This is a genomic window from Ruegeria sp. L11 (assembly GCF_056531755.1).
Genome location: NZ_JBQFMI010000013.1, coordinates 1 through 57671, shown reverse-complemented (window position 1 = coordinate 57671; position 57671 = coordinate 1). Strand labels below are relative to the sequence as shown.

Genomic DNA, 57671 nt, shown 5'->3' with positions numbered 1-57671 from the left:
TTGTCGGCCATGGTCATGGCTTCGACCTGATCATGGGTCACGTAAATCATTGTCGCGCCGATTTCCTGATGAAGACGCGCGATCTCAACACGCATTTCCACGCGCAACTCGGCGTCCAGATTGGACAAGGGTTCGTCAAACAGGAAAACGTCTGGGCCGCGAACGATGGCACGGCCAATCGCAACCCGCTGCCGTTGACCACCCGACAGAGCCTTGGGTTTGCGTTTGAGGTACTGGTCAAGCTTCAGAATGTTCGAGGCTTCCTGCACTTTTCTGGTGATCTCGGCCTTTGGGACACCGTTCATGCGCAGCCCAAAGCCCATATTTTCCGCCACGGTCATATGCGGATAAAGCGCATAGGTCTGGAACACCATCGCCACACCACGTTTGGCCGGGTCCATGTGGGTTACGTCTCGCACCCCAATGTGAATCTCGCCTTCCGACGTTTCTTCCAAACCCGCGATCATCCGAAGCAATGTGGATTTGCCACATCCCGAAGGGCCAACGAAAACACAGAACTCACCATCTTCGATCTGCAAGTCGATGCCGTGAATGACTTGCGTCTGGCCGTACCGCTTGATTGCCTGATTCAGGGTTACACCTGTCATGTCGCTTGCTTCCTGTCATTGCCGAGGTCTGGTCGCGTTTCAGGGAAACGCCATGCCTGTGCCTCGGTGCTGATTTGTTCAGCCACCCGCCGCACTCGAGGCACCCATGCCTCGAGTTGTTCAAAATCCATTCGTTGGGTCGAGCCGGTTACCGAGATTGCGCCCAGGACCCGACCGTTTGTTGTCAGAATGGGGCAAGCAACGCAGATAATTCCGGGTTCATGTTCTTCGTCATCAACGGCAAAACCCTTGCTGCGAATTCGATCAAGATCCGTGCGCAGGTCATTGCCGGACGTCAGAGTCTTGTCGGTAAAGCGGTGAAAACTCTGCTGCGAAATTGCCCGATTAAGGTCACTTTCATTCAGAAAGGCAAGCATCGCCTTGCCAACACCCGTGCAATATGCCGGGCCCACCTTACCCGCCTGGGAATACATCTCGATCGGTTGCGCCGCGTTGCGTTTGTCTACGTAAAGAACCTGACCAGCATCGAGCTGCGCCAAATGCACGGTCTCTCCGGTTTCCTGGCTTAGAATATCGAGAAACGGACGTGCGATAGGGGCCAGTGAGCTTTGGGTCCAGGCTGCATGCGCAAGTCGTACCAAACGCATACCCGGCGCGTAGGTTTGGCGCTCGGGGTCGTAACATAGCATTCCCTGATTGGTTAACGATTGCAAAAACCGATACAATGTTGCTTTCGGAAAACCGCTGCCGTCCAGCAACTCCGAAAATCGCACAGGGCGCTGAAATGCGGCGACCTGATCCAGCACGTCACATGCTTTGCCAATAGTTCCGTCACCTGACACGGGCGTCCGTTCTCCTCCGCTTGCCCATCGCAGTTCGCACGAGGGTCTTGACAAGACTAACCGAGTCGATGTGTAGTTTTCAATATATAAAACATAGTTTCATTATTTGGAACTTGTGTGGAAACAACAGGGAGGAAACCATGTATTCCACTTTCAAGCGCACAACCGCTGCGCTGGCACTTGGCGTTGCTGTGGCGGCACCGGCAGCTGCCGACCTGACCGGAGAACTTCGGATTTTTCTGGACACGTCGAACCCGGCCCCGCGCGCAACGATGGAAGCGATGATCGAGCGGTTTGCAGCGCAGCACCCCGGCTTGGAAATTGAAACCACGGTTATCGACCGCGAGGCGTATAAGACCCAGATCCGCAACTTTCTGACGGCCGACACACCTGACGTGGCCACTTGGTACGCCGCCAACCGAATGAAACCATATGTCGAGGCCGGTCTGTTCGAAGACGTCTCGGATCTTTGGTCGGAACCTGAAATCGCCGAAAACCTGGCATCAACCAAAGGCGCGATGACCATCGACGGCAAACAATGGGGCGTGCCCTATACCTACTACCAGTGGGGCGTTTACTACCGCAAAGACATCTTTGATGAGCTGGGCCTGAGCGAACCGACCACTTGGGAAGAAGAGCTGGCAAATTGCCAGAAGATCGTCGATTCAGGTCGCGCTTGCTATACCATCGGGACCAAGTTCCTTTGGACCGCTGGCGGTTGGTTCGACTACCTGAACATGCGCACCAACGGGTTTGATTTCCACAACCAACTGGCAAATGGTGAAATCAGCTGGGAAGATGACCGGGTCAAGCAGACCTTTGCCAACTGGAAGCAGCTGATCGATATGGGGGCCTTCATTGATAACCATCAGACCTATAGCTGGCAGGAGGCTTTGCCGTTCATGGTCAATGGAGAAGCCGCCGCGTATCTGATGGGCAACTTCGCAGTCGCGCCCTTGCGTGAAGCAGGGCTGACCGATGATCAGCTGGATTTCTACCAATTCGTGTCAATCAACCCTGATGTCGAACTGGCTGAAGACGCGCCGACCGATACATTCCATATCCCGGCGAATGCCTCGAACAAAGAAGCAGCGCGTGAATTCCTGCGCTTTGTTGTCTCGTCGGATGAACAGACTGAGATCAACAACGGATCGAACCTCGGTCAGTTGCCGGTGAACGCGCAATCTTCGGTGGATGATGACAAGTTCCTGCAACAGGGCTTTTCGATGCTCTCGACCAACAGCCCCGGCGGAGTGGCCCAGTTCTGGGACCGCGACGCACCGGCTGAAATGGCCAAAGTGTCAATGGAAGGTTTCCAGGAATTCATGGTTAAACCAGACAATGCTGACCGTATTCTGGCCAAGTTGGAACGCGCGCGAGAGCGTATCTACGACAACTGATCAGGCTTGGGCCGGGCTGAAGCCCGGCCTACTTGACCCGCTTTGTTGGGCAGGTTTCAGCCCGCCTTCACCTCAAGAAAACCCGGGACACCCATGACCTCTGCCGCCGACGCCCCTGAACAGGAAAGCTGGTTCCACAGAAACCAACAGCGCATCGCGCCGTGGCTATTTCTGGCTCCGGGCCTGCTGTTCTTCATGGTCTACGTGATCATTCCGGTCTTCCAATCCTTCAACCTGTCACTTTACGAGTGGGATGGGTTGGGTGCCGCCGAATATGTGGGCATGCGCAACTATGAAGATTTGTATTGGGAATGGGTTGACCGGGACGCATTCTATACCTCGCTCAAAAACAATCTGATCTGGCTGATCCTGTACCTTCTGGCCATTCCGGCGGGCCTGTTCATTGCCTTGTTTCTGAACCAGACAGTCTGGGGTATCCGCCTCTACAAATCGCTGTTCTTCTTTCCATTTGTCATTTCTCAGGTTGTCGTTGGCCTCGTATTCACGTGGTTTTACGACCCGACTTTTGGTCTTCTGAATGAGCTTCTTGGCTTATTTGGAATGGGCCCCTTGAATGTGTTGGGCGACGAACGTTTGGTCACCTACGGCATCATCGTCGCGGGCCTTTGGCCGCAAACCGCCTATTGCATGATCCTCTACCTCACCGGTCTGAATGCCGTCGACCCCGAACAGATCGAAGCCGGGCGCCTGGACGGTGCCAAAGGCTTGAGAATGCTGTGGCACATCATTCTGCCGCAGTTGCGCCCGGCGACTTTCATTGCATTCGTCGTGACAATCATCGGAGCGCTGCGCAGTTTCGACCTGATCTCAATCATGACACAGGGCGGGCCGTTCGGATCCTCCCGTGTGCTGGCCTATTACATGTTCGAGGTCGCCCTGTCCGAATACGGTTTCCGCATGGGGTATGGCGCGGCAATCGCTGTGGTGCTGTTCCTGATCATGCTCTGCTTCATCGCCTATTTCCTCTGGTCGATGTATCGCGAAGAAAGGGAGCACTGAGATGTTTCCCAAACCCATCGAAAAACAACCTCGCGCCGCGCAGATCACCTATCAGGCGATGCTGCCACTTGCATTGTTGCTGTGGCTGGGGCCCCTGCTGGCGGTGGCTCTGTTTTCGGTCAAACCAGCGGCGGATTTCACCAACGCCAACTATTGGGGCTTGCCATCCAGTTTTGAAGGTGCAGTCAATTACGGGCTGGTGTTCTTCAACTCGGACATGCCGCGATATTTGCTGAACTCTTTCATGATCACCATTCCTACGGTAATCGGTGCCGTTGCTCTCAGTTCCATGACCGGCTTTGCACTGGGTATTTACAAATTCAAATCGAACCTATGGATTTTCTTCATGTTCGTAGCCGGCAATTTCGTGCCATTCCAGATCCTGATGGTGCCTGTGCGCGACCTGACACTGGATTTAGGCCTCTACAACACAAAAACCGGCCTCGTCTTGTTCCACATCGCCTTCCAGACCGGCTTTTGCACATTGTTCATGCGCAACTTTATCCGGGCCCTGCCCTTTGAATTAATCGAGGCCGCGCGGGTCGAGGGTATCAGCGAATGGCGCATCTTCTGGTACGTGGTTCTGCCGTTGATGAAACCTGCAATAGCCGCGCTCAGCGTGCTGATCTTCACTTTCATCTGGAACGATTATTTCTGGGCGGTCGTCCTGACACAGGGCGCGGAAAGCCAGCCTGTCACAGCAGGCATCACCAGTTTCAACGCCCAGTTCCGTGCCGCCTACCAACTAATGAGCGCGGGCTCGATCGTAGCAGCGCTGCCACCGGTTGCCATGTTCTTCCTGATGCAAAAGCACTTTATCGCGGGCCTGACCCTCGGAGCTGTAAAATGACAAAGATAACATTCATCGGAGCAGGTTCCACGATCTTTATGCAGAACATCGTGGGGGATGCTCTGTTAACGCCTGCTCTGGCAGACAGTCATTTTGCGCTGATGGATATCGACCCCGTACGCCTGATGGAAAGCGAAGCTGTAGCCCGCGCCTTGATCCGTTCCGTCCGGTCAAACGCGACAGTATCCACACATACAGATCGACGCGCGGCACTTGATGGTGCCGATTTCGTTATCACTGCCTTTCAGATTGGCGGGTACCAGCCTTGCACCGTCACAGATTTTGAGATCCCCAAGCAATACGGGCTGCGCCAGACCATCGCCGATACGCTGGGCGTAGGTGGCATCATGCGGGGGTTACGCACTGTGCCGGTCTTGTGTGACGTGGCGCATGACATGATGCAGCTATGCCCTGATGCAACACTGCTGCAATACGTCAATCCGATGGCCATCAACACCTGGGCACTGGCCGAGAAATACCCATCATTGAAGCAGGTCGGCCTGTGCCACTCGGTTCAGAACACGGTCGCGGAACTGGCACATGATCTGGACCTGCCAAAAGACGACATTCGCTACAAGGTGGCGGGCGTCAATCACGTCGCCTTCTTCCTGCGGCTTGAGCATCAGGGACAAGATTTATACCCCGCCCTTCGGCAAGGTTATGTCAGCGGCAGGATCCCCAAGGCGCCACTGCTGATGCCGCGCTGCCCCAACAAGGTGCGCTACGAAGTGATGGATCACCTTGGCTATTTCTGCACCGAAAGTTCTGAGCATTTGGCAGAATACGTGCCATGGTTCATCAAAGACGGGCGGGCGGACCTGATCGAGAAATTCTCAATCCCACTGGATGAATACCCGACCCGCTGTGTGGAACAGATGAGCAACTGGAAACAGCAGGCCAAAACCTTGACTGACGGGCGCGACATAGCGGTCACTCGCAGCCACGAGTTTGCGGCAGACATAATGAACGCAATCATCTCTGACACCGCCTACGTGGCCTATGGCAATCTGCCAAACACCGGCCAGATACCTCAGCTGCCTATGGGGGCTGCTGTCGAAACACCGTGTCTGGTTGATGCAAATGGCATTCAGCCTTCTGTCATCACAGACGTCCCACCGCAGCTGATCACCCTGATGCGTAGCCAGATCAACGTTCAGGAACTCACAGTCAGGGCATTGGTCGACCAGAACCCCGAGCATATCTATCATGCAGCGATGATGGACCCGCACACCGCCGCCGAGCTGGATCTGCGCCAAATTCGAAATCTGGTGAACGACCTACTGTCTGCCCATGTCGACTGGTTGCCGGATTGGTGTCGCCCGCCTCGCGCCGCTTGAATTTCATCTTTTTAGAATTACTCAAATCCTCCCAGATTTCGAAAAGCATCACAGAACAATGTCAAAACGCCGCTCACAGCACTGGTACGGGAAACTCGACAAGGATGGGTTCATCCATCGATCCTGGATGAAAAATCAGGGTTTTCCTGATCACGCCTTCGATGGGCGGCCAATCATCGGAATCTGCAACACATGGTCGGAGCTGACCCCTTGCAATTCCGGCCTGCGCGATCTGGCCGAAGGGGTAAAGCGTGGTGTGTGGGAGGCCGGGGGCTTTCCCGTCGAATTCCCGGTCATGTCGTTGGGCGAAACCCAGATGAAACCCACAGCCATGCTGTTTCGCAATCTTCTGGCCATGGATGTCGAAGAGTCGATCCGCGCATATGGCATTGATGGTGTGGTTCTGCTGGGCGGGTGCGACAAGACCACGCCGGGCCAACTGATGGGCGCGGCATCGGTCGATCTGCCGTCGATCGTTGTCAGCTCCGGCCCTATGCTGAATGGAAAATATCGCGGTCAGGATATTGGCTCAGGAACAGATGTTTGGAAGTTTTCCGAAGCTGTGCGCGCCGGAGAGATGACCCTTCAGCAGTTCATGAGCGCCGAATCCGGGATGTCCCGCAGTGCCGGGGTTTGCATGACCATGGGGACAGCCAGCACCATGGCGTCTCTGGTCGAAGCGATGGGCATGAGCCTGCCCACCAATGCCGCCCTGCCCGCCGTTGACGCCCGCCGCATGGCCCTCGCCCATTTGACTGGCAAGCGGATTGTCGAAATGGTCGACGAAGACCTGAAACCATCGGACATTTTGACCAGAGAAGCCTTCGAGAATGCAATCCTCGCCAATGCGGCCGTTGGGGGATCGACCAATGCCGTTGTGCATCTACTGGCGCTCGCAGGTCGCGTGGGCGTTGACCTGACGCTCAAGGACTTTGAAATCGGATCAGAGATTCCCCTTCTGGTGAACTGCATGCCCTCGGGCACATACCTGATGGAAGATTTCTGTTACGCTGGCGGTGTTCCGGCTGTGTTGAGCGAACTCAAACCTTTCCTGCGCCCGGCCAGAACGGTTCTGAACAAGGACATCTCGGCCCATTTCGAAGGTGCCGAATGTTTCAACCGCGACGTCATCCGCCCTTTCAACGATCCGGTGAAGCCCGCTGCTGGCCTTCGTGTTTTGCGCGGCAATCTTGCGCCCAACGGAGCCATCGTCAAACCTTCTGCCGCAACAGATGCCCTTCTTGAAACCGAGGGTGAGGCGTTCGTTTTCGAAAACATCGAAGACCTGAAAGCCAATATCGACCGGGATGATCTGCCGGTCACACCCAAAAGCATTCTGGTGCTCAAGGGATGTGGACCCAAGGGTTATCCCGGGATGCCCGAGGTGGGAAACATGCCGATTCCGGCCAGATTGGTGAAGGAAGGCGTTCGCGACATGATCCGTATCTCGGATGCCCGTATGTCCGGCACCGCCTATGGCACCGTCATCCTGCATGTCAGCCCTGAGGCACAGGCGGGTGGCACGCTTGCGTTGGTGAAAACCGGCGACCGCATCCGCGTATCTGCCAGCGCCGGCAAGCTTGAACTGTTGGTGGACGAAAAAGAATTGGACGCGCGCCGAGCCCAATGGAACCCAGACAAGCCACATTATTCCCGCGGGTATGCCAAACTTTATGTCGATCACGTGTTGCAGGCCGATCAAGGGGCCGATCTGGATTTCCTCGTCGGCAAAGACACCCGCCTTGTGACCAGAGAGAGCCACTGATGACCCAACCAGCGACATTTCATGACTTGAACGGGTCATCCGTCTATATCACCGGCGGAGGCTCGGGCGTGGGCGCAGCATTGACGGATGGGTTTCTGGCTCAGGGGGCCAATGTGGCTTTTATCGGCAGATCGGATGCCAGCGGTTTTGTCGAAGAGATGCGCGACAAACACGGCCGCGCACCTCTGTTCATGCAGGGTGACATGACCGACACCCAGCTTCTTCACACGACAATGGCCAAAGCCGCCAAAGCCCACGGCCCCCTGAACGTTTTGGTTAACAACGCGGCCAATGACCAACGCCATACACTTGAGGAAACCACGACCGAGTTCTGGGACTGGATGATCGAGGTAAACCTGAAAGCCTATTATTTCGCCTGTCAGGAAGCGGCCCGGCAAATGAAAGAAGGCGGCGTTATCATCAACTTCAGTTCGATCAGCTACATGATGGGCAATGCAGGCTATCCGATCTATACGACGTCAAATGCGGGCATTACAGGGATGACTCGGTCTTTGGCCCGCGAACTGGGACCAAAGAACATACGTGTGAATGCGCTGGCTCCCGGTTGGGTCTTGACGCAAAAACAACTGGATATGTGGGCGACGCCCGAAGATTTGGCCGCGCATTTGGATCGACAATGCCTGAAAGAACATTTGACGCCCGAAGACATGGTTGCACCGACATTGTTTCTTGCATCCAACGCCAGCCGGGCGATGACCGGTCAGTGTATGGCGGTTGATGGCGGCGTCGTGGTTTCAGGGTGACACAATGAATACTGAATGGATCGCCGCCGATTGGGGCACATCTCACCTGCGGGTCTGGGCCATGCAGGGGGCAACGGTGCTGGACTGCGCGAAGTCCGACAATGGTATGGCACGTATCGGAACCGGCAGGTTCCAGACCGCCCTGATGGAACTTGTTGAAAACTGGCTGAAGGATGGCCCCATCGATGTGATCGCCTGCGGTATGGTCGGTGCACGCCAAGGCTGGGTCGAAGCACCTTATTCTACCGTTCCGTCGCAGCCCTTGCCGCAAGTACCGGTCCGTGTTCCCAGCACAGACCCGCGCATCCGGGCCTTCGTCATACCCGGATTAAAGCAATTGACCCCGCCGGATGTGATGCGGGGCGAAGAAACTCAGATCGCGGGATTTTTGGGAACTCGCCAGAACTGGGATGGTGTCCTCTGCCTTCCAGGAACCCATACGAAATGGGTTCAGGTCAGCGCAGGTGAAATCGTGAGCTTTCGGACGCTCATGACCGGAGAACTTTTTGATTTGTTAAGTGCGCAATCTGTGCTGCGGCATTCGATAGGCGAAGGATGGGATGAAAATACCTTTACCGACGCTGTGGCGGATACGTTGTCCAAACCCGAACAGTTGGCTGCACGCCTGTTCGGCTTGCGGGCTGCAGACCTGCTGCACGATCAGGACAAAGACATCGCGCGCGCACGGCTGTCCGGACTGCTTATCGGTGCTGAATTGGCCGCCACTCGTCCATATTGGCTGGGCCAACAACTGGCTATCATTGGCGCAGATGCCGTATCGCGGGTCTATGCGGCAGCGCTAAGACAACAGGGCGCTTTTGTTGAGACTGCAAACGCCACCGAAGCAACGCTGGCCGGGCTGGCACTGGCGCGCAACATGACAAGGCAAATCGCATGAGCCGCCCCATCATCGCCATTCTGCGTGGTCTGCAACCACAAGAAGCCGAGGCGGTTGGCAGAGTTATCATCGATGCAGGGATCGACCGGATCGAAGTTCCACTCAATTCGCCTGATCCGCTCGACAGCATTTCCATTCTGGCCGAAGCTTTCGAAGATCGCGCCCTGATTGGCGCTGGTACTGTACTAACGGTTGATCAGGTGGACGCAGTTCGGAATGCCGGCGGCAAGTTGATCGTGTCACCCAATTATGATGCTGATGTGATCAAACGGTCTGTGGCGTTGGGGATGCAAAGCTGGCCGGGCGTTTACACGCCGACCGAAGCCTTTGCCGCTCTCAAAGCAGGGGCCACAGGATTAAAGCTGTTTCCTGGTGTCATGGCTGGCCCTTTAGGGCTCGCAGCACTTCGCCCCGTCTTGCCCAAGGACACACGCGTCTTTGCCGTCGGCGGTGCCGGGCCCGAAAATTTCGACCAATGGATCAAAGCTGGTGCCGATGGATTCGGGATTGGATCAGCGCTGTACAAACCTGGCATGGATACAGTCGAAGTCGCAGAACGCGCGGGGCAAATCGTGGCAGCCTTTGACAAGGCGGCAGGATGAGTACGGTCTTTGACGACCGCCCATGCGCGTTGGGCGAAGGTCCGCTATGGCACCCCGCTCGGCAACAGCTATTCTGGTTCGACATTCTCAACAAACGCCTGATGACGCGCGAAGGCGTAAATCAGATAAGCTGGGATTTCGATGAACATGTCTCTGCCGCTGGCTGGGTGGATCGCGATACACTGCTTTTGGCGTCAGAAACGGGTCTTTGGCAGTTTAACTTGAAGTCCGGGCATCGAGCGCTGGTCACGCCGCTCGAGGCAGACAACCCAATCACCCGCTCGAATGACGGTCGCGCTGATCCCTGGGGCGGTTTCTGGATCGGTACGATGGGCAAACAGGCTGAAGCCGGGGCCGGATCAATCTATCGGTTCTGGAAAGGTACACTCAGATGTCTCGTGTCGGATGTGACGATTTCCAATGCAATCTGTTTTGCCCCGGATCGATCCGTGGCCTATTTCTGTGACACGAAAACGAGGCAGGTCAGGCGCTGGAGCTTGAATGCAGAAAGCGGATGGCCCGAAGGGGAAAGCACGGTATTTTTGGACCTTCACAAAGAAGGCTTGAACCCGGACGGTGCGGTGGTTGATGCCGACGGCAACATCTGGATCGCGCAATGGGGGATTGGACGTGTCGCTGCCTACACACCCAGAGGTCAATTCCTGAAGGCCATTTCCTTCGACGCGTCACATACGTCCTGCCCGGCCTTTGGTGGCGACAGCTTAGGCACGCTGTTCTGCACCTCGGCACGGCAGGGGTTGAGCAACGCGGATATTGAATCCCAACCCACCAACGGCATGACCTTTGCAATGCCAAACGCGGGGCGAGGGCAGGCAGAACACAGGATCATATTATGAAGCCGGAACTTGGTGTGTGTTACTACCCTGAACACTGGCCCGAGGCGATGTGGGCGGAAGATGCCGCGCGCATGGTGGACACCGGCATCTCGTGGGTACGCATAGGAGAGTTCGCCTGGAGCCGGCTGGAGCCCCACCCCGGAACCCTGCAATTCGAATGGCTGGATCGCGCGGTTGAAACACTTGGCGAGGCGGGATTGAAAGTCGTGCTTGGCACACCAACAGCAACGCCACCGCGTTGGATGCTGGACAAACATCCGGACATGCTGGCCGTGGATGCACATGGAAACGTGCGCAAATTCGGGTCACGGCGACATTATTGCTTTAGCCACCAGGGTTATGTCGATGAATGTGTCCGTATCGCAAGGGTCCTGGGGAAGCGCTATGGTCACAACCCGTATGTGGCGGCATGGCAGATCGATAATGAGTATGGGTGTCACGACACAACCGTCAGCTATAGCACCCCGGCTCTGAACGCATTCAGGCGCTGGCTGGCTGTTCAATACAGTTCCATAGAACAGCTGAACAAGGCCTGGGGAAACGTGTTCTGGTCGATGGAGTACCGTAGCTTCGATGAGGTTGATTTACCCAATCAAACTGTAACCGAGCCTAACCCCGCTCATGTACTGGCGTTCCGTCGGTTCAGTTCAGATCAGGTTGTGGCATTCAACAAAGCTCAGGTCGATGTGTTGCGACCTTTGACCGATGCGCCGCTGTTGCACAACTACATGGGCCGTATTCTGGATTTCGACCATTTCGAGGTTGGCGCGGATCTGGATATTGCGACTTGGGACAGTTATCCGATCGGATTTCTATCGGACCGATTGGAAGATGACGAAGCCCACAAGACCGCCTTTCTTCAGCAAGGCGATCCGGACATGCAGGCGTTTCACCATGATCTTTACCGGGCAGTAGGCCGTGGCCGATGGTGGGTGATGGAACAACAACCCGGTCCGGTGAATTGGGCGCCCTATAACCCGGCACCCTTGCCCGGAATGGTGCGGTTGTGGTCGCTTGAGGCTGTCGCCCACGGTGCTGAAGTTGTGAGCTATTTTCGATGGCGGCAAGCCCCCTTTGCGCAGGAACAGATGCACGCGGGTTTGCTGACACCGGACAATCGCCCTGCCCCTGCCTTGCACGAGGCCCGTCAGACAGCGGATGAGCTATCCACATTGGGCGAGGTGCATCAGGCGCAATCCAAAGTTGCCATACTGTTTGATTACCCCTCGGACTGGGCCTGGACATCGCTACCGCAAGGAGCAGGCTTTGATTATTTCCGGTTGGTCCTCTCAGCCTATCGTGCATTGCGCCGTGCGGGGTTGTCGATTGATTTCGTTTCGTCCAATGACCTGTCCGCGCATTATGCACTGATCCTTGCCCCCGGACTGGCAACGATTGACCCGGATTTGGAGCGTAGGTTAACGGACAACTCGGATCTGGCAATCCTCGGCCCGCGCAGCGGCGCAATTACCCGTGATTTCCAGATCCCCGCCGCTGGTAGACCTGGCCTGAAAGGGTTGGACTGCAACGTGGATTTGGTCGAAACACTGCCCCCCGCTGTCAACCGGACGGTCCGAGGCGGCGGCGCGGCACAGCATTGGATTGATCGCCTTTCAGGTTCAGCCGAAGAAACTCTGAGGTTTGATGACGGAGCGCCTGCGCTTATGGCAGGGGACGGGCTTTGGTATCTTGCAGGCTTCCCAAACGAAATATTATGGGATCGAGTCGTCGGCTTGGCTGCGAAAGAAACGGGATTGAGCCTGAAGCCAATGCCGCCAGGACTGCGACTGCGTGAGACAGCCGACCACATGTTCCTGATCAACTATAACGCTGAACCGGTGGTCTGGAACGGGTCTACCATCGGCGGTTGTGATGTGAAAATCCTGAAGCGCAATCTGCCCGGACAGAATTGAATCCTGTCCGGGCAGATGCGTTGGTTGCCGCTTGGCACAGCGATTAGTCGCTTTTCAGGCTGTTGGGGTCAAACACCCCTCCGAAACCGCTGTTGTTGGATGGCTCACTCTCGGATTCGGAAGCACCTTCGTTGCTTTCATTCTCGCTGCCATCCAGCGAGTTCGGAGCGAAGACATTACCAAAACCGCTGTTATTCGACGGCTTTGGCGCGGTTTGGGCATCACCCTGCCCGGCTTTTTCCGCCTCCTGCTGTTTGCGGCGTTCCTCACGCTGCTTGCGCAGCTCCTGAATGCGTTGTTCCGCTTCCAGCTGCTTTTGCTCGCGAACATCGGCAATGCATTGCGCCGGACTGTAGGTCGCCGCTGTGCCAATAACGGTGATCGTTACAACCGCAAATGCGACCAACAACACGGCGGCCATGTTACCGGCAAAGAAACTTGGCAGCTTGATCTTGCCAGCCAGTTCCTCGACCGTTGCGTTCTTACGCGCCGCTGCCACCAGTTCCTGACGTTTCAGCTTAGCTTCGTTCAACAGAGCGAAGAAAACCGTCAGCGCAACGATAATGAATGCCAGCGCCGAGATCGCGGGTGTGATGCCGTAGCGGACCTTCTGAGCCAGCTCAATCGTCAGCGTCGGGTATTCACCAAAGGTGAAAGTGGTGGTGTTGTAGTTCTCGAACGAGGCCAAGAATGCCAAAACCGCCGCCGAAGCAATCGCCGGGCGCATGAAGGGCAGCAGGATCTTGCGGAAAGCCTGAGCGTGGCTGGCCCCAAGGTCCAGTGCCGCCTCGGTCAAGGCAACATCATACCGTTGCAACCGCGCCACTAGCACCAGCATGCAGTAACTGGCGATGAAGGTAGATTGGCCGATCACCGTCAGGAAGATGCCGTTTGACAGAAAGCTGTCTGCACCCAGCCCCAGCATCCGGTTGATCCGGTCCCAGAAGACCAGCGTCGAGATACCAAGTACCACACCGGGGATCAGGATCGGAGCGATGATGACAGTATAGTAGGTCGCGCGAAGCTTCGGCCAGATCTGGGTCAGCATCAGCGCGCCTGCCAAACCCATCGCCACGGACAGAATCACTGTGCCAATTCCGATGATCAGCGAGTTTTTGATACCGTTCAGGATACGCTGATCCTGAAACAGTTCGCCAAACCATTGGAATGTCAGACATTCCCATGGGCTCATCCGGGGGAAGCCGGACGAGTTGAACGCGGTGATCGACATGATCACAAGCGGGCCCAGCAGATACAGGAAGAAGATCGCCAGATAGACCCAGATGCTTATACGGAGGAAGGAATTGTTCATTTCCCGATATCCCCCATGTTCACTTTGAACAGGCGCATCATGGCCAGCACGAACAGAATACAAGTGACCAGCAGAACGATTGCGTAGGCGGCGCCCTGTGGCCAGTCGTTGTTGTCATTGAATTGCTGATAGATCAGTTGTGTGAACCACAAACTGGACGGCCCGCCCAGAATTTGCGGCGCAGCCAACGCACCGGCGGACAACATGAAGACCATGGTACAGCCCGAGCTGATCCCCGGCTTGGCATAAGGAATGACCACACGCCAATGAATCCGCCACCAGGGCGCACCAAGGTCGCGTGCTGCTTCGATCTGGTTTTTGTCCAGACTTTCAATCACGTTATACATCGGGAAAATCATCAGCAGAATGTAGGCATATCCCAGGCCCGCATAGAGCGCGATGTCATTGCGAATGAAGTCGAACGGCGTATCCCAGATGCCCAGTCCCGTGAACAACGTGTTCAACACACCTGTTTCCCCAAAGATGATGCGCAGCGCAAAGGCGCGCAGGATTTCGTTGATCCAGTAAGGGATGATCAGCATGATCGCAAAGATACGAATATGGCTACCTTCAGCCTGACCCAGGTAATAGGCAATCGGATAGCAGATGATCAGGTTGAAAACCGTCACAAAAACCGCAGCCACAAGAGTTCGGAAAAACACCCTCAGATCAACGGTGTTGTAGTCCTGACTGCCGCCTTCAGGGCCATAGATCAGATACTTGTAGTTCTCCAGCGTATATACGTCTTTGGGTCCGCCGATCTCTGGCGGCGGCAGGTTCGGACGGAACGAGAAGTCCAACATCGACAGCTGCGGAAGGATGATCAGGCCGATGGTCCAGAACAGAACCAGACCCAGGATCGCCACTCCCATGCCGGTGCCGTTGCGATTGAAGAAGTCTTTCAGAAACTGGGGCATGAGTTACTCCCCTTATTCTGCAGCCAGTTCACCCGCAGGAACGATGACGGCATTATGCGTCTTGTATTCCAACGTGATGTTCTGTCCGGTGTGGTCCTCGAAGGATTGTCCATGGTTCGGGATCGACACCTTGATCTCTTTTCCGCCTTCACCTTCGGTAAAGATATTGAAGACGTTGCCTTCGAATTCTTCGTGGTTGACCCGCGCGGTAACAAAATGGTCACCCGAAGCCCCCTCGGGCGCAATGGCGAAGGCTTCGGGACGAATGAACATCATCGCACTATCGCCTTCTTTCATCTTGCCTTGGTTGGCGGTCGATATCCGTGCAACCAGGTCGCCCGAGCGGTTGGTCGAGATCAGCGCCTCGTTGCCCATGACCTGTTTGATCTTGCCACGGAAAACGTTGTTTTCGCCGACAAATGAGGCCGCGAAAGCCGTGTTGGGATCGTTGTAGATGGTTTTACCGTCGGCAATCTGGTCAATCACACCTGCACGCATGACGGCGATATTGTCTGACATGGTCAGTGCCTCGCCCTGGTCGTGTGTGATGTAGATAAAGGTAATGCCCACCCGCTGCTGTATCTCACGCAGTTCCGTTCGCATGTGCTGGCGCAGTTTGAGGTCAAGTGCCGACAAAGGTTCATCAAGAAGCAGAACATCCGGCTCGGCGCAAAGGGCGCGAGCGATGGCCACTCGCTGACGCTGACCCCCAGACAATTCGCTGGGAAGTTTGTCGCCTTGCCCCGGCAGCGCGATCATGTCCAAAAGCTCATCAGCGCGCTTGCGCCGTTCGGCGCTGCTGGCACCTTTGATTTCCATCGAGAACGTGATGTTCTCCCAGACCTTCATCAAGGGAAACAACGCCAGGTTCTGAAAGATCAGAGCAGTGGGGCGTTTGTTAGGTCCGATGCCCCGCATGTTCTTGCCGCCGATCAGGACATTGCCTTCGCTAGGCTCGAGAAAGCCGGAAACAGCCCTTAAGATCGTTGTTTTTCCGCAACCCGAGGGCCCGAGGAACGAAAAGAAATCGCCCCCGTTTATATTGACGTTTGCATCGCGCACGGCGACGAAGTCACCGAAGCGGATCCACAGGTTTTCCAGATCGACTCCGACCCCTGCACTCATTTTTGGTATCTCCCTGAGGTGCGTGCTGTCACCACACCACATAGCTTTCCGTTACGCCGGAGCGGCGCACAGATTGTTGCCCCCCGCAGAACGCGAGGGGCATGGTTTCAGATCGCTTATGCGCTCTTGAACTTGTTGACGAACTCGGTCCGCGTTTCAGCATACCACGGTGCTTCGGCCGGCCACGGGTTGAGGTTGGCCAGCGAGTCGCCCGGATAGGCCTCGGCAAAGTTCTTCTTGTAAGTGTCGCCAGAATACTGGTCAGCCCCCAGAACAGGAGAGTTGTACCCGTGGCTGTCGATGGCAACACCGGCAGGTTTGGCCTGATAGGCGAAGTCGATGAAGGCATAGATCTGGTCGATATTCGCCGCGCCGGATGGAATCGACATCCCGTCAACCCATGCCATCGCCCCTTCGATAGGCGCCTGATAGTGCACCGGTTCACCAGCCGATTTCAGTGCCAGTGGTGGGCCGTCCCAGGTTTGACCGACAACAACACCTTCGTTCAGAAGGCCGTTCTTCTGCGTGTCGGCGTCGTTCCAGATCAGCTTGATGCGATCCTTACGTGCAATGCACCAGTCGGTGATCTGACCCCAGACCTTGCGCATGGTTTCTTCATCGCCATATGCGGCCCAGACCGAACCCGGTTCCATCTCGCCGGAACGCTCCATGTAGAGACCAGCGCCAAGCATCATCGAATGCGCGCGGCCCATGGTCTTGCCTGCGTTTTCTTCCGACCAGACGTCGCCATAGGATGGTGCGTCCCCAGCTGGCAGCCACAAGTCGGTGCGGTATGCAATACCTTCGGTGCCCCAGATATGCGGCAACCAGTGGACCCCGGCGCCGCCAAAGTTCCAAGCATCCGTACCGATTTTGGCCATGGCAGGGTTCACCAAGTCGACCGGAACCTTGTTCATGTCAAAGGGCTGCAACAGCTCCAGAGGCTCCCACTGCAACGAGCGGTTGTTGGTCGGTGAGACGATGTCAAAGCCCTGACCTTTGGTTGCCTTCATCTTGTTGATGATTTCTTCGTTTGAGCCGATCCCGGTGTAGTTCACCTTGATGCCAGTAAGGGTCTCAAACTCTTCGATAAAGCTGGGCGGCAGGTAATCCGACCACATCAGGATGTTGATTTCACCGGACGACGCCAGTGCGCTCTTGCTATAAAGAGGCGCGGCAAGTGCCGCGGCACCCGCTCCTTTCAAAACAGTGCGTCTGGAAAGTGATGACTTGGTAACCATTAGTGTTCTCCCGTTGTTGGACTCGATTTTTTTGTTTTCTATTCATAGGACTTTCTGCGCCCATCCGTCAGTCCAAAAGTGACAGTTTTCGAAATTCTTATGTCCAGTTTCACGATTTGACACGTCTAAGCTGAATTATGAGGCGCCGCATTCTCCCGCCAAACGGTAACGTCCCTTGGTTTGACCGGATCTGAACCAAGCAGAATTTGACGTGCACGACCAACAGGCAAAGGCTTTGAAACGTCACTGAAGTTGAACGCGTAGTAGGTCGAGCCGCGTTGGGTTATGCGCAAATCGGGATCACAAGGCGTTGCATTTATCCCAGCCCAGTTCAGTACTTCACCGACAATCGCTTGCAAAAGCTCATTACGCGGAACCATTGCCAGATAGGTCGTGCGGTCAGAACGGATGACCGCCGGGCTGGCATCGCAATAAGCGCTCTTGAAGCGGGCCAAAACGTGCTCTTTGGTTTCGACGATTTCACGCCAGCCCGTGAATTCGAATTGCCGACCATCGGGAAGAATCACAGCCTCCTGCGCAAGTGAAGGGAGTGATTCGACGCGCGTGACACGGATACCTGTTAACTTTGCCAATTCGCCCGGAGCCAGATTTGAAGGCGTGTTCATCCCGGACGTCTTGCTGCCGGAACGGGCGCCTATCAGTATCTTGGCTCCCGAAGCGTCAAGCTTGTCTGCAAGGTCAGCCGTCACGATCATGCTTTGCGGTAATACGATGAGGGCATAGCCGCTCAGTTCATCTTCAGGGCCAACAAAATCAAGATCGACCCCAAAACCACGAATAGCAGTGTGCCACTCGCGAAAAATCTGGACATTGGGGAAATCCCTGTCATGCGGCAGAATATCCGCCGCCCAGATCGAGGTATAATCCAGCAGCATTGCAACCCGTGCTTTTGCCCGTCTCTCGGGCGGCAACGTTGCGCGATCCTTCACGATCTGGGCCAATTCAACAGCGGCCTGATCCAGGCTGCCATCCGACCGCAATATCGCAGTATGGTATTGCTCTTGCGCAGATTTTGCCTGCCTCCAGCGAAAAAACATCACGGCTTGCGCGCCGTGTGCATAGGCCGCCCAAGTCCAAAGCCGAATCATCCCCTCTGCCGGAGACGGATTCTTATCGGCCCAATCTACCGGACCCGGCTGCTGTTCCAGAACCCACATCCGACCGCGCCCCTGACTGCGATATAAATCACAATGAAATCCCTGATAGTCCGGTGCGCCGGTGCGCAGATAACGGCGCTTTTCTTCATCCGAAAGGGAAGAGCCCAATAGGTTCCCCAGCGGGTAACTGTCGAACCCGACAATATCCAGATCAGCAGCCACGACGTGGTGATCGAACTCGAAACTGCCTGCCATAAAGTTATGGGTGATATCCCGGCCCGGCGCATATTTGCGCAGAACATCCACCTGCGTTTTGTTGAACAGCCGAACCCGCTCTGAAGAATAGCGCGCGAAATCCAGCGCGTGGGCTGGATTGGGCATGGCGACCAGCCCGTTGGGCAGTTCGATCTGACCAAACCGTGAGTAAAGCGACCCCCAGAAAACGGTTCCCCACGCGTCGTTCAATACGTTGATTGCACCATATCGTTCCTCCAACCAGTTCTGAAAACCAGTCCGCGCGGCATCGGAATAGCTGAGAACTGTATCGTGGTCGTTATACTCATTGTCGATCTGCCACGCTTGTACATACGAATTCTGACCATATCTGCGAGCGTATTCGGTTGCGATCCTTTGCGCCTCGGTCAGATAAACCTCACTGGAAAAACAATAATGCCTGCGCGAACCGAACCCTCTGACCCGACCATCCGGCCCTACAGGCAGGATTTCGGGGTACTCATCGATCAACCATTTTGGGGGGGCGGCTGTTGGGGTGGACATCATGACCCGCAGACCGGCTTGCCCCAAAATCTCAATCACCTCATCCAGCCAGCCCCAGTGGAACTGACCGCGCGCGGGTTCGATCAGGCCCCAGGTGAATTCAGCAATCCGCACCCAATCCAACCCCATATCTGCCATTCGGGCAGCATCGTCTCGCCATTGCAAAGGGTCCCACTGTTCGGGGTAGTAACAAACCCCAAGTTCCAGCGCGCTCATCGTGTGTCCTTTGCCGTGCGTCGTTCGATCCACTTCAGGAAACTGGCGCAGCCGAGTGTGAGAACGACATACAGGATTGCTGCCGTGTTGAAGGGGGCAAAGGGCAAAAAGCTAGCCGCCTGAAATTCTCGCATCCTCTGGGTCATGTCGCGGACGGACAGGATTGACAGCAATGACGTGTCCTTGATCATCGCGATAAACTCATTGCCAAGCGGTGGAGTTACAATCCGCAGGGCTTGCGGCAGAACGATAAGCCGCGCCGTATGCCATCGCGACAAACCCAGAGAGCTGCCCGCTTCCAATTGGCCTTTTGGTATCGCCTCGATCCCGGATCGGAATATTTCGGCCATATAGGCGGAATAACCAACCGAGATCGCGATGATCCCCCGTGTCATATTGGTCATATCGATACCGCCGCCGGTAACATCCTTGACTGCGCCCGCCAGCGGCAAACCGATATAAAGAATGATCACCAGCATCGGAATGCCACGTATCGTATCCACGAAAAACTCGGCCCCGACCGCAAGCGGATGCAGCTTATGCTGAGCCCCGCCGATGGTCAGTGTCAGCAACAAAAACCCGAGCACGGCAAATGCCAGGGCTGGATTGCGGTACTTGTCGGGTAGAAATCTTGTTTGCCACAGGACCGGATAACCTTGCGAATGCGCCTCCTCCGGGATAAAAGCGCCCGAGACACTGTCGACCGTTTCGATTTGTTCAAGCGCGGCAGTGGCATCGGTTGCGCTGCGGATGCGATACTGCTGACCGCCGGCCCCATCGAACTCGCCAAACCGGATAATGTCAGCCTGCGCCTGCGGCGTGCCGCGCACAACCGCGATACGCCCCTCGGTGCTGCCCACCAGAACAAAGCTGACCTGCGGCTGCATGAAGAAAAAGGCCGAGGCTGCCAGCAATGCCAAACTGATCGAACCATAGACGACCGTAGTACGCGCCTTTGGTTTAAACGATTGCAACCCGACCCAGACCAAACCAAGAATGGCCGCGAAGATATAGGCAAAAATGGCCGCACGGAATGTAATGGCCACCCCGGTTGCGAACTGCCAATGAGCCATGAACATGAGATAAAACAGAACCGCGCCCGTGAGACACTCCAACCCCAACAAGACGCGCCTGCGCCAGGGCGGCTGCAAACGTGCCGAAATCAGGCATAGTGCGACGACAGCCGCGTAAACTGTGAGGAAAACTTGTAGTCCCGACTGAACCTTGGCGATCACGTCCGGAAACAGTACCCAGGTCTGACTGGATCGATCGATAAGGGGTGAGGTGTTTTCGCTGAGCGCATGAAAGAAGACCGACTCGGCAAATGGCATCAGAAGCTGCGGAGAAACAAAGCTGATGACCAAAAGCACCGCAGCAGCCGGTAACGCAGCAAGCGCGCAGAGCCGCAACCAGCCGGGGGAGTTTTGTGAAAACCGCGCGTACCGGGCGCAAAGATATCCAAGGATCGCAACGGTCGAAATCAGCAGAAACCCTACAAAAATGGGCCCCGCGTCGATGCCGATCCCCAGAATTGCGACCAACGACCGCAAGTATTTTGAGGATGTAGCGAACAGGTAGATAATAAAGGGCGCTGCAGCGAGCAACACCAGGTTACTCGGGCGGATCGTGCTGAGGCGCGACATGGAAATTCTCCGCTAAAACAAGGCCCGGCGGTGCTGACCGCCGGACCAAAAAAGGGCGCTAATGGATCAGTTGGTGCCCCAGTATTTGGCCGTCAGCTCGTCCAGTGTTCCGTCCTCCTGTATGGCTTTCAGACCAGCGTTAATTGCATCCACTGTCGGATCACCTTCCTGAAACACGATGCCTAACGGGTCGGATTGCAGGCCTGTAATGCCAACAGTCAATTCGCCCGCAAATTCCTGTTCATAGGCCGCCGCCGAAGTGCCATCGATGATCACGCCCTGAACGTCCGCGTTCTGAAGCGCCAGAATGGCGGCCGAGAAGTTGTCGTAAAGGCTGACATTCTCGCGCCCGACAAGCTCTTCCGCCAATTGGGCGTTGGTCGTCGCAGTTTGCGCGGCCAGTTTCTGACCACCGGCTTTGAAATCCTCAAGTGTCATGTCAGCATTATCGACCTGCAACAGAATGGCCTGGCTGACAACGATGTAAGGCTCGGAAAAGTCCATGGTTTCTTCGCGTTCCGGTGTGATCGACACGCCCGAGATAACCAGATCGAACTCGCCCTGCTGAAGGGCCGCAAAGATACCGTCCCAGGCGGTGTTTACGAAGTTGGGAACGCAATTGACCTTTGCACAGATCGCATTCATCACATCGACGTCAAAGCCCACGATCTCTCCGGTTGTTTCATCCACGGTTTCCATCGGTGGATATGTCGCATCGGTTCCGATTTTCAGAACACGACCTTCCAGGTCAGCAGCAAAAGCCGCTGGAGCCATCAGTGTCGTGAGAGTGGCAGCGGCAAGTAGGTTTTTAATCATGTTCAGTTACTCCTTTGTTGGATCAGGTGGTCTGCGCCGCATCCGGCGCCGGGGTGTCAGGTTGTCGCTCGATCAATGTGGCCCTGATCTTTTTCTGAAGCTCGGACGGATCGACCCCGTCCAAAGCTTTCAACATGAACTCACCCAGCAGACGGCTTGTTTCAGCAATCGGCAAGTAATAAGTGCTGGGTGGCGGTACAAAATACTGGCTGAGCTTCAAGTCATCGTTCGAGATGACCACAACGTCCCTGCCAACCTGCACTCCGGCTTTGTCGGCAGCTGACAGCGCCCCAAGGGTTATGGCCTCATTGGCGCAGATGATGGCGCTCGGCGGTTTCGGCAACTGCATAAGCGTCGCAAATTTCTGCTGACCGGATTCCGCGGTGGTCGGGCCGGTGGAAACCAGTGCCGGATCGAACTCCACACCGCATTCTGACAGCGCATCAGCATAACCCCGGCGGCGTTGTTGCGCATAGATCAGGTCATCCGGCGGGTTTATCAAAGCGATGCGACGATGCCCCAGCGCAAGCAGCCGGGTCGTGGCATCATAGGCCGCTGCCTGACTGTCGAGATCCACATAAGGATGCGGTTGAGGGCTGTCGCTCATGCCGTATGTGACAAAAGGAAAGCCCTGCCCCTGCAGATACGCGACGCGTTCATCATGAACACGCGTGCCGGAAAAGATCACGCCATCAGCCTGCCCTTCCTGCACGATGGACTTCAACGTTTGCAGCGCGGCCTCGCCATCACATGCGCTGAATACGCTCAGCTGATAGCGTGATCCCATTAGTGCATTGGATATTCCGGCCAGAATTCGCGTAAACTCTACACCTTCCCACTCTTCCGCGGCATCGTTCGAAACACGGACCATAACCGCGATTCGATAGGATTTATTGGTGCGCAGCTTCAGGCCATCCAGATTTACCCGATATCCCAGATCCGATGCAACTTTCTGAATCTCTTCCCGGGTTTCCCGTTTTACCGATACGGAACCCCGCAAGGCATTCGAGACTGTGCCAACCGAATACCCGGTACTTCTGGCAATCGATTTAATCGTCGCCCGCGCCATCACCCAAACCCTGCCAGTTGTTCCGTCAAAAATGACCGACCCGTTTGCAGGGTGCGCACGTGATCATCGGTTTCGTCATGTTCGACAAACAGGTCCGTGCAGTTGGTCGAGGCAAGCGCGCGCAGGGTTGCGTGCCAGTCAACCACGCCTTCGCCCATATCGCGCCAGCGCGCGTCACCTGTTCCGCCTGCTGGGTCGATATCCTTTGCATGCACGGACAGGATTCGATTGGCGTGGCGGCGGATCGCGTCCGCCGGATTCAGACCAGCCGCAACCAGCCAACCGATATCTGGCTGCCAAAAGACGTCTCCGCCGGAAAGGATCAGATCAAGAGGTGTGTCGCCAGCCTCACCGATAAGATCAAAATCATGATTGTGATACGCAAGGCTGATACCATGATCTGTCAGTTGGTTTGCCCATTTGGACAACTGGCCCGACACCGCCCTCCATCCCTCTTCAGTGTCGGGCCGCACCTGGGGCGCCAGCCAAGGCATGACAGCCACCCGGCATTCCATTAGGTTTAATACTTCGACGATATCCGTAAATCGCCCTTCAAACTCTTCCCAATCAAAATGTGCTGACCGAACATTAAGGCCTGACCCGATAATAATGCCCGCCATCTGAGCGGGGGTCAGGCCATGCAAGCCGGTGGTTTCGACATCTGAATACCCGCAGTTCGCAACCAATTGCAGTTGATCTGCAAGATCACCGCATTGCCGCACTGTGTAGAGTTGGGCAGAAACTCGCATCCTTCACCATTGAAACGTTTCAATTAGGGTGAATTACGAGCTGCACCCTTGTCAAGCGCCGTATGGTTGCGATTTGTATGGCCAGCCCTGAGAAGGGGCTCCGAACCTTTGCCCAAAACCCAGATGGGGTGGGCAATCGAGCCTTTTTTTTCAACCGATTTCAGATCCAAACAATGAAGGGCTATACGAGCGGGCTACCAATCTGTATCACCGAAAACGGTATGGCGAGCGGGGAACGTCTTCAGAATGATGATCGTATGGATTATCTCAACCGACACCTGGCTGCCGTAAGGGACGCTTTGGCACAAGATGTTCCGGTAAAGGGCTGTTTTGTCTGGTCACTGCTGTGACAAATGCGATTGGGCCTTCGGATGTGGAAAAAGGTTTGGACTGGTGGACGTGAATTTTGAAACGCTTGAGAGAACACCCAAAGCGTCTTTCATGGCGCTCAAGTCTGCCCTTTCCGGGGGTCAGAACGTCTCTCAGCCGTTAGCGCAACCATCCAGTGCAGTGCATGAGCATTGGAATCTGGTTGCCGACATAGGAGGCACCAACACGCGGCTGGGAGTGGTAACGAACGGAGAGCTGACAGACCTTCGCAAGCGCCCGACGGGGACACTGGAAGATCTGCTGGAAGCGTTTCACGCGCTTAGGGATGAAATCGGAACAAATCCACAGGCGGTCGTGGCGGCGGGTGCGGGCCCTGTCCGGAACGGCACGATTCGGCTGACAAATGCCAATCTGGACCTGTCCGAGGCCGAATTGGCAAAGGCCACTGGTGCCAGTCATACGTTTGTAATTAATGATTTCACCGCTGCAGCGTGGTCGGTGGCAGAAGTAACCCAGAAAGATGTTGCCGTCTTGCAAGGTCACGCGACACCGCCAGCAGGCACGCGATTGGTGGTGGGCCCCGGCACAGGGCTTGGCGTGGGGGCGTTGCTGTTTTCCGAGGGCCACTATCACACAGTCTCCGGCGAAGGTGGGCATGTGGGTCTGTATCCGCGTCACCGCGACGAAGTTGACATCTTTGAAGCAGCCCGCAGCATTGCGCCCGAGTGTTTCTTTGGTGACAGCCTCGCGCTGGAAGCTGAAATGTTCCTGAGCGGTACGGGCTTGCCTATCCTCTATCAGGCGATCGGGCTGGCGGCAGGCCATATACAGACCCCAACGCGCTCGGCGAAAGACATTCTGCTTGATGCCCGCGACCGTTCTGACCCAATCGCGGTACAGGCCGCTCGGATGTTCAACACCCATCTGGGGGCTTTGATGGGCGACATGGCTGTCACACTGATGCCTGCAGGCGGAGTGTTTCTTGTTGGCGGTGTCGCAGAAAAGAACCGCTGGTTATTCGGTGATGAGTTCAGAGAGGCGTTCAACGGCGGTGGCCGTTTCAGCGAACTGCGCCGCTCATTGAACCTGTATGTGTCCGAGCAAGCAGAATTCGGCATCATCGGGGCGAACAATTTCTGCAAGAACGCTTTGATGCGATAGCAAGTCTTCCTGACAAAAAATTCTGAAAAGGACTACGAAATGATCCTGTGCTGTGGTGAAGCCCTGATCGACATGATTTCCGAGCCGACAGCGTCGGGCGCACAAGGATTTGTACCGCACACAGGTGGGGCGATATTGAACACGGCGGTCGCAGTCGGTCGTCTGGGTGTTTCCGTCGGAATGCTGACCGGCGTGTCGTCTGACATGTTTGGCCAACAAATTACAAAGGCGCTGAATTCAAGCCATGTTGACACGTCACATGTGATTGTCTCTGACCGCCCCACGACCCTTGCCTTCGTACAGCTAAAAGACGGTCACGCCACTTACAGCTTTGTCGATGAAAACACCGCCGGACGAATGCTGCAACCCGAGGACATGCCGGAGCAGCTAACAGCCGTGTCCGCCCTGTATCTTGGGGGTATCAGTCTGGCGTGTGAACCCTGCGCGGATGCCTATGCTTCACTTCTGAATCGCCACGGAGCGGATCGCGCAGTGATGTTGGACCCGAATATCCGACCGGGATTCATCAAGGACCAGACCCGGTATCGGACCCGTCTGAACCGCATGATTGCGCAGTCCGATATTGTGAAGGTTTCAGACGAAGATCTTGACTGGATCATCCCGGGAGCCGAGCCCGAGGCCGCCAAAGCGTCTCTTTTGTTGCAGACCGGTCCGTCAGCCCTCATCGTGACCAGGGGTGGCGACGGAGCGAATGGGTACCTGGCCGACGGTTCCAAGGTTTCGGTTCCTGTGAAACCTGTTCAGGTTGTCGACACAATCGGCGCGGGCGACACGTTTAACGCTGGTGTTCTGACTGAACTCAGTCGCGCCGGGAATTTGACAAAGCAGGGGCTGCGCAATCTGACCTCCGAAAGCTTGCGGGCGGCCATGGCGTTGGGCGCAACTGTTGCCGCCGTAACAGTATCACGCGCCGGGGCAGAACCGCCCTGGGCACATGAGATTTGATTGCCTGCAAAAACCCGAAAAAATGAACTGGTGACAATCGCTTCAAGGCCGAGGGCCGTGGCTGCGGAGATTGCGACCGTCTGGCAGGCTCACAAATCACGTTAGGCCACGGCAGAATAAGCACCTATCGCTTCCGGGCAATGATCCACACGGGATGATATGTCAGTGAGACTCCGCGATCCGTGCCGAACTCCTTAGCGTATTCGTTTTCGAACCGAGCCAGCGTGGACTTGGTCCATGTCCCTTGCGCCCTGCCGTTTACACCTGTTCTTCGCAAATACCTAAGTACCTCGCGGGGCGTATCGAAATAGGTTTGCCTCAGGCTTTCACCAACGGCCAATATCTGCATCGGGCCGTCGACAGCCGCGGCAAGAGCAGCCGGAGTAGTAAGTCCCGGTGCACGGGCAGTTGATCCAATCTGACTAAGCTCTTGATATTGCTGAGGGCCAAAACCCGAAACCGCCAACCACCCGCCGGGCTCCAGCGCGTCCATCGCTTTGTGAAGCAATTGCAACGGGCTTTCCATCCATTGGATCATCGAAGCCGAGGCGATCAGATCAATCCGGGAAGGCCAGTGAACTTCACGTGCATCACCGGCAATGAACTTGGCCTGTTCCGCATCAGCCGTTGCCTGAGCCTGCGGCGCGATGTCGTTCAATATGAGGTTTGGCAGGTGAAATTTTTGTCGCATCAGACGGGTCAGATGCCCTGTGCCACATCCCAGCTCGAAGACAGTTTCAAAGCGGTCCGGGGCTCCGGCACGACGCAGTTCGGACACCAGCTTGCCTGCGACCCAGGCTTGCTGATTTGCCGTGTCGTGGTAGGTTTGAAAGCTTCGGCTAAAGCTCCGCTGCACCCTTTCTGCCAGTTGCGCTGTCATGATACCCAACTCGCCCAACTTTGCCCCCGTAGGAATGGTACGTGCGGCCCCGCCACATGCTCGACTCGGGCCGAGGTTGAGGCCCATGCCGTTTCTTGGGCCGATGTCGGAATGATCCGGTCGTTTGTGGGTATCCACACCCTGTCAAAACCCGGATCAGGGGCAGACCCACGTTGGATCACGGCAAATAGCTCCTGTTGCGACGCTGCGATGTCCAGTTCCGGGGGCTCGCCTGGCAACCCCGCACGGCGGCAGAACTTGGCGAAGCTGCGCTCGGAAAGCTGAGCCGCTGTTGCCTTGGTCATGTCAGGCGCAATGCCACGCTCCGGGCACGCCGGGTGCAAAGTGCCGCTGATGGCGATCAAACGGTCGGGACGAAACCCCGAGCACGCCAGCCAATGCGCAGCCGACGCGACACCAAAGGAAAAGGCCAGCATGTCTATGTGATCGAAACGGGAGAGATCGGGCAGGGGATCATCGAGGCTGGTGTAACCTTCCACCAACAGGATATTCCCGCCCCCCGCAAGACCCCGGAACGGAGCATCGCCCAATGCCCATCCACCGAACACAAGGGTCAGAGTACTGTCACCTGATCGCGCCAGCCAACGGCTTTTCATTTCTGCCCCCCAGCCAGAGCCAGCATCGCGGACGTTACCCTGCTCAGTTCGTCAGGTGAAATGACATAGGGGGGCATGCAATAAATATTGCGAGCGAACGGGCGCAGCCAAACACCGGTTTCCGCGGCCAATCCATGTGCGATGGAGGGGTCGACTCGCTCTTCCATCTCGATAACGCCGATTGCGCCAAGCACGCGCACATCTGCAACACCGGGCAGATTGCGCGCGGGGGCGAGTTCGACCTTCATCTGCTGCGAGAGTGATGCAACTTCCTGCTTCCAGTTTCGCTGTTGCAACTGGTCAAGGCTCGCCACCCCTGCCGAACAAGCCAAAGGGTTGGCCATGTAGGTGGGACCGTGCATCAAAACTCCGGCCTCACTTTCCCCGATCCCACGCGCGACAGCCTCGGTCGCGATAGTGGCGGCCAAGGTGATATGCCCACCGGTCAGCGCCTTACCAAGACACAGGATATCCGGAACCACCCCCGCGTGATCCATTGCAAACATTTCGCCGCTGCGTCCGAATCCAGTCGCGATTTCATCAAAGATCAGCAAAACGTCATGCGCATCACACAAAGCACGCGCCCCGCGCAACCATGCTGGGTGATAGAAATACATTCCACCCGCGCCCTGCACCACCGGTTCAAGGATCAGTGCGGCAATCCTGTTGCCTTTGTCGTTCAGCAACGCCTCTAGCGCCTCCAACCCGTTCTCGGATGGATTGTTGAGCCACACATCGCCGAACTGGATGTGAGGGCGTGGCAGAAAGTGCTGGATCGACAACGCACCGCGAAACAGACCATGCATCCCGTTGACGGGATCACAAACGCTCATCGCTTTCCATGTGTCGCCATGATAGCCACCCCGGATCGTGGCAAATTCAGACCGTTCGCCCCGGCCTTTGGCAATCTGGTACTGGACTGCCATCTTCAACGCGACTTCAATCGCGACCGAGCCGCTGTCGCTGTAGAAAATGCGATCCAGGCCATCTGGCAGAAGGTCGGCCAACCTGCGCCCGAGTTCCACGGCGGGTTCGTGGGTCAGACCGCCAAACATCACATGCGGCAGTGTATTCAGCTGCTTTTGCATCGCATCGATGATGGCCGGGTGCCTGTGCCCATGCACCGTACACCACCAGGACGACATTGCGTCGATCATTCTGATGCCATCTGCACGCGTCAGCCAGACACCTTCTGCCCCGGTAATCAGGTGCATCGGGCCGGGTTCAAGCACATGTGTATAAGGGTGCCACAGATGGCGCGCATCAAATTCCAACGGGGTCACAGGAACCTCCGAATGGTCGCCACATCGATTGCCGAAAATGCGCTGTTCAGGCGCTGCGGTGTCAGGTCGCTCAGAAATGGCAGGCGTCCCAGATGATGCACTTTACACATCTCGACGATGGTTTGCTCTACGTCCGGCACGGGGTCACCCACGAATACGACGCCGACAACCTCGCAGCCAGCAGCCCGAAGCGCCATTAGGGACAATGTGGTGTGGTTGATCGTTCCCAAGGCGGTGCGCGCAACAAGAACAACCGGAGCCTGCCATCCGGCAATCACGTCCAGAAAGAAGGACTGGCGGTTCAGCGGCACCATGAGGCCCCCTGCCCCTTCGACAACCAGAGGCCCGTCCACTTTCGGAATTTCAAGACGCGAGAGGTCAATCTCAACGCCCATGTCTTCGGCAGACAGATGCGGTGAGGCGGGCATGTTCAGCCGGTACGCTTCGGGCAGGACCTCGGCACCGCTCAGCGCGCTGACGGTTTCAGTGTCTGTAACATCCTCAAGACCAGACTGAACAGGTTTCCAGTACCGGGCCTGCAACGCTGCCGCCAGACCAGCCGAAAACACGGTTTTTCCAACACCTGTGTCGGTTCCGGTAACGATCAGCGCGCTCATGCGGCCTCCGACTGACAGATTGAGATAGTGGTGAACAAGGCCGTGATATCCTGAAGGGTGACATTTCCGGTAATCGAGACGCGCAAACGGGATGTGCCTTTTGGGACAGTGGGCGGGCGGATGCCCCGAACGTCAAAACCCTGCTGCTGCAAAGTGGCCGCCATCGCCATTGTGCGCTCGTCATCTCCCAGTACAACCGGGATGATCTGGCTGTTCAACGCGGCTGCGGGCAACCCCAGTTCCCGTGCGGTGTCATGGGCATGGCGCATACGTTCATGCGCGCCTTCAACCAGACTGACATCCTCGGCCAGTTCCCGTAGCGCAGCACGAACCAGAGCAGCGTTCAAAGGCGACGGAGCGGTCGCAAAGATGAAGGGACGAGCACGGTTGATCAGGGTATCTATCATCACGCGCGGACCGCAGATCAGCCCGCCTGAAACACCAAGCCCTTTACCACAGGTATGCAATGTTAGCAGATCAGCGTTCAGGTCATGCGCAAGACCCCGGCCTCGCTCTCCGAAAACGCCGGTGGCGTGGGCCTCATCAACAACCAAAACTGCATCAGCTTCGCGCGCAAGTACGGACAGGTCTTCCAGCGGCGGCAGGTCACCTTCCATGGAATACACGCTTTCGACCGCAATCCAGACCTGACCCGAACCGCCTGTAGATTGCCAGTCGCGCAATACGTTGCGTGCATCCGCAACATCATTGTGACGGAAGGCACGCAGATCCGCGCGGCTGGACCGCATACCTTCATGGGCGCTCGCGTGGACCAGCGCGTCATAAAGGACCAAATCCTCAGCCGCAGGCAACGTGGAGAAGATTGCCTGATTGGCCTGGAACCCGCCTCCCATGAACAGCGCGGCCTCAGCTCCAAAGAATGCGGCCGCTTCCTTTTCCAGTGCTTCATGTTCAGGGTGGTTGCCCCGCAACAGACGTGAACCTCCCGAACCTACAGGCACACCCCGCGACAGCGCATCATGTGCCGCGCGCTGTAACACTTGAGAACCGGCAAGACCCAGATAGTCATTCGACGCGAAATCCAGCCCTTGCGTCGGGATCAAGGCCCGGCGGCGGTGCCGGGCTTGAAGCGCATCAAGCATCGATTCCAGTCGGTTGACTGCTTTCATTCGGCAGCTTCCGTGCAGTTTCGCGTTTCGGCTTTTTCAGCTTGCAGGCCAAGTTTGGCAAACAGGACCGCGTCGGTGTCTTCTTCGGGGTTTTCTGCTGTCAGTAGCGTTTCGCCAACAAAGATCGAGTTGGCACCGGCGAAAAAGCACATCGCCTGCATCTCGTCACTCATGTCGCTGCGTCCGGCCGAAAGCCGCACATAGGACTTGGGCATCAGAATGCGGGCCGTTGCAATGATCCGCACAAAGTCGATCGGATCGATCGGCTCGGCGTCGGCAAGCGGGGTATCGGCCTGCGGCATCAACATATTGATCGGCACCGAGTCAGGTGGAGGCGTCATGTTGGCCAATGTCAGCAACATGTCGATACGGTCGCCAGTATGTTCACCCATCCCCAGAATGCCGCCCGAGCAAACCTTGATCCCGGCTTCCTGCACCCGGTTCATCGTATCGATCCGATCCGCAAAAGTACGGGTGGTGATGACTTCGGAGTAATAACGTTCCGAGGTGTCGATGTTGTGATTGTAATAGTCCAAACCGGCATCGCGCAGCTGCACCACCTGGGTGTCGTCGAGCATACCCAGCGTCATGCAGGTTTCCATACCCAGTTCCTTGACGCCCTCGACCATCGCGACCAGCGCATCCATATCGCGCGCCTTTGGCTCGCGCCACGCCGCCCCCATGCAAAACCGGGTCGCGCCGCCATCGCGGGCTTTTTTGGCCTCGGTCAGAACGCGCTGAACCTCGATCAGCTTCGACGCGGGCAAGGTTGATCCATTGCGGGCTGATTGCGAGCAATAGGCGCAATCCTCAGCGCAGCCACCAGTCTTGATCGACAATAGCTTCGAGGTCTGGATCTGGTTCGGATCAAAGTTTTCGCGATGCACGGTCTGCGCACGAAACAAAAGATCCATCAACGGAAGATCGTGAATAGCTTGCGCAGTTTTACGGGTCCAGCCGGAGTGTGGGATGATCATTTTATCTATAAAACTCTTTGCAGCTTGCGTTGCTGTGGATTTATTATCGATAAAACTTGAATACGCAACTGTGTTGGCGCAAACGATCTTAAATCAAGCGGAAATGCCGCGCCTTCAGAAATCGAGCCCCAGATCGACGGTGCGGGCAGAATGCGTCAAGGCACCGGACGAGATGTAATCCACCCCTGTCGCCGCGATCGATGCGACCCGTTCCAAGGTCACGTTGCCGCTGGCTTCAGTCTTCAACCGCCCGCCCACCATGGCAACCGCTTCGCGCAGCATGTCATTGTCCATGTTGTCCAGTAAAACAACCGAAGCCCCGCCAACGTCCAGCACTTCGGCAAGCTGGTCCAGTCGATCAACCTCAATCTCGACCGCCATCATGTGACTGACCTTTGCCTTAGCGGCTTCAAGAACCTTACGGATGCCGCCTGCCGCAGCAATGTGGTTGTCCTTGATCAGGATCGCATCTGACAAGGAATAGCGGTGGTTGAAACCGCCACCGTGCAGCACGGCCTGTTTTTCCACGATGCGCAGACCTGGCGTTGTCTTGCGTGTACAGGTCATACGGGCTGTTGTGCCGTTGGTCTGCTCCACAAATGCGGCTGTCATTGTGGCAATACCCGTCAGGCGACCGGCAAAGTTCAGAGCGACACGTTCGCCGGACAGGATCGATGCGGCAGAGCCCTTGATGGTCATCAGCGTATCACCGCGTGCGCAACGCGAACCATCCTTGAGCCGCACGTCAACCTCAAGCGACGGATCCACAAGCCGGAACGCGATTGCAGCAACTTGCATCCCCGACACGACAGCGTTTTCGCGTGCGTTCAGGCTGGCTGTATAGGTTGTTTCCTGAGGGATAACGGCGCGGGTTGTCACATCACCGTAGCTTCCCAGATCCTCCATCAGCGCAGCGCGGACCACGGGTTCCAGAATCAGATCCGGCAGGATTGCATATGTCATGACAGTTCCTCGCAGGCTTTGGCCCGAATGCTCATTGCTTCGGACAAATACATCCGGGACCGCTCTCCGGGCCCATCATTGGCTTTTGGAAAGTCGGATCGCTTGTGCGCACCGCGGCTTTCTTCGCGCTGCAAGGCTGCGGCAGCGATCAAGGTCGCGGTTGCACACATGTTGCGAAATGACGGGCAGGCATCGTGCTGCGCCTCCAACTGCGCTATAGTTTGCAGAGCACGGATTAGGCCCGCCCGGTCCCGGACAACGCCCACGTCGCGCGTCATGGTTTCGCGCAACTCCTGGATAGATTTTGTTGTGTCCGGGGACATTACCTGAACAAACTGCAATGCAACGGGGTCGGCATTTGACACCACCGGAACGGATGCCCCGATACTTTCGGCGCAGATGCGTGCAAAGACAAGCGCCTCAAGCAACCCGTTCGAGGCCAACCGGTTGGCACCGTGAAGGCCTGTCGAAGATGCCTCGCCGCAGACCCAAAGCCCGTCAAGTGTCGCGCGACCGTCAGTGTCGGTGGCAATACCGCCCATGTGATAATGCGCTGCCGGTGCGACCGGAATCGGTTCGTTGACCGGGTCGACGCCATTGCGCGTGCAGTATTCAGCAACTGCCGGGAACAGGTCCGTTATCTTCGAGCCCAATGCGGTGCGGGTGTCCAGCTTGGGTCGGTTACCTGCCTGCGCTTCGGCAAAAATTGCACGTGCGACGACGTCTCGCGGGGCGAGTTCTGCGTCCGGATGAACGGATAACATGAACCGCTCACCCTTATTGTTGATCAGGGTCGCCCCTTCGCCGCGCAATGCTTCGGTTGCCAGCGGAGCCGGATCTTCACCAACATCCATTGCCGTCGGATGAAACTGAACGAATTCGGCGTCAGCAATAAGTGCACCAGCACGCGCGGCCATCCCGATGACTTGCCCGCGAATGCGTGCCGGATTGGTCGTCAAGGCATACAGCCCGCCAGAGCCACCCCCGGCAAGCAATACGGCAGGCCCGCATAGCGTTACGGGCTCGGACTCTGTTTCAGATGCGTCCTGAACCGTGACGCCAGTCACCCGACCGTTTGATACGTCCAGCGCCGTGGCAAGGACACCTTCCAACACCTGAACCGAGGGTGTTTCATGCACCCGTTCGATCAGGGCAGCCATGATTTCACTACCTGCCTGATCCCCTTTCACCCGAACGACACGTGCGAAGCTATGCGCCGCTTCGCGTGACAACACATAACTGCCATCCTTGGTGCGATCGAATGGCGTGCCCAATGTCGTCAGGTCGAGGATATATTGCCGCGCCTCGCGCGTGACCAGATCAGCGACAGCCGGAACGACTATGCCCGCGCCAGCCTTGACGGTGTCCAAGCTGTGGCTTTCCGGGCTGTCGGACAAATCCATTGCTGCGGCCACACCGCCTTGTGCCCAAGAGGAACTAGCACCTTCACCCAAAACATCCGGCGAAATCACAACCACTGGCCGCGGCGCGAGCTTTAGTGCTGCATAAAGCGCACCAATGCCAGCCCCCACAATAATGACGCGATCCGTGGTGACTTTGGTCATTTCAGATCAAATGCCGAGCTTGCGGGACAGATCGATCATCGCCTGAACGGATTTGCGCGCCTTTTCAGCCACATCTTCGGCTACCTCGACCTGTCCTTCCATCGTGTGCAGGGCGTAGAGGATCTTTTCAAGCGTGATCTTCTTCATATACGGGCACATGTTGCATGGCCCTACAAATTCGACCTCGGGCAATTCATCGGCAATGTTGGATGCCATCGAACACTCGGTGATCAGCATCGCCTTTTTCGGCTTTTCATCATGCACGTATTTGATGATGCCGCTGGTCGAGCCGGAATAGTCTGCCTCGGCCACCACATCCGGCGGGCATTCAGGATGCGCGATAAGCCGTGTTCCCGGGTTCCATTCGCGGAAGTCGCGCAGGTCCTGTGCCGTGTATTGTTCATGCACAATGCAAGAGCCGGGCCAATACACCACGTTCTTGTGGCTTTGATTGGCAACATTTTGCGCCAGGTACTGATCCGGCGTCATGATGACCGTATCACTTTCCATGGCGTTGACGATCTGAAGCGCGTTCGAAGAGGTGCAGCAGATATCCGAAGCTGCTTTGACCTCGGCAGTGGTGTTTACATAGGACACAACCGGCGCGCCGGGGTATTTGGCGCGCATTTCGTCGATTCCCTCAGCGGTGATCGATTCTGCCAATGAACAACCGGCTTCCATGTCGGGCATCAGAACAGTCTTCTGAGGGCTGAGGATTTTCGATGTCTCGGCCATGAAATGAACACCGGCCTGAACGATCACATCTTCTTCGACTTCACTGGCCTTGATCGCAAGCTGCAAACTGTCCCCAACGAAATCGGACACACCGTGAAAAATCTCGGGTGTCATGTAATTGTGCCCAAGGATCACGGCGTTACGCTCTTTCTTGAGCGTATTGATGGCTCGCACGTAAGGCGCGTAGATTGCCCAATCTGGTGGGCTGACCACGCGATCCATGCGGGCAAACGTGTCTTTCATCTCATTGGCCAGTGCGGCCGATGGGGCAAGGTCATAAACGTCCGAAATCACCGAGCGGACATGTGCAATATCGAGCAACGGGTAGCCACCTTTGTCAGTTGCCTTCAACCCCACGGGGTTGTTGAACGGCTTAGCCCTAGCCGAAACAGCACCGGTTCGAAACCGGAAAATGTGACGTTAGCGCTAAGGCAAACCGACAAAACAAAGGTTGGCGTGGTAATCAGCCCAAAATGCCCGGCAATCGCAGCCCATGTTCACGAGCGCAGGCTTTCGCGTCCTCGTACCCGGCATCCGCGTGACGCCAAACCCCCGACGCGGGGTCATTCCAGAGCACCCTCTCCAATCGCTTGGCTGCGGCATCGGTTCCGTCTGCGCAGATGACGACGCCTGCATGCTGGCTGAAGCCCATACCAACCCCGCCGCCGTGATGCAGCGAAACCCAGGTCGCACCCGAGGCCGTGTTGACAAGCGCATTCAGCAGCGGCCAGTCCGAAACAGCGTCCGAACCGTCCTTCATCGCCTCGGTCTCGCGGTTAGGTGAGGCGACAGAACCACTGTCAAGATGATCTCGGCCGATGACGACCGGAGCTTTCAATTCGCCGTTTCTAACCATCTCGTTGAACGCCAGCCCGGCCTTGTGGCGATCTCCTAGCCCGATCCAACAGATCCGCGCCGGCAGGCCCTGAAACGCAATACGCTCCTGCGCCATGTCCAACCAGTTGTGCAGATGGGTATTGTCGGGGAACAGTTCCTTCATCTTGGCGTCTGTCTTGTAGATATCTTCAGGGTCACCGGACAACGCGCACCAGCGGAAGGGTCCGATACCCCGACAAAACAGCGGGCGAATATAGGCGGGTACGAAGCCGGGGAAGGCAAAAGCGTTCTCCAACCCCTCATCCTGAGCCACCTGTCGGATGTTGTTGCCGTAATCCAACGTCGGCACGCCCGCGTTCCAGAAGTCCACCATTGCAGCGACGTGCTGCTTCATCGAAGCACGTGCAGCCTTTTCGACCGCCTTCGGGTCACTTTCGCGCTTGTCTTTCCATTGCGCCATGGTCCAACCAAGCGGCAGGTAGCCATTTACCGGATCGTGGGCGCTGGTCTGATCCGTGACAATATCGGGGCGCATCCCGCCAGCTTGCATCCGGGCGTAGATTTCCGGGAAGATTTCAGCGGCATTCCCCAACAAACCAACGGATTTCGCTTCGCCCGCCCTAGTCCAGCGATCAATCATTGCCAGCGCTTCGTCCAGCGTCTCGGCTTTTTCGTCCAGGTATTTTGTACGCAAGCGAAAGTCGATGCTGTCCGGGTTGCATTCCACGGCCAGACAACAAGCCCCTGCAAAGACAGCGGCCAGAGGCTGCGCGCCGCCCATTCCACCCAGTCCCCCGGTCAGGATCCACTTACCTGTCAGGTCGCCGCCATAATGCTGACGCCCGGCCTCCGCAAATGTTTCATAAGTGCCCTGCACGATGCCCTGTGTACCGATATAGATCCACGAGCCAGCGGTCATCTGGCCGTACATCATCAGACCTTTCTTATCGAGCTCGTTGAAGTGGTCCCAATTGGCCCAGTGCGGCACAAGGTTCGAGTTAGCGATCAATACGCGGGGTGCATCGCTATGGGTGCGAACAATGGCAATCGGCTTTCCGGACTGCACCACCAGCGTTTCATCCTCTTCCAGATCCTTCAGGCTGGCAACGATGGTATCAAAATCCTTCCACGTCCGTGCCGCGCGGCCAATCCCGCCATAGACCACCAGCTCATGCGGGTTTTCGGCCACGTCAGGATGCAGGTTATTCATCATCATCCGCAACGGCGCTTCGGTCATCCAGCTTTTGGCGTTCAGTTCAGGTCCGGTGGGTGGAAAGATGTCACGGGTGTTTTTGCGAGGATCGGTCATCGGGCAAGCTCCAATGCTGTGTCATTGAGGACGTCTAGAATGTATTTCAACCAACGCCGGAGACGGGTGGCTTTGGCAGTGTCAAAAGTCCAGGGTGGCGTTTCTGATGTCAGGTAGGTCGACTGCGCCAGCTCCATCTGGATAGCGTGAATACCGTTATCCGGGCGTCCGTAGTGCCGTGTCGTCCACCCGCCTTTGAAGCGTCCGTTCAAAACGGTGCTGAAAGGGGATGAAGAGGCGAATTCATGTGCAATTGTTTCGATTTCCGGTGCACAGGTCATCCCGTTATTTGTTCCAATGTTCAAGTCGGGCAAAACGCCGTCGAACAGAAAAGGAATGTGACTGCGGATTGAGTGGCAATCATACAGCACAGCGATGCCATGGATCGCCTTCACCCTTTCCAGTTCGGCCAGCAAAGCGGCATGATATGGCGCATGAAATGCGTCACGTCGTTCAATGGTATCTTTTTCAGTTGGAAGGATGTCCCAGATATCCTGCCCGTCGAAGTCCGTAAGCGGCACCAAGGTCGTCGTGTTTTGGCCAGGGTAAAGAGAAGTACCGCCAGGGTCACGATTGGCATCGATCACATAGCGATGAAAGGTGGCCCGCACCGTGGTAGCACCGGGCAAAAGCCCGTCGTAGAGCATGTGGATGTGCCAATCCGTATCTGTCAGCGCCCGACCCCGAGCATTCAGTTTGGCATCAATCGCCGCAGGCACATAAGTGCCCGTGTGAGGCAGGCCCAAAACAATTGGACTACCACCCTGAACTACCTCGACCGGAGCAGTCATGCGCCAAGCTCCGGCATGGCGACACCGGTGCTTTCGGCAATCTCACCGCTTGCAATAAGGGCCGAGGCTGCTTCGATGTCATTTGCCATGTACCTGTCATCTTCCAACGCCGGTACAACCGAACGCAGGCGCGCCATGACACCTTGAAGGCTTTCACTGGTTGGCAGCGGCGCGCGATATTCAACCCCTTGCGTTGCGCACAGCAACTCGACCCCCAGGATACGTTCCAGATTGGTCACCATTTGCCCCAGCCGCCGCGCGCCATGGGCGGCCATTGACACGTGATCTTCCTGATTGGCCGAAGTCGGTGTTGAATCCGTGACGCAAGGATTGGCCAGATGCTTGTTTTCGCTCATCAGTGCGGCTGTCGTGACTTCGGCAATCATCAGGCCAGAGTTCAAACCGGGGTTGGGTGTCAAAAACGGAGGCAAATCAAAGCTGAGCACCGGATCGACGATCAGCGCGATGCGTCGCTGCGCAATCGCCCCGATCTCGGCCACTGCCAGAGCAATCATGTCGGCGGCAAACCCGACCGGTTCTGCATGAAAGTTTCCGCCTGATACGATCAACCCGGCCTCGGCCAGAACCAGAGGGTTATCGGTGGCGGCGTTGGCTTCGGTTTCCAGTGTCACCGAAGCCTGACGCAGCACATCCATCGCGGCACCAACAACCTGCGGCTGGCAGCGGATGCAGTACGGGTCCTGAACCCGCGTATCACCGTCCCGATGGCTTTCGCGAATGACCGACCCAGCCAGTAGCGCGCGCATGGTTGCGCCCGCTTCGATCTGGCCCCGGTGACCACGCAAGGCGTGAATTTCGGGCTGCAAAGGCGCGGTAGACCCCATAATCGCATCAGTTGTCAGGGCTGAAGTGACCAAAGCGCTTTGCGCCGCCCGCCAAGCGCCGAAAAGCCCCGCCAGCGCAAACGCCGTAGAAAACTGAGTGCCGTTGATCAGCGCCAGACCTTCCTTGGGGCCAAGTTCGACCGGGGTCAAACCTGCCGCTGCCAGCGCGTCGCCGCCAGACATGAGGGTGCCGCCAAACTCGGCCTCACCCTCGCCCATCATGACGGCTGCCATGTGCGACAGCGGTGCCAGATCGCCCGAAGCACCAACAGACCCCTGTGCCGGGATTACCGGTGTCACCCCTGCGCCAAGCATCGCTTCCAGCAGGTCAATCAGTTCCAGCCGCACACCCGACGCGCCACGTCCGAGGCTGAGCAGTTTGAGTGCCATCATGAGCCGCGCAACAGCACGCGGGATCGCTGGTCCGACGCCACAGCAATGGGACAGGATCAGGTTGCGTTGCAGCGTCGCGGTATCCTCGGCCGCGATCTTGACGCTTGCCAGTTTTCCAAAGCCCGTATTGACCCCGTAAACGGCGGCTTCGCCAGTCGCCGCCTCAATGATGCGAGCGTGTGCCGCGGCTATCGCAGGCCTGCAATCCGGGTCCAGCCGAACGGCGCATTCCTGGCGGAATACCTGTTCCAGCTGCGCCAGAGAGACAGCGCCGGGAGTTAACGTCAGAGTGGTCAAAATGCGCCTCCGAATATGCGGGCGTGAAGGGGATTAAAACCGATGCGGTAGGCAAGCTCGGCCGGGTGAGTGACATTCCAGACAGCCAGATCCGCCCGCAGGCCCTGAACGATCCTGCCGCAGTCTCTCAGGCCCAGTGCACGCGCGGCATTCACAGTGACACCTTTCAACGCTTCCTCGGGGGTCATTCGAAACAAGGTGCATCCCATGTTCATCGCAAGCAAAAGTGATGTCATCGGAGCCGAGCCCGGATTGCAGTCGGTCGCAAGGGCCATTGGCACGTCGTACTTGCGTAGCAAATCAATTGGCGGTTGTTGCGTCTCGCGCAGGGTGTAGAAAGCCCCGGGCAGTATCACGGCCACCGTGCCTGCCACTTCCATGGCTTTGACACCGCTTTCGTCCAGATACTCGATATGGTCGGCAGACAGCGCACCAAAGCTTGCAGCAAGTTTCGCACCACCCAGGTTGGACAGTTGTTCGGCATGCAATTTGACCGGCAGTCCTAGTTCCTTGGCAACGTCAAACAGTGGCACCAGTTGGTCGGGCAGGAAGGCAATCCCTTCGCAAAATGCGTCCACTGCGTCTACCAAACCCTCGGCATGAGCCGTGCGAAGCGTCGGAATGCAAATCTCTGCAATGTACGCCTCGGGCCGGTCTTTATACTCGGCGGGCACAGCATGAGCGCCCAGAAAACTGGTCACAATGCGCACCGGGCAGCTTTCCTGCAGGGCCCGCGCGGCGCGCAGCATGGTCAGCTCAGTTTCACAATCAAGCCCATAGCCCGATTTGACCTCGATCACCGAGACCCCTTCGGCGATCATCGCGTCCACGCGCGGCAGGGCCTGCGCAATCAAATCCTCTTTATTGGCCGCACGCGTGGCTTTCACGGTCGAAATAATACCACCGCCCGCGCGGGCCACCTCTTCATAGCTGGCACCGTTAAGGCGCATCTCGAACTCAGCTGCGCGGTGGCCGCCATGCACTACATGGGTATGGCAATCGATCAGAGCCGGCGTCACCAACCGCCCGTCCAGCAAGGTTTGAGAGAACGTCGCGTATTCTTCCGGCAACTGCGTCTTCGGACCGACCCACGCAATTCGGCCCCCACGCACGACAATCGCCGCGTCTTCGATCAATCCGTATGCATCCGCACCAACCATGGTCGCGGCGTGCAGGTCTGTGAACAGATGATCGTGGGTTTGCATTCGAATCCCTCTTCGGTGCAATTCTCTCTTTTCTGGTACAGGTCTTTATGGCATATGTCTATTCATAAAACCGGAGGTAGGGATGACGGTCATTTTCGCAAAACGGGCCTTTCTGGCAGCCGGCTGGGCAGAGAATCTGCGACTCGAGATCAAGAATGGTCGCATTGCCCGACTGACACCCAATGCTGTCGCGCAACTCGGCGACACCCTTGTCGACACTCTACTGCCCGCTTTGGCCAACCTTCACAGCCATGCCTTTCAGCGCGCCATGGCGGGAATGACCGAATATCGGCTGGCTGGCCGTGACAGTTTCTGGACTTGGCGCGATCTGATGTATCGCTTCACAACCCGCCTGAGCCCTGACCACATTCAGGCCATCGCCGCGCAAGTTTATGTCGAGATGCAGGAGGCCGGGTACGCCTCGGTCGGTGAATTCTATTACCTGCACCACCAACCGAACGGGCAACCCTATGACAGAATTTGCGAACTCAGCGACCGTATCATGGCCGCCGCCGCCGAGACCGGAATTGGCCTGACCCATCTGCCCGTGCTCTACAGCTATGCAGGAGTTGGGGAAAAACCGCTGGAGGCGGGGCAGAGACGCTTTGGAAATGATGTGGACCGTTTTTGCGAACTTGTCGCGCAGGCGCGGGATGCTCTCGGTAGTCTTCCCGACGACTGTCGCGTCGGCATCGCGCCACACTCCTTGCGCGCCACCTGTCCGCGCGATCTGGCGCAAGTGGTGGCATCACAAAGTTCCGGTCCAATTCATATTCACATTGCCGAACAACCCAGAGAAGTTGAGGAAGTTCAGGCTGGCCTTGGCGCGCGTCCGGTCGAATGGCTGCTGGATAATGCCCCGGTTGATTCCAACTGGTGCCTGATCCATGCCACCCACATGACTGACGAAGAGACTCGCGCCATGGCCCATAGCAATGCCGTTGCCGGTCTGTGCCCGGTGACAGAAGCCAACCTGGGCGACGGGCCTTTCAACGGCCCTGTCTATCTGAGCGCGGGCGGCGCTTTTGGCGTGGGGTCGGACTCCAACGTGTTGATTTCCATGACCGAAGAACTCCGCACACTCGAATACTCGCAACGACTGCGCGACCTGTCACGTAACGTGATGGTGGTTGGCGAAGGCTCGGCCGGACAAACCCTTTATCGCGGCGCAGCTATGGGCGGCGCGCAGGCGCTTGGTCGCAATGCGGGGCAAATTACCGAAGGAATGCTGGCTGATCTCGTCGCTATCGACAGTCAGGCCCCTGCCCTTTGTGCACTACAGCCCCACCAGTTGCTGGATGGTTTAGTCTTTGCCGCCAAAGATAATGTCGTTACTGATCTTTGGTCCGCAGGCAGACACCAGGTTCAAAACGGACATCACGTCCTGCGGGACAAGGTCACGCGTAACTACAAAGGGGCAATAAGTGAGCTTCTGGCTGAGCTTTAGCTAGGGATCTTATTGAAACACACGCGAAGGATCTTAGCGCCTGCAGCCGGACTGACCGTAACAGCGGCGTTCAGCGTCATTGCGTCTCCGGCAACCAGCGGCGTGTTGTCTGACATGTGGGCCATTCCCGAGGCGACAAAGACAAACTCGCCCGCTGTCGCTTCAAATTCCTGATCATTTGCAAAAACGTTCACCACAACAACGACCTTTGAATCGTAAATCACATTGAATGCACGACACGGCCCGCCCAACAGCCGCGCATTCAGCGCGAGCGCCCCGTCGAACGAAACCGGCAGGAATGGCCGCGCTGGTAAAACACCACTATCACCGAGCAAATCAAGCCCGGTCCCTTCGATGATCGTGTGTACGCGCGACATCCCCGGAAATCGGGAAAATGGCCCATCCTGATCGATCCGGGCCACACTGATACGCCAGACGACATGTTTACCGACCCGCTTCGCGGCAAGTTCGGTTGTTACCCCGCCACCATTGGCCCATGGCGTAACCGCGCAATCCTGCAATCTGATAAGGTTCTGGGTCAAATTCTTTGCATCTCACCGTTAACCTAGACATAATATGAATAAGTTCGAAAATATAGTGAGCACAATGTGAACGAGCAAAAAAACGTCGGCTTCCAAGATATCCGCGATGAAGTTCTAAATCGCATCCAGACCAGAATTTGGCCGCAAGGCAGCCTGCTGCCCACCGAACTGGAGCTTGCCGCCGAGTTCGGCTGCGCCCGCGCGACTGTCAATCGAGCTCTGCGTGAACTTGCTGATCAGGGCATTGTAACACGCAAACGCAAAGGCGGCACACGTGTGGTTACAACACCGGTCAAACAGGCCAGATTGCCGATTGCGGTAGTCCGTCAAACCATTGAAGATATGAATGCAGAATACCGGTATGCGTTGGTCAGCCGTACACTGATTGATTGCCCGGCATGGCTACAAGCCAAACTCGGGCTGCCCGAGGGTACGCAAATTCTGCATTTGCGCTGTATGCACCATGCAGACAATCGCCCCTTCCAGTACGAGGAACGATGGATCAATACAGCCGCGGTACCGCACGTCATGGATGAAGACTTTCTGACCACCGGTCCAAACGAATGGCTGCTGGCCGAGGTTCCTTTTTCGAACGCGGAAATTGCATTCTCAGCTGTTCCGGCAACCGGTCCGCTTCAGGACTTTCTTTCTGTTCCGCCCGGAACACCTTTGTTCCAGTTGGAGCGGACAACGTGGTTTCGCAATACCCCAGTCACTTTCGTACGCATGACCTTTCATCAGGGTTACCAAATGCGGACAACGTACTGAGGCTTTTTCCGCTATTGGTGGTCCTGCCGAAAGCCAAATCTCGACCCGCTACTCCGCTTGTCTCAAATAGGCACTACATCAAGTGCATGTGCATTCGGGTGGCCAAATTGCCAAGAACCCAGACGGTGCCAAGGATCATTATCATCAGAACCAGTGTCGAAAACAGCACTAGGTGCAGATCTTCACGGCTGCTGCGCCGGCGGTCGATATGCAGGAAGTAGACAAGCTGCAACACAAGCTGTGCCAATCCAAGCAACCCGATGGTCAGGTAAACACCAACCGTTTCAATCCCATAAACCTGTGCCACGCCAAACATTGCCAAGGTCAGCAACAGCGAGCCACCATACCCAATCACATAGCGCCGACGCTCGCGACGATGCATTTCAGAGCGCCTATCCATAGGTCAGACCTCCGAAATACACGATGGTAATGATCCCAATCCAGATCAGATCGAGAAAATGCCAGAACAACGCCAGCCGCACCACGCGCGAGATAACCACGTCGGTCATGCCCTTGACGCGCAGCTGAATACCCAAAACGATCAGCCAAAGGCATCCTGTCGCAACGTGCAGACCATGCAGCGGGACCAACCCAAAAAAGGCTGACAGAAATCCGCTGCGCTGTGGAATGCCACCTTTTTCCGCCATGGCCATGAAGTCGCGCACTTCCAGCACCAGAAAACTAAGGCCCAGAACAAGCGTGACGCCAAACCACAAGACAATGCGACCGCGCGGCAGATTGTACTTCAGCGCCAGCATGGCAAGACCCACTGTCAGGCTGCTGGTCAGCAGTATCAGGGTTTGCGCAAAAACACTTTTCAGATCAAACAACTCGTGCGGGCCGGGTCCACCTGCCTGTGCATCGATCATTGTTATGTAAATAGCGAACATCAGGCCGAAATAAACCAGGTCGCTCATCAAGAAGACCCAGAACCCAAAGGTGACAACCTCGGTCGCCTTGTGGGCACTGGCGTGATGTTCTCCAAGATTGATACCGGGATAACTATGAGTGGGCGCGCGCTTCATGTCGCCACCTCCAGATCCGGGCGGGCAAGGCCGCGGTTTTCCGAAGAAGTTTCAGAGTCGCGATCCACCGCCGCTTCGCTGTGGACCAACGCCAACCAGGCTTCGTGATCCCTTCGCACCTCTTCCGCGGGGATGGTGAGTTCTGTACTGTCATCAAATGTCCAGATGATCACCGCAAGGATCATCAAAACCGTCATTATCGCGGCAAGCCACCAGATCCACCAGACCAGCGCAAACATCCATATGCCGCTGAGAACGCAAAGGACAAAGCCAATTCCCGTGTTTCGGGGCAGTTCGATATCTTCATAAGCGTCTGGTGTTGGATAGGCCGTTCCTTTTGCCTTCTGTGCCGTGAATTCATCCCGATCCGTAACCTTGGGGATGATCGCAAAGTTGTACGCGGGAGGCGGTGAAGGGATAGTCCATTCCAATGTGCGACCATCCCAGGGATCCCCAACAGGAACGCGGGTTTGGTCGCGGTCACGAATGCTGACCCATAGCTGGATCAGGACCGAGAACAATCCACAGGTAATAACTATCGCTCCGATGATGGCCACGATCATGAAAGGGTGGAAAGACGGATCGCTATAGCTGAAAGAGCGGCGTGGCATGCCCAACAGCCCGACGAAATAGAGCGGCATGAATGTCAGCAAAAACCCCCCGGTCCAGCAAAAGACAGAAACCCGGCCCCAGAATTCGTTCAGTCGGAATCCAAAGGCCTTGGGGAACCAGTAATTGTATGCCGCCAACAATCCGAACAACACGCCAGGCAATAACGCGTTGTGGAAATGAGCTACCAAAAACAGCGTATTGTGAACCTGGTAATCTACGGTTGGGTTTGCCAGGATCACACCGCTCAGCCCACCGATGGCAAACAGCATCAAAAATGACAACCCATAAAGCATCGGCACCGAAAACCGAATGCGCCCCCGCCACAGCGTCGCCATCCAGTCATAGACTTTCACGCCGGTTGGGATGGCAATCAGCATGGTCGCAATGCCAAACACCGCGTTGATCAGCGCGCTTTGACCCATGGTGAAAAAGTGGTGCAGCCAGACTGTGAACGACAACACTGCGATCGACATGGTCGCGATGACAAGCGAGTTGTAGCCATAAAGCCGTTTGGCCGAGAAGGTCGCAAACACCTCGGAATAGATGCCATAAGCAGGCAAAACCAGCAGGTAAACCTCGGGGTGGCCGAACAGCCAAAACAGATTGGCATAGTTCATCATGTTGCCACCGAGGTCGTTTGTGAAAAAGTGGAAATCAAGATAGCGATCAGCGGCAAGCATCAGCGCGGCGACACCCAAAGGCGGCATAGCAAAGACGATCAGGATCGAACTGCAAATGATTGTCCAGCAATACATCGGCAGCCGCATGAACGTCATGCCCGGCGCGCGCAACTTGTAGATCGTTACAGCAAAATTGATACCGGTCAGTGAGGTGCCAATGCCCGAAACAACGATGGCCCAGATCCAGTAATCCGGTCCAACACCGGGATTGAACGCTGCGCCGGTATACGGTGGATAGGCTGTCCAGCCGCCGGTCGAAAACTCTCCAATCACCAGCGACACCATCAGCATCATGCCTGACGAAACCGTAAGGCCCAGACCAATCTGGTTTAGTCGCGGGAACGCCACATCGCGCGCGCCGATCATCAGCGGGACAATGTAATTCGCAACACCAAAGACAAAGGGAACGGCAACAAAGAAGACCATGATTGTGCCGTGAGTGCTGAAAAGCTCAGCAAAATGTTCGGCTTCGAGGAAACCGTCGCCGGGCCCGGAAGCCTGCTGCGCGCGCATGACAACGCCTTCAAGCACACCGCGCGCCAGCATCACGATGGCAAAGACGATATACATGATACCGATCTTTTTGTGATCGACGCTGGTCAGCCAATCGCGCCACAGGGGTGTCCACAGACGAAACCAGCTCAGCAATCCTACGACAACAACAACGCCAATAATCACAACAGCTGCGGCTGTATTGGCCACAATCTCATTAGTATTTGGGTTCTGGATCAACCCGGCAATCGGAAAAGCGTCCCAACTCAGACGCCCGAAGAAACCTGTCTCGGTCGGCGTCATTTTTGCGCCTCCTGCCCAAATGATGCAGTTCCAGGCTGTAGATCGATGGGCAGCGGCTGACCGCTGTGGTAGCGGCTCAGGATATTCCGGAACAGATCGTCTTTTATTGTGAAGTAGAGCGCATCATCCGGCATCCGAGATGTTCCCAAAGCGGCCTGAACTTCATCCCTGTCGGTCCGCATGGCCAGTTTCCGATACGTTGCCACATCTAGTTGGATGCTGTTGTTACGCACTTTTTCGACCCAAGCGTCGAAATCCTCATCACTCATTGCGATGGTGCGGAACTTCTGCTTGGTAAAGCCCCGTCCGTTGTACTGAGTGTTTTCACCCTGCATCACTTCCGGCGCATCCGCGACAAGATGTAACTGGGTGGTCATGCCCGGCATCGCATAAATCTGTCCGGCCAGCGCGGGTATCATAAACGACTGCATCACGGTATCGGTTGTCAGCGTCAATGCAACTTGCCGCTTTGTCGGAATTCCGAACTCTCCTACAGTGGCGACCCCAAGATCGGGGTACAGAAACAGCCACTTCCAATCCAGACCGACAACCTGAACCCGCAGCGCCGGATCTTCACCAAACGGTGCCGAATACGGGTCAAGCCGATGCGTCGCCTTCCAAAGGTAAAAAGACAGCAAGGCCACGATTATGACAGGCACACCCCACATTACAAATTCCAGCTTTGCCGAGAAATCCCAATCCGGCGCGTAGGGCGCAATGCGGTTGCTCCGGCGGCGATACCGAAACGCTATTATCGGGACCAGCACCAATACCGGGATAACGGCCAGCAGGATCAATACGGTCGCCCGAAGCAAATGCGTTTTCTGAACTGCCGCTATTGGGCCTTCCGGGTCCATAAAGCTGTCGCTGGCCAAAGCTGGTTGCGCCGAAACGATCAACAGGAGCACAACGACAAGCCTGAGCAAGGATGGATTGGACGAAATGACTTGTGCCACAGCTGACTGTCCTCTCCTCATCTCAATCCCATCCAACTATCGGCAAGCGGGTGAATTTTCTCAAGAGTTTTTCCGAACCGGGGATTGCCATCCTCAATTTTCTTTCAACTTTGGGTGTAAACGGCGACGGGTCGCGCGGCATCTTCCCGTTGACTTGCAAGGCCAGTCGGGACAGATAAATCGTCAATGCGTATTTTGCTGTTCACTCTAGGATTGATCATTCTGTCCCAGACCGCACTGGCACAGGATCGTGCAGCAATTGAACGCCAGTTTCAGTCGTGGTTGTTGGAGACGATCTGGCCGCAGGCGCAGGCCAAAGGTGTTTCGCGCAACACACTGCAACAGGCGTTTTCTGGTGTTACTCTGAACTGGGACCTGCCTGATCTGGTTCCCCCCGGACATAAACGCAAAACGCCCAAGGCGCAAAAACAAGCCGAGTTTGGATCGCCCAGCCGGTATTTCAATCCGGGGTCAATTCAGGGCGCAACGTCTATCGGGCGCAGGATGGCGAGGCAACACTCTGCGATTCTTGCCAAAGTCGAACGTCAAACGGGCGTTCCTGCTCGTATCATTCTGGCAATCTGGGGCAGAGAGAGCGGCTATGGGCAGGTGCCGATCCGCCATGATGCGTTCAGGGTTTTGTCGACCAAGGCATTCATGAGCACGCGCGCGGACTACTTCACGGCCGAGCTTATCGCGGCTCTGCAAATCGCGGAAGCAGGACCTCTGCCAGCCCGGCAATTGAAAAGCAGTTGGGCGGGCGCGTTAGGACAACCCCAATTCATGCCATCAAGCTATTTGGCTTACGCCGCAGATGGCAACGGCGACGGACAGGTCGATATCTGGGGGTCATCCGATGATACAATCACATCGATTGGCAACTACCTGAAACAGCACGGCTGGATCGCCGGGCGTGACTGGGGTTTCGAAGTGTCTGTGCCAGCAACCGTTTCATGTGCATTGGAAGGACCTGATCAAGGGCAGTCAATCCAGCAATGGGAAGCGATGGGCATAAACCGGGTCTCGGGCAAACCTTTTCCAGCCCACGAGTTGAAGGGGGCAGGTTACCTGATGATGCCGGCAGGACGATTTGGTCCTGCTTTTCTGGTCACTCCGAATTTTTACGTTTTGAAGGAATACAACAAAAGCGATCTGTATGCTTTGTTCGTCGGCCACGTCGGTGACAGAATCCAGTTTGGAAGCGGCGATTTTAAAGGGCAATGGCGCAAGGTCGGCGGCTTGTACCGTTCTGATATAGCAAAAATGCAGGGCGCGCTGGAAAGCTTGGGGTACGATGTTGGAGGCGTTGACGGCTTGCCAGGTTTCAAAACCCGCCGATCCATAGGCAGATGGCAGGAAACGAAGGGTGTTGCACCCACCTGTTTTCCCGAAACCTCGATGACAACGAAACTGGTCCGATAAGGCGCCAAGCATGCGTTGAACGGTACCACGCGACTTGCTTGAGCATCTTATCGCCGGTCGCAACAGACCGCCGTTATCACCAATCTTTGCGGTTCCGATCATATTGTTGCCCATTCGAAAACGGACTAGATGCGTCAGATCATGTATTTCCAAGAAGCTCGGATGTTTGCCGACGGGATACTTGTGTACATAAGACACGTTACTTGACGCAGCTTGCGACTAAGTGAGCCGTGTTAATTTCAGTTGCACAGTCCCTGCCATCCAAATTCTTTTCGGCCGCGCAGTCCTAAACTACTCGTCATAACAAGGCGCTATGCCCATCCAAAGAAAATATGCAGGACTCCGTCCGGGAGTTTTTCAAGACAACCGACGCCGCTCCAAACATATCAACTTTCCGTGAACGACAAATCGTCGTCAGATTTTTGGCACAGAGTTATAGCGGAAGGGTCTCTGGGAACTGTGGTTCAGGCCTTGTATACAGGAAACACCGGAGTCGGCTTTTGACTCATCTGGACCGAGGTGGCACGATTTGGTCAATAACGGCCGGCACACCGGGCATGATTGATTGACGCGGTTTTGAAGACTAAGAGGACATTCCGGATGTTTTCTGCTTTTCCGGCCAAGTTTTGTTTTGAGAGGCACCATGACACGCAAAGTCACCAAAGCAGTTTTTCCAGTGGCGGGAATGGGAACCCGGTTTTTGCCGGCAACCAAATCTGTTCCGAAAGAGATCATGACGTTGGTGGATCGCCCGCTGGTGCAATATGCAATCGATGAAGCGCGCGCCGCTGGTATCAAAGAGTTCATCTTTGTGACGTCTCGCGGGAAATCCGCGCTTGAAGATTACTTTGACCACAACCTTGTCCTCGAACAGGAGTTAATGGCCAAGGGCAAAAACAAGCTTCTCGATATCCTAAACAAGACCAATATGGAAAGCGGCGCGATTGCCTATATCCGCCAACACAAAGCCCTGGGGTTGGGGCATGCTGTATGGTGTGCACGCCGTTTGATAGGCGATGAACCCTTTGCTGTAATGCTGCCTGACGATGTGATTGCTGCAGATAAACCATGTCTGCAACAAATGGTTGAAGCCTATGAGGAAACGGGCGGCAACATGGTGGCAACAATGGAAGTTTCACCAGAAAAGACCAGTTCGTACGGCGTTCTGGATGTCGTCGACAGTATCGGCCCGGTCATTCCGGCCAGGAGCATGGTCGAAAAACCCGAACCCTCAAAAGCGCCATCCAATCTGGCGGTTATCGGGCGCTATATTCTTCGACCTTCCGTATTGAACAACCTGAACGCAATGAAAACCGGAAGCGGCGGTGAAATCCAACTGACTGATGCAATCGCCGAGGATATCGCATCCGGCGTGCCCGTTTTTGGATACAAGTTTGACGGGCAGCGTTTCGACTGCGGCTCAAAATCCGGTTTTCTGCAAGCGACCGTTTCCTTTGCCCTTGCCCGTGACGACCTGCGCGATGATCTGAGCCAATATCTGAATGACATTGTGGCAACTGGAAAAGCGGCCCAGTAGCCACGGGATCTCCCATTCCACAAAAAAGAATTGAGCAATATCTTTGGTCATCAGCAATTCAGGGGCACGTGTATGAACAGTACGGTCTATCCAGTCATCCTGTGTGGTGGTTCCGGAACGCGTTTGTGGCCCCTGTCGCGCAAAAGCTATCCCAAGCAATTCGTTCCACTTGTCGGAAAAACCAGTCTGTTACAGGATTGTGCCGACCGGATGCTTGGACCCTCGCATACGCCCTATGCCAAACCGCTGGTTCTCACCAACGAAGCCTTTCGGTTTATTGTACCTGAACAGCTGACCGCTATTGGGATCGACCCCGGTCCGATTCTGATTGAGCCTGAAGGGCGAAACACGGCCCCTGCCGTACTGGCGGCTGCGTTGTACCTTGCCTCACGTGATCCGGATGCCATCATGCTGGTCGCGCCTTCAGATCATGTGCTTCCAAACAAGGCCGCTTTTCATCAGGCCGTCGCCACAGGCGTGCGCGCAATTGCCGAACGAAGCGATCTGGTGACATTTGGCATCACGCCCACTCGACCCGAAACCGGGTATGGCTACTTAAAGCTGAACGACGCCCCAGACGCGTCCGGGGGTGCAGTTCGCCTGGATCGGTTCGTGGAGAAACCGGATTTGGAAGCCGCGCAGGCGATGGTGAAAGATGGCAGTTACCTGTGGAATTCCGGCATCTTCCTGTTTGCGGTACGTGACATCGTTGCAGCATATGAAAAATACGCAAGCACCCTTGTTGCACCTGTCCAACAGGCCGTCGACAACGCAAAGACAGATTTGGGGTTCCTGAGATTGGACCCTTCGGCTTGGGCTGACGTCGATGACGTCTCGATCGACTATGCGGTCATGGAAAAAGCCCCCAACCTTAGCGTGGTTCCGTATTCCGCAGGTTGGTCGGATGTTGGAAGTTGGACGGCTGTTCAAGAATTGTCAAACCCTGATGAAAACGGCATCGCGACATATGGGGAAGTAACCACAATCGACTGCCGCAACGTTCTGATACGATCAGAATCACCTGCGCAGGAAGTGGTGGCAATGGGGCTTGAGAACATTATCGCAATTGCGATGCCAGATGCTGTGCTGGTTGCTAGCATGGATAAAGCTCAGGACGTCAAGCAGGCTGTCGCTGCCTTAAAGGCAAAAGGGGCCAAACAGGCAGATACGCTTCCGGTCGATCACCGCCCCTGGGGCTGGTTTGAGAGCCTCGTGATCGGTGACAGATTTCAAGTCAAACGAATCCATGTACATCCTGGCGCTTCGCTCAGCCTGCAGTCCCATCACCATCGGTCCGAGCATTGGATTGTGGTTGAAGGCACCGCCAAGGTTACAGTCGATGATCAGGAACGGTTGGTCAGCGAAAACCAGTCTGTCTATATCCCGCTGGGTGCCGTGCACCGGATGGAGAACCCCGGCAAAGTTCCCATGGTTTTGATCGAAGTGCAGACCGGCACCTATTTAGGCGAAGATGACATCATTCGATATGAAGACATCTATGCCCGGGACTAAGCGGCGACATAGTTTTCCATAGGCCATACTCGGGTCGGCTTGTCCCCGGGGATACTCAAGTTAACAGATTATTCCCTGTGCGGTCGGCCGGGTCAGACGGGATTGACGCGTCTTACGGCAGAGTGGCGCGCAACCGACTTTCGGACCGACAGCCACAGGAGGACCCTCGTGTCAATGACCTCACCCAGATTGCGCCTGCCTTTTCTACAACCTTCGCAGGCTCAAAAGCACGTCACCCACAACGAGGCACTGCGACAGCTTGATCTGGTCGTTCAGCTAACAGTTCAGACGACCAATGCCAGCACCCCGCCCGTTGTCCCCGAGCAGGGTGATATCCATGCTCTGGGCGTCACCCCCACCGGGGACTGGGCCGGACATGCAGGAGAGCTTGCCGCATGGCTGGACAACGCCTGGCATTTCTTGACCCCGTATGCGGGCTGGCGCGCCTGGGACGAGGCCACTGGTGAACTGAAGATCTGGAATGGGTCTGACTGGCTGCCCTTGCCCGTCAATACTCAGAACCTGAATGGTATTGGGGTGGCAACAAGTTCGGACGCTACGAATCGCTTGTCTGTCCGAAGCCCGGCAACGCTTCTGAGCCATGAGGGCGGCGGGCATCAGCTGAAGATCAACAAGGCGGGTGCCAGCGATACAGCATCGCTGGTGTTTCAGTCGAACTGGACCGGTCACGCTGAAATGGGGTTATCCGGAAGTACGGGGTTTTCAATCAAAGTGTCCCCTGACGGAGGTACCTGGACCGAAGCTCTGACTTTTGACCCCGCGACCGGAACAGCGGCTGGTGCGGCTGTTCAGGGCGATGCGACGGATACCACTTCGGGTCGCCTGATGCGTGCCGACTACGGTTATGGGCCGGGTAACCTTCTGGGGTCGGTATCAGAAGTTGGCGGTATACCAACCGGTGCGGTCATAGAGCGCGGAAGTAACACCAATGGCGAATTTACACGTTTTGCCGATGGAACCCTGATTTGCACCGCCGCGTTGCTTCCTGTCGCATGCACGGCCGTTGAAGGCGTATTGTTCGCAAGCGCTGCAATGACGTGGAACTACCCAGCGCCATTTTCCTCTGCGCCAAGCGTTAGTGGCAGCGCTGGAGCCAATAATCGTTTCATCGGGTTTGATGTGCCCGGAAACACTCAAGCCACGTGCAAAGCCCTCTCCGTAACTTCGGATACAGCGGCTTTTTCACCAAGTGTCATCGCCATAGGGCGCTGGTTCTGAGTACAGCTGCCGCCTGAACTGTGGTTCGGGCGGATTTTTTTGCGTCGTCGGTCTATTTCTATAGCAATCGCCAATTCCATTGGACCCGCTACAGCCGCCTTGCTCCGGGCGAAAAGTGGGCGGCGCAACACCGCCCGCTTACTGGCTGTTTGTCGCTGGTCCATGCCCAGAATTGTATCTTTTCAGCTGACAATGGACGTGATTCAACAAGTTCTGCGCAGCACGACGGATTGTAAAAACTCTGTTCCCGCGCATATTGCCTCAAAAACAACAAGAAAACATGGGAACTCAGCAACCATACCTGTAAATCATTGAAACCGGCGCTGGATTCTTCGATTGTGCCCGCGCCGTTGATAGTAATTGGTATAAAAGGATTTGGCAGATGCGCATTGCAATGATCGGCACCGGGTATGTGGGCCTTGTGTCCGGTGTGTGTTTCTCGGACTTCGGTCATGATGTGATTTGCGTTGATAAGGCTGAGCAGAAGATCGATATGCTCAAAGCCGGACAGGTGCCTATTTATGAACCGGGTCTGGACGTGCTGATGGCACGAAACGTCGCGGCTGGCCGTCTGAGCTTTACAACCGATCTTGCAGCCGCAGTGGACGGCGCGGATGCTATCTTTATTGCAGTTGGAACGCCGACCCGGCGTGGAGACGGCCATGCGGATCTGACCTATGTGATGGCAGCGGCGGAAGAAATCGCTCAGGCTGTCACCGGGTATACCGTTATCGTCACAAAATCGACTGTGCCCGTCGGAACAAACAGAAAAGTGCAGGAAACAGTCAAGACCGCCAACCCCCAGGCCGAATTTGACGTGGCTTCGAACCCTGAATTCCTTCGCGAAGGCGCGGCAATCGACGATTTCATGCGCCCGGACCGCGTCGTGGTCGGCGTGGAAAACGACCGCGCTGCCGAGGTGATGGCAGAAATATATCGCCCTCTGTATCTGCGCGACTTCCCGATCCTGACCACCGATCTGGAAAGTGCCGAGATGATTAAATACGCCGCCAACGCGTTTTTGGCGACCAAGATCACCTTCATCAATGAAATCGCAGGACTGTGCGAAAAAGTTGGCGCGGATGTTAAAGAAGTTGCGCGCGGCATCGGCCTTGACGGGCGGATCGGCAACAAATTTCTGCATGCAGGACCCGGCTACGGTGGTTCATGTTTTCCAAAAGACACGGCCGCGTTGGCGCGGATCGGGCAGGACCACGCGCATCCAATGCAGATCACCGAGACCGTCATCCGCGTTAATGACGAAATCAAGAAGCGGATGATCGAGAAAATTCGTGACGCATGTGACGATCATTTCAACGGCAAGACCGTGGCAGTTCTGGGTGTCACGTTCAAACCCAACACAGACGATATGCGCGACGCGCCATCACTGTCCATCGTTCCCGCCCTGATAGGCGGAGGCGCAAAGGTGCGCGTTGTTGACCCGCAGGGAAAATCTGAAGGAGAAGCGCTTTTGCCGGGCGTCGAATGGTGCGACGATCCGTATATCGCCGCGCGGGGCGCGGATGTTGTTGTGCTGCTGACGGAATGGAATGAGTTCCGCGCGCTGAACCTTTCCGAAATTGCAGCGTCAATGAAATCAGCCAGGATGGTTGACCTGCGCAACATCTACTCGAAAACTACGGCGCTGAAGTCAGGATTTGACACCTATGTCGGCGTTGGGCGCTGAAAGTGTGCTTCCCGCCGCACGCATCTTCAAGTGGTTGACGGATCATAGTGCGGCAGTCCAGACCCGGTAACGGCCTTGGCCGGTGACTTCACGCACCAGACCTCTCCGGGTGAACAGGTCAAAATTCCGCTGAACCGCCGCGCGCGAAGAAATGGTAAGTTCTTCCGCAAGCGGGGCCGAGACCATGGGCCACGCCGCCAGAGCATCAATCAGACGCGGGGGGGTGCGACCGCTCAAATCCTGCGTCGCGTCGCGCGCCTTGCCCTCCCAGGCACTGATCCGGTCGAGGTGCAGCAAGGCCGCAAGAACGGCTTGCCCGGCGCCCTGTATCCAAGACCCTAACTTTTCCGTCGGCCCACCCGTTCCGCGCAACGCACCCGGACCAGACAACGCCAGTGGCATGAACATTGCGCCGCCCCGCCCCATCGAAGCCGCGTGCCGCGCTGCGATGATTGCCGCCTCGGTGTCGTGTCCGACGCCCTGCGATATAGCTCGCCAAGCATGAAACGCGATCGCCGATTGTGTTACCGGGTGCAACCTTTCAGCATTCTGCATGACTTCGGCCAGATCAACGATCGCTTCGGGCGTCGCATCAGAGCCCTGAGCCAGACGGTCGAGAAACGCGGTCAACCCGCTTTCCCACCCACCTGTAGCCGGGCCTGCGCCAGAGCTCAGACGGCGCACGGCCCAACCTGCCCGGAACAGCGCCTGCACGTCATCGTGGGTCGCGCCGATCCTCAGACCCGTCCACAAAGCCAGGCGGTCCACGCTGACCCGATCCCCTGTCCACCACCCCAGATCGGACGTTTCCATAAGTGCCAAACGATGCGTCCACCCCTCAGGCCCCGAACGCAGCCGCTCATCCAGAGCGCCAAAGGTCAGGGCAAGATCAGCAAGCTCTGCCGACAATTCTGATTGTGCCGAATACCAATCGCGCGGATCGAACAATGGGCGCTGATCCGATCGGGGACCAGGCAAAAAGAAACCTTCCTCCACGTCCTGGTCCGGGGGCAAAAACCAAGGGTCGTCTTCTTCTGCCGGATCGCCATCATAGATGCTGGCTGGGCCAAGATCATCGACCTCGTCTTTTGGAAGGGGCATGGTTTTCTTCGACGTCATACCCGGCATTCTTCGGGCATTTGCAACAGTTCACAAGGGTTTTCCATCAGCCCGAGAATGTGCGGGTCAACACTTCCAGTTCGTTGCTTAAATCCGTCTGTGGGGAACTGCCCAACAGCATATATCCATAACCGCCCTGCTCCCACTTTGCAGTTGCCAAACCGCTCAACACCGTTTGTTGGACTTCGGTATTTGGGGCATTCGGTCCCTGGCGAATGACACAGAAGGCAAGTGGTCGACCCTGATCATCGGCAAAAACCACTTGGATCAAGGGCTTGCCTTTGAAGGAAAGAACCTGCGCCCGCTTCAGCTCCAGCCCTGGCAAGGCTTCCAGTGTTTCCTGATTCAGCGTTCGTCCCAGTTCGGCTTCGGCCATTGCAAATTGCTTGGCCAGCGACGCGTCCGAACTGTCCAGCGATGCAATCGTTTCCGGCACGTAAAGTGATTGATAGATCGCGGCCTGCTGGGCCCAGCTTAAATCTGCTGGCCGGGTGGCCCAAAATGTTACGGCGACGGCTGCAAATGCCGCGCTGGCAGCTACCGCAACAAGACGCAGAAACCCGTTATTGGCGGGCCGCGTCGTTATTTCCGGCAGGTCCACCTTCGGCGCTTCAGCGGGCAGGTTCTCAAAAACATCCCGAACAACAGGCGCAAATGGATCCAGCGCCATCAGACGATGTTCCAGCGCAGCGTCATCTTCAACCGCAGCCTCAATGGCGCGGGTCTGAGCCTCATCCAGGCTGCCTTCCAGATACGCTAGAAGCGTCTCGTCGGAAAACGTCATTTGCCACTCCGTCGCGCGGTGTCCGCTGCATCAATCTGCATCACGGTTTTAAGTTTCTGCCGGGCATTCGAAAGCCGGCTCATGATCGTGCCAATTGGAACCTCCAACAAGGCAGCGGCTTCGCGGTAACTGTACCCCTCAACGAAGACGAGCATTACCGCTTCACGCTGTGCCTCTGGCAACTGCATCACTTGAGTAAACACTTCAGCCGCGAAAATATTCGTTTCTGTATCCGGTCCCGTTGCAACCAGATCCGCTTCGGGGGTCACCGACAGCGCCTGCGCGCGCCGAACCGACCGTGAACGCAGCTCATTCAGCCAGATCGACCGGCAGATTGTCATCAACCAGCTGTCCAGTCGGTTGTGCGACGTCACCTGGTGATGTCGTTCAAGCGCGCGCAAACATGTGGCCTGCAACAAATCGTCAGCTACATCCGAGGCGCCCGATAATGCCAGCGCAAACCGCCAGACACGCTTTGAATGCGTCTGAACCGCATCGCGGACGGCTTGTTCAGAAGTCATCTCGGCTCTCATCGAATGATCGCGACCTGCTTGTGTTTCTCAATCACGGACCGGACCCGCAAGGGCAGAGTTGTCATATTTAGCGGTGAAATGAAACGAAACTCCTGCGCCATGCAGTCACGTTTGCGTCTGTAATTGTTGCAGCGCCTGTTTCTGCAACCAACTTGGCGTTGGATATTGGCCGTTTGCGACGATTGTTTTGGCTTCGACCAAAGACATGGTGTTCCAATGCACATTAGCCGTTCAATTGCGGTATTGGCTTGATTGAGTTTTTTGGTTTTGGTTGCGGGTTTGGTGGTGAGGTCTTATTTAGCGTGTTTGGAT

The 57671-nt window shown here is 56.3% G+C and carries 52 protein-coding genes (1 of these 52 running past the window's edge); 20 read left to right on the top strand and 32 right to left on the bottom strand.

Features of this window, described 5'->3' with window-relative positions:
• Together ACR0CE_RS16635 and ACR0CE_RS16630 are read right to left on the bottom strand one after the other, a co-directional pair.
• Positions 1-608, bottom strand: partial view of an ABC transporter ATP-binding protein gene (locus ACR0CE_RS16635; protein WP_480487401.1) — the 5' portion only. The gene continues 451 nt to the left of window position 1, outside the view; 608 of the gene's 1059 nt are visible here — the first part of the coding sequence; the start codon lies at positions 606-608; its stop codon lies off the left edge, out of view.
• Positions 605-1411, bottom strand: coding sequence for an IclR family transcriptional regulator (locus tag ACR0CE_RS16630; RefSeq protein ID WP_480833230.1), 807 nt, complete (start codon positions 1409-1411; stop codon positions 605-607). Before ACR0CE_RS16630 ends, ACR0CE_RS16635 begins: the two co-directional genes overlap by 4 nt.
• 140 nt (positions 1412-1551) lie before the next feature.
• On the opposite strand from ACR0CE_RS16630, the gene ACR0CE_RS16625 reads away from it, so the two are divergent.
• The 10 genes from ACR0CE_RS16625 (at position 1552) to ACR0CE_RS16580 (ending at position 12817) form a co-directional block, all read left to right on the top strand.
• Positions 1552-2811, top strand: coding sequence for an ABC transporter substrate-binding protein (locus tag ACR0CE_RS16625; RefSeq protein WP_480833229.1), 1260 nt, complete (start codon positions 1552-1554; stop codon positions 2809-2811).
• A gap of 93 nt (positions 2812-2904) precedes the next feature.
• Positions 2905-3831 carry a carbohydrate ABC transporter permease gene (locus ACR0CE_RS16620; RefSeq protein ID WP_480833228.1) on the top strand — a complete coding sequence of 309 codons (927 nt, stop codon included), beginning with the start codon at positions 2905-2907 and terminating at the stop codon, positions 3829-3831.
• Between the two features lies 1 nt (position 3832).
• Positions 3833-4681: a carbohydrate ABC transporter permease gene (locus tag ACR0CE_RS16615; RefSeq protein WP_480483663.1), complete on the top strand. Its 849-nt coding sequence runs from the start codon at positions 3833-3835 to the stop codon at positions 4679-4681.
• Positions 4678-6018, top strand: a complete 1341-nt coding sequence (gene melA, locus ACR0CE_RS16610; RefSeq protein ID WP_480833227.1) for an alpha-galactosidase — start codon at positions 4678-4680, stop codon at positions 6016-6018. Before ACR0CE_RS16615 ends, melA begins: the two co-directional genes overlap by 4 nt.
• Positions 6019-6076: 58 nt before the next feature.
• Positions 6077-7783, top strand: a complete 1707-nt coding sequence (locus ACR0CE_RS16605) for an IlvD/Edd family dehydratase (RefSeq protein ID WP_480507006.1) — start codon at positions 6077-6079, stop codon at positions 7781-7783.
• Positions 7783-8547, top strand: coding sequence for an SDR family NAD(P)-dependent oxidoreductase (locus ACR0CE_RS16600; RefSeq protein WP_480833226.1), 765 nt, complete (start codon positions 7783-7785; stop codon positions 8545-8547). Before ACR0CE_RS16605 ends, ACR0CE_RS16600 begins: the two co-directional genes overlap by 1 nt.
• Positions 8548-8551: 4 nt before the next feature.
• A complete protein-coding gene (locus tag ACR0CE_RS16595; RefSeq protein WP_480833225.1) occupies positions 8552-9445 on the top strand; it encodes a 2-dehydro-3-deoxygalactonokinase in 894 nt (297 codons plus the stop codon).
• Entirely contained in the window at positions 9442-10047 is a 606-nt protein-coding gene (locus ACR0CE_RS16590) for a 2-dehydro-3-deoxy-6-phosphogalactonate aldolase (RefSeq protein WP_480833224.1), read from the top strand. Before ACR0CE_RS16595 ends, ACR0CE_RS16590 begins: the two co-directional genes overlap by 4 nt.
• Positions 10044-10904, top strand: a complete 861-nt coding sequence (locus ACR0CE_RS16585) for an SMP-30/gluconolactonase/LRE family protein (RefSeq protein WP_480833223.1) — start codon at positions 10044-10046, stop codon at positions 10902-10904. Before ACR0CE_RS16590 ends, ACR0CE_RS16585 begins: the two co-directional genes overlap by 4 nt.
• Positions 10901-12817: a beta-galactosidase gene (locus tag ACR0CE_RS16580; RefSeq protein WP_480833222.1), complete on the top strand. Its 1917-nt coding sequence runs from the start codon at positions 10901-10903 to the stop codon at positions 12815-12817. Before ACR0CE_RS16585 ends, ACR0CE_RS16580 begins: the two co-directional genes overlap by 4 nt.
• 43 nt (positions 12818-12860) lie before the next feature.
• Here ACR0CE_RS16580 and ACR0CE_RS16575 read toward each other — a convergent pair whose 3' ends face one another.
• From ACR0CE_RS16575 to ACR0CE_RS16535, 9 genes are all read right to left on the bottom strand, one after another.
• On the bottom strand, positions 12861-14129 hold the full coding sequence (locus tag ACR0CE_RS16575) for an ABC transporter permease (protein ID WP_480588610.1): 1269 nt from the start codon (positions 14127-14129) through the stop codon (positions 12861-12863).
• Positions 14126-15046, bottom strand: a complete 921-nt coding sequence (locus tag ACR0CE_RS16570) for an ABC transporter permease (protein ID WP_209597330.1) — start codon at positions 15044-15046, stop codon at positions 14126-14128. Before ACR0CE_RS16570 ends, ACR0CE_RS16575 begins: the two co-directional genes overlap by 4 nt.
• A gap of 12 nt (positions 15047-15058) precedes the next feature.
• On the bottom strand, positions 15059-16171 hold the full coding sequence (locus ACR0CE_RS16565; RefSeq protein WP_480487392.1) for an ABC transporter ATP-binding protein: 1113 nt from the start codon (positions 16169-16171) through the stop codon (positions 15059-15061).
• Positions 16172-16287: 116 nt separating this feature from the next.
• Positions 16288-17412, bottom strand: coding sequence for an extracellular solute-binding protein (locus tag ACR0CE_RS16560; protein ID WP_209507630.1), 1125 nt, complete (start codon positions 17410-17412; stop codon positions 16288-16290).
• 125 nt (positions 17413-17537) lie between these two features.
• Positions 17538-19523, bottom strand: coding sequence for a beta-galactosidase (locus ACR0CE_RS16555; protein WP_480833221.1), 1986 nt, complete (start codon positions 19521-19523; stop codon positions 17538-17540).
• The gene (locus ACR0CE_RS16550; protein ID WP_480833220.1) at positions 19520-21166 is read right to left on the bottom strand and encodes an amino acid ABC transporter permease; all 1647 of its coding nucleotides are present in this window, start codon (positions 21164-21166) and stop codon (positions 19520-19522) included. Before ACR0CE_RS16550 ends, ACR0CE_RS16555 begins: the two co-directional genes overlap by 4 nt.
• A gap of 66 nt (positions 21167-21232) precedes the next feature.
• The gene (locus tag ACR0CE_RS16545; RefSeq protein ID WP_480588615.1) at positions 21233-21982 is read right to left on the bottom strand and encodes a basic amino acid ABC transporter substrate-binding protein; all 750 of its coding nucleotides are present in this window, start codon (positions 21980-21982) and stop codon (positions 21233-21235) included.
• Positions 21983-22004: 22 nt separating this feature from the next.
• Positions 22005-23051, bottom strand: a complete 1047-nt coding sequence (locus ACR0CE_RS16540) for a LacI family DNA-binding transcriptional regulator (RefSeq protein WP_480833219.1) — start codon at positions 23049-23051, stop codon at positions 22005-22007.
• Positions 23051-23800: a sugar phosphate isomerase/epimerase family protein gene (locus tag ACR0CE_RS16535; RefSeq protein WP_480560236.1), complete on the bottom strand. Its 750-nt coding sequence runs from the start codon at positions 23798-23800 to the stop codon at positions 23051-23053. The genes ACR0CE_RS16540 and ACR0CE_RS16535 overlap by 1 nt, the downstream gene beginning before the upstream one ends.
• 62 nt (positions 23801-23862) lie before the next feature.
• Here ACR0CE_RS16535 and ACR0CE_RS16530 point away from each other — a divergent pair, with 62 nt between their 5' ends.
• From ACR0CE_RS16530 to ACR0CE_RS16520, 3 genes are all read left to right on the top strand, one after another.
• On the top strand, positions 23863-24150 hold the full coding sequence (locus ACR0CE_RS16530) for a family 1 glycosylhydrolase (RefSeq protein WP_480833218.1): 288 nt from the start codon (positions 23863-23865) through the stop codon (positions 24148-24150).
• Between the two features lie 91 nt (positions 24151-24241).
• Complete coding sequence (locus ACR0CE_RS16525; protein WP_480833217.1) at positions 24242-25291, top strand: glucokinase; 1050 nt, start codon at positions 24242-24244, stop codon at positions 25289-25291.
• 39 nt (positions 25292-25330) lie between these two features.
• Positions 25331-26257, top strand: a complete 927-nt coding sequence (locus tag ACR0CE_RS16520) for a carbohydrate kinase family protein (RefSeq protein ID WP_480833216.1) — start codon at positions 25331-25333, stop codon at positions 26255-26257.
• 124 nt (positions 26258-26381) lie between these two features.
• On the opposite strand, the gene ACR0CE_RS16515 is transcribed toward ACR0CE_RS16520, so the two are convergent.
• The 13 genes from ACR0CE_RS16515 to hutI all read right to left on the bottom strand — a co-directional run bounded on the left by ACR0CE_RS16515 (position 26382) and on the right by hutI (position 40701).
• Positions 26382-27137, bottom strand: coding sequence for a methyltransferase domain-containing protein (locus ACR0CE_RS16515; RefSeq protein WP_480487374.1), 756 nt, complete (start codon positions 27135-27137; stop codon positions 26382-26384).
• A complete protein-coding gene (locus ACR0CE_RS16510) occupies positions 27134-27754 on the bottom strand; it encodes a pimeloyl-ACP methyl esterase BioG family protein (protein ID WP_480487372.1) in 621 nt (206 codons plus the stop codon). The genes ACR0CE_RS16515 and ACR0CE_RS16510 overlap by 4 nt, the downstream gene beginning before the upstream one ends.
• Positions 27751-29037 (bottom strand): adenosylmethionine--8-amino-7-oxononanoate transaminase, encoded by a 1287-nt coding sequence (gene bioA / locus ACR0CE_RS16505; RefSeq protein ID WP_480833215.1) that lies wholly within the window; start codon positions 29035-29037, stop codon positions 27751-27753. The genes ACR0CE_RS16510 and bioA overlap by 4 nt, the downstream gene beginning before the upstream one ends.
• Positions 29034-29654, bottom strand: coding sequence for a dethiobiotin synthase (bioD, locus tag ACR0CE_RS16500; RefSeq protein WP_480487368.1), 621 nt, complete (start codon positions 29652-29654; stop codon positions 29034-29036). The genes bioA and bioD overlap by 4 nt, the downstream gene beginning before the upstream one ends.
• Positions 29651-30784, bottom strand: coding sequence for an 8-amino-7-oxononanoate synthase (locus ACR0CE_RS16495; protein WP_480539100.1), 1134 nt, complete (start codon positions 30782-30784; stop codon positions 29651-29653). Before ACR0CE_RS16495 ends, bioD begins: the two co-directional genes overlap by 4 nt.
• Positions 30781-31761 (bottom strand): biotin synthase BioB, encoded by a 981-nt coding sequence (gene bioB / locus ACR0CE_RS16490; RefSeq protein ID WP_209507670.1) that lies wholly within the window; start codon positions 31759-31761, stop codon positions 30781-30783. Before bioB ends, ACR0CE_RS16495 begins: the two co-directional genes overlap by 4 nt.
• Positions 31762-31875: 114 nt before the next feature.
• The gene (nadC, locus tag ACR0CE_RS16485) at positions 31876-32724 is read right to left on the bottom strand and encodes a carboxylating nicotinate-nucleotide diphosphorylase (protein WP_480833214.1); all 849 of its coding nucleotides are present in this window, start codon (positions 32722-32724) and stop codon (positions 31876-31878) included.
• Positions 32721-34289: an L-aspartate oxidase gene (locus ACR0CE_RS16480; protein WP_480833213.1), complete on the bottom strand. Its 1569-nt coding sequence runs from the start codon at positions 34287-34289 to the stop codon at positions 32721-32723. Before ACR0CE_RS16480 ends, nadC begins: the two co-directional genes overlap by 4 nt.
• A 6-nt stretch (positions 34290-34295) precedes the next feature.
• Positions 34296-35345 carry a quinolinate synthase NadA gene (nadA, locus tag ACR0CE_RS16475; protein ID WP_480833212.1) on the bottom strand — a complete coding sequence of 350 codons (1050 nt, stop codon included), beginning with the start codon at positions 35343-35345 and terminating at the stop codon, positions 34296-34298.
• 142 nt (positions 35346-35487) lie between these two features.
• Positions 35488-37170 (bottom strand): urocanate hydratase, encoded by a 1683-nt coding sequence (hutU, locus tag ACR0CE_RS16470; RefSeq protein WP_480833211.1) that lies wholly within the window; start codon positions 37168-37170, stop codon positions 35488-35490.
• Positions 37167-37961 (bottom strand): N-formylglutamate deformylase, encoded by a 795-nt coding sequence (hutG, locus tag ACR0CE_RS16465; protein ID WP_480833210.1) that lies wholly within the window; start codon positions 37959-37961, stop codon positions 37167-37169. Before hutG ends, hutU begins: the two co-directional genes overlap by 4 nt.
• Positions 37958-39496 carry a histidine ammonia-lyase gene (gene hutH, locus ACR0CE_RS16460; protein WP_480833209.1) on the bottom strand — a complete coding sequence of 513 codons (1539 nt, stop codon included), beginning with the start codon at positions 39494-39496 and terminating at the stop codon, positions 37958-37960. Before hutH ends, hutG begins: the two co-directional genes overlap by 4 nt.
• Positions 39493-40701 carry an imidazolonepropionase gene (hutI, locus tag ACR0CE_RS16455; RefSeq protein ID WP_480833208.1) on the bottom strand — a complete coding sequence of 403 codons (1209 nt, stop codon included), beginning with the start codon at positions 40699-40701 and terminating at the stop codon, positions 39493-39495. Before hutI ends, hutH begins: the two co-directional genes overlap by 4 nt.
• Before the next feature lie 82 nt (positions 40702-40783).
• On the opposite strand from hutI, the gene ACR0CE_RS16450 reads away from it, so the two are divergent.
• Positions 40784-42148 (top strand): formimidoylglutamate deiminase, encoded by a 1365-nt coding sequence (locus ACR0CE_RS16450; RefSeq protein ID WP_480833207.1) that lies wholly within the window; start codon positions 40784-40786, stop codon positions 42146-42148.
• Here the strand turns inward: ACR0CE_RS16450 and ACR0CE_RS16445 are convergent.
• The gene (locus tag ACR0CE_RS16445) at positions 42145-42690 is read right to left on the bottom strand and encodes a HutD/Ves family protein (RefSeq protein ID WP_480483632.1); all 546 of its coding nucleotides are present in this window, start codon (positions 42688-42690) and stop codon (positions 42145-42147) included. The two genes, ACR0CE_RS16450 and ACR0CE_RS16445, sit on opposite strands and share 4 nt — an antisense overlap.
• A 66-nt stretch (positions 42691-42756) precedes the next feature.
• Between ACR0CE_RS16445 and ACR0CE_RS16440 the strand changes: the two genes are divergently transcribed.
• Positions 42757-43458 (top strand): GntR family transcriptional regulator, encoded by a 702-nt coding sequence (locus ACR0CE_RS16440; RefSeq protein ID WP_480833206.1) that lies wholly within the window; start codon positions 42757-42759, stop codon positions 43456-43458.
• A gap of 73 nt (positions 43459-43531) precedes the next feature.
• On the opposite strand, the gene ACR0CE_RS16435 is transcribed toward ACR0CE_RS16440, so the two are convergent.
• From ACR0CE_RS16435 to ACR0CE_RS16420, 4 genes are read right to left on the bottom strand one after another with little or no spacing between them, the layout of a single operon-like run.
• On the bottom strand, positions 43532-43858 hold the full coding sequence (locus tag ACR0CE_RS16435; protein WP_245220760.1) for a cytochrome o ubiquinol oxidase subunit IV: 327 nt from the start codon (positions 43856-43858) through the stop codon (positions 43532-43534).
• Complete coding sequence (locus tag ACR0CE_RS16430) at positions 43851-44483, bottom strand: cytochrome c oxidase subunit 3 (protein WP_480833205.1); 633 nt, start codon at positions 44481-44483, stop codon at positions 43851-43853. The genes ACR0CE_RS16435 and ACR0CE_RS16430 overlap by 8 nt, the downstream gene beginning before the upstream one ends.
• Positions 44480-46570, bottom strand: a complete 2091-nt coding sequence (locus ACR0CE_RS16425) for a cbb3-type cytochrome c oxidase subunit I (RefSeq protein WP_480833204.1) — start codon at positions 46568-46570, stop codon at positions 44480-44482. The genes ACR0CE_RS16430 and ACR0CE_RS16425 overlap by 4 nt, the downstream gene beginning before the upstream one ends.
• A complete protein-coding gene (locus ACR0CE_RS16420; RefSeq protein ID WP_480483627.1) occupies positions 46567-47526 on the bottom strand; it encodes a cytochrome ubiquinol oxidase subunit II in 960 nt (319 codons plus the stop codon). The genes ACR0CE_RS16425 and ACR0CE_RS16420 overlap by 4 nt, the downstream gene beginning before the upstream one ends.
• A 186-nt stretch (positions 47527-47712) precedes the next feature.
• Between ACR0CE_RS16420 and ACR0CE_RS16415 the strand changes: the two genes are divergently transcribed.
• The 5 genes from ACR0CE_RS16415 to ACR0CE_RS16395 all read left to right on the top strand — a co-directional run bounded on the left by ACR0CE_RS16415 (position 47713) and on the right by ACR0CE_RS16395 (position 54923).
• Positions 47713-48948, top strand: a complete 1236-nt coding sequence (locus ACR0CE_RS16415) for a lytic murein transglycosylase (RefSeq protein ID WP_480483626.1) — start codon at positions 47713-47715, stop codon at positions 48946-48948.
• A gap of 643 nt (positions 48949-49591) precedes the next feature.
• A complete protein-coding gene (locus ACR0CE_RS16410) occupies positions 49592-50485 on the top strand; it encodes a UTP--glucose-1-phosphate uridylyltransferase (protein ID WP_480773620.1) in 894 nt (297 codons plus the stop codon).
• 72 nt (positions 50486-50557) lie between these two features.
• Positions 50558-51997, top strand: a complete 1440-nt coding sequence (locus tag ACR0CE_RS16405) for a mannose-1-phosphate guanylyltransferase/mannose-6-phosphate isomerase (RefSeq protein WP_480833203.1) — start codon at positions 50558-50560, stop codon at positions 51995-51997.
• 174 nt (positions 51998-52171) lie between these two features.
• Entirely contained in the window at positions 52172-53236 is a 1065-nt protein-coding gene (locus ACR0CE_RS16400) for a DUF2793 domain-containing protein (RefSeq protein ID WP_480833241.1), read from the top strand.
• Positions 53237-53618: 382 nt separating this feature from the next.
• Positions 53619-54923 carry a UDP-glucose dehydrogenase family protein gene (locus ACR0CE_RS16395; protein ID WP_480833202.1) on the top strand — a complete coding sequence of 435 codons (1305 nt, stop codon included), beginning with the start codon at positions 53619-53621 and terminating at the stop codon, positions 54921-54923.
• A gap of 42 nt (positions 54924-54965) precedes the next feature.
• On the opposite strand, the gene ACR0CE_RS16390 is transcribed toward ACR0CE_RS16395, so the two are convergent.
• The 3 genes from ACR0CE_RS16390 to ACR0CE_RS16380 form a co-directional block, all read right to left on the bottom strand.
• Positions 54966-56024: a helix-turn-helix domain-containing protein gene (locus tag ACR0CE_RS16390; protein WP_480833201.1), complete on the bottom strand. Its 1059-nt coding sequence runs from the start codon at positions 56022-56024 to the stop codon at positions 54966-54968.
• A 64-nt stretch (positions 56025-56088) separates the two neighbouring features.
• Positions 56089-56826: an anti-sigma factor family protein gene (locus tag ACR0CE_RS16385; protein WP_480833200.1), complete on the bottom strand. Its 738-nt coding sequence runs from the start codon at positions 56824-56826 to the stop codon at positions 56089-56091.
• On the bottom strand, positions 56823-57347 hold the full coding sequence (locus ACR0CE_RS16380; protein WP_480833199.1) for an RNA polymerase sigma factor: 525 nt from the start codon (positions 57345-57347) through the stop codon (positions 56823-56825). Before ACR0CE_RS16380 ends, ACR0CE_RS16385 begins: the two co-directional genes overlap by 4 nt.
• Between the last annotated feature and the right edge of the window lie 324 nt (positions 57348-57671).

Bases quoted from the DNA above. Each gene is read 5' to 3' on its own strand.
- ACR0CE_RS16625 (WP_480833229.1), top strand. From the start codon at position 1,552: ATGTATTCCACTTTCAAGCGCACAACCGCTGCGCTGGCACTTGGCGTT.
- ACR0CE_RS16385 (WP_480833200.1), bottom strand. From the start codon at position 56,826: ATGACGTTTTCCGACGAGACGCTTCTAGCGTATCTGGAAGGCAGCCTG.
- ACR0CE_RS16595 (WP_480833225.1), top strand. From the start codon at position 8,552: ATGAATACTGAATGGATCGCCGCCGATTGGGGCACATCTCACCTGCGG.
- ACR0CE_RS16435 (WP_245220760.1), bottom strand. From the start codon at position 43,858: ATGGATAGGCGCTCTGAAATGCATCGTCGCGAGCGTCGGCGCTATGTG.
- ACR0CE_RS16620 (WP_480833228.1), top strand. From the start codon at position 2,905: ATGACCTCTGCCGCCGACGCCCCTGAACAGGAAAGCTGGTTCCACAGA.
- ACR0CE_RS16555 (WP_480833221.1), bottom strand. From the start codon at position 19,523: ATGAGCGCGCTGGAACTTGGGGTTTGTTACTACCCCGAACAGTGGGAC.
- ACR0CE_RS16560 (WP_209507630.1), bottom strand. From the start codon at position 17,412: ATGGTTACCAAGTCATCACTTTCCAGACGCACTGTTTTGAAAGGAGCG.
- bioD (WP_480487368.1), bottom strand. From the start codon at position 29,654: ATGAGCGCGCTGATCGTTACCGGAACCGACACAGGTGTTGGAAAAACC.
- ACR0CE_RS16425 (WP_480833204.1), bottom strand. From the start codon at position 46,570: ATGACGCCGACCGAGACAGGTTTCTTCGGGCGTCTGAGTTGGGACGCT.
- ACR0CE_RS16585 (WP_480833223.1), top strand. From the start codon at position 10,044: ATGAGTACGGTCTTTGACGACCGCCCATGCGCGTTGGGCGAAGGTCCG.
- ACR0CE_RS16380 (WP_480833199.1), bottom strand. From the start codon at position 57,347: ATGACTTCTGAACAAGCCGTCCGCGATGCGGTTCAGACGCATTCAAAG.
- ACR0CE_RS16575 (WP_480588610.1), bottom strand. From the start codon at position 14,129: ATGAACAATTCCTTCCTCCGTATAAGCATCTGGGTCTATCTGGCGATC.
- ACR0CE_RS16535 (WP_480560236.1), bottom strand. From the start codon at position 23,800: ATGCGAGTTTCTGCCCAACTCTACACAGTGCGGCAATGCGGTGATCTT.
- ACR0CE_RS16605 (WP_480507006.1), top strand. From the start codon at position 6,077: ATGTCAAAACGCCGCTCACAGCACTGGTACGGGAAACTCGACAAGGAT.
- ACR0CE_RS16530 (WP_480833218.1), top strand. From the start codon at position 23,863: ATGGTTGCGATTTGTATGGCCAGCCCTGAGAAGGGGCTCCGAACCTTT.
- ACR0CE_RS16405 (WP_480833203.1), top strand. From the start codon at position 50,558: ATGAACAGTACGGTCTATCCAGTCATCCTGTGTGGTGGTTCCGGAACG.
- ACR0CE_RS16525 (WP_480833217.1), top strand. From the start codon at position 24,242: ATGGCGCTCAAGTCTGCCCTTTCCGGGGGTCAGAACGTCTCTCAGCCG.
- ACR0CE_RS16480 (WP_480833213.1), bottom strand. From the start codon at position 34,289: ATGACCAAAGTCACCACGGATCGCGTCATTATTGTGGGGGCTGGCATT.
- ACR0CE_RS16550 (WP_480833220.1), bottom strand. From the start codon at position 21,166: ATGTCGCGCCTCAGCACGATCCGCCCGAGTAACCTGGTGTTGCTCGCT.
- nadC (WP_480833214.1), bottom strand. From the start codon at position 32,724: ATGACATATGCAATCCTGCCGGATCTGATTCTGGAACCCGTGGTCCGC.
- ACR0CE_RS16390 (WP_480833201.1), bottom strand. From the start codon at position 56,024: ATGCCCCTTCCAAAAGACGAGGTCGATGATCTTGGCCCAGCCAGCATC.
- ACR0CE_RS16510 (WP_480487372.1), bottom strand. From the start codon at position 27,754: ATGAAAAGCCGTTGGCTGGCGCGATCAGGTGACAGTACTCTGACCCTT.
- ACR0CE_RS16410 (WP_480773620.1), top strand. From the start codon at position 49,592: ATGACACGCAAAGTCACCAAAGCAGTTTTTCCAGTGGCGGGAATGGGA.
- ACR0CE_RS16600 (WP_480833226.1), top strand. From the start codon at position 7,783: ATGACCCAACCAGCGACATTTCATGACTTGAACGGGTCATCCGTCTAT.
- hutI (WP_480833208.1), bottom strand. From the start codon at position 40,701: ATGCAAACCCACGATCATCTGTTCACAGACCTGCACGCCGCGACCATG.
- ACR0CE_RS16570 (WP_209597330.1), bottom strand. From the start codon at position 15,046: ATGCCCCAGTTTCTGAAAGACTTCTTCAATCGCAACGGCACCGGCATG.
- ACR0CE_RS16515 (WP_480487374.1), bottom strand. From the start codon at position 27,137: ATGACAGCGCAACTGGCAGAAAGGGTGCAGCGGAGCTTTAGCCGAAGC.
- ACR0CE_RS16540 (WP_480833219.1), bottom strand. From the start codon at position 23,051: ATGGCGCGGGCGACGATTAAATCGATTGCCAGAAGTACCGGGTATTCG.
- ACR0CE_RS16520 (WP_480833216.1), top strand. From the start codon at position 25,331: ATGATCCTGTGCTGTGGTGAAGCCCTGATCGACATGATTTCCGAGCCG.
- hutG (WP_480833210.1), bottom strand. From the start codon at position 37,961: ATGACTGCTCCGGTCGAGGTAGTTCAGGGTGGTAGTCCAATTGTTTTG.
- ACR0CE_RS16495 (WP_480539100.1), bottom strand. From the start codon at position 30,784: ATGAAAGCAGTCAACCGACTGGAATCGATGCTTGATGCGCTTCAAGCC.
- ACR0CE_RS16565 (WP_480487392.1), bottom strand. From the start codon at position 16,171: ATGAGTGCAGGGGTCGGAGTCGATCTGGAAAACCTGTGGATCCGCTTC.
- ACR0CE_RS16400 (WP_480833241.1), top strand. From the start codon at position 52,172: ATGACCTCACCCAGATTGCGCCTGCCTTTTCTACAACCTTCGCAGGCT.
- bioB (WP_209507670.1), bottom strand. From the start codon at position 31,761: ATGATCATCCCACACTCCGGCTGGACCCGTAAAACTGCGCAAGCTATT.
- ACR0CE_RS16545 (WP_480588615.1), bottom strand. From the start codon at position 21,982: ATGATTAAAAACCTACTTGCCGCTGCCACTCTCACGACACTGATGGCT.
- ACR0CE_RS16415 (WP_480483626.1), top strand. From the start codon at position 47,713: ATGCGTATTTTGCTGTTCACTCTAGGATTGATCATTCTGTCCCAGACC.
- melA (WP_480833227.1), top strand. From the start codon at position 4,678: ATGACAAAGATAACATTCATCGGAGCAGGTTCCACGATCTTTATGCAG.
- hutU (WP_480833211.1), bottom strand. From the start codon at position 37,170: ATGACCGATCCTCGCAAAAACACCCGTGACATCTTTCCACCCACCGGA.
- ACR0CE_RS16590 (WP_480833224.1), top strand. From the start codon at position 9,442: ATGAGCCGCCCCATCATCGCCATTCTGCGTGGTCTGCAACCACAAGAA.
- ACR0CE_RS16580 (WP_480833222.1), top strand. From the start codon at position 10,901: ATGAAGCCGGAACTTGGTGTGTGTTACTACCCTGAACACTGGCCCGAG.
- ACR0CE_RS16450 (WP_480833207.1), top strand. From the start codon at position 40,784: ATGACGGTCATTTTCGCAAAACGGGCCTTTCTGGCAGCCGGCTGGGCA.
- ACR0CE_RS16395 (WP_480833202.1), top strand. From the start codon at position 53,619: ATGCGCATTGCAATGATCGGCACCGGGTATGTGGGCCTTGTGTCCGGT.
- ACR0CE_RS16430 (WP_480833205.1), bottom strand. From the start codon at position 44,483: ATGAAGCGCGCGCCCACTCATAGTTATCCCGGTATCAATCTTGGAGAA.
- ACR0CE_RS16615 (WP_480483663.1), top strand. From the start codon at position 3,833: ATGTTTCCCAAACCCATCGAAAAACAACCTCGCGCCGCGCAGATCACC.